The organism is Haloferula chungangensis (genome assembly GCF_042664875.1).
GTDB classification, from domain to species: domain Bacteria; phylum Verrucomicrobiota; class Verrucomicrobiia; order Verrucomicrobiales; family Akkermansiaceae; genus Haloferula; species Haloferula chungangensis.
Window position 1 is genome coordinate 57,672 of record NZ_JBHTBS010000013.1, and the last position, 43,944, is coordinate 101,615.

40 protein-coding genes and 1 pseudogene (1 of these 41 cut by a window edge) are annotated in these 43,944 nt (G+C 57.9%); 22 read left to right on the forward strand and 19 right to left on the reverse strand.

The window, feature by feature from the left end:
- The 6 genes in view from ACFQY0_RS18430 to ACFQY0_RS18455 are tightly spaced (at most 55 nt apart) and all read left to right on the forward strand, a layout consistent with a single transcriptional unit that may run on beyond the window.
- On the forward strand, positions 1 to 999 hold the 3' portion of the coding sequence (locus ACFQY0_RS18430) for an L-rhamnose/proton symporter RhaT (RefSeq protein ID WP_379715495.1). It extends 57 nt beyond the left edge of the window; the window shows 999 of its 1,056 coding nt (coding positions 58-1,056); the start codon falls outside the window, past its left edge; the stop codon is at positions 997 to 999.
- Positions 996 to 2,057, forward strand: coding sequence for an aldose epimerase family protein (locus ACFQY0_RS18435; RefSeq protein ID WP_379715498.1), 1,062 nt, complete (start codon positions 996 to 998; stop codon positions 2,055 to 2,057). The genes ACFQY0_RS18430 and ACFQY0_RS18435 overlap by 4 nt, the downstream gene beginning before the upstream one ends.
- On the forward strand, positions 2,054 to 3,070 hold the full coding sequence (locus tag ACFQY0_RS18440) for a zinc-dependent alcohol dehydrogenase (RefSeq protein WP_379715501.1): 1,017 nt from the start codon (positions 2,054 to 2,056) through the stop codon (positions 3,068 to 3,070). The genes ACFQY0_RS18435 and ACFQY0_RS18440 overlap by 4 nt, the downstream gene beginning before the upstream one ends.
- A gap of 13 nt (positions 3,071 to 3,083) precedes the next feature.
- Positions 3,084 to 4,556 carry an aldehyde dehydrogenase gene (gene aldA, locus ACFQY0_RS18445; RefSeq protein ID WP_379715504.1) on the forward strand — a complete coding sequence of 491 codons (1,473 nt, stop codon included), beginning with the start codon at positions 3,084 to 3,086 and terminating at the stop codon, positions 4,554 to 4,556.
- Complete coding sequence (locus tag ACFQY0_RS18450) at positions 4,553 to 5,644, forward strand: mandelate racemase/muconate lactonizing enzyme family protein (protein ID WP_379715507.1); 1,092 nt, start codon at positions 4,553 to 4,555, stop codon at positions 5,642 to 5,644. The genes aldA and ACFQY0_RS18450 overlap by 4 nt, the downstream gene beginning before the upstream one ends.
- A 55-nt stretch (positions 5,645 to 5,699) precedes the next feature.
- Positions 5,700 to 6,587, forward strand: coding sequence for a 3-keto-disaccharide hydrolase (locus tag ACFQY0_RS18455; RefSeq protein WP_379715510.1), 888 nt, complete (start codon positions 5,700 to 5,702; stop codon positions 6,585 to 6,587).
- On the opposite strand, the gene ACFQY0_RS18460 is transcribed toward ACFQY0_RS18455, so the two are convergent.
- The gene (locus ACFQY0_RS18460; RefSeq protein WP_379715513.1) at positions 6,584 to 7,996 is read right to left on the reverse strand and encodes a sulfatase; all 1,413 of its coding nucleotides are present in this window, start codon (positions 7,994 to 7,996) and stop codon (positions 6,584 to 6,586) included. The genes ACFQY0_RS18455 and ACFQY0_RS18460 overlap by 4 nt on opposite strands.
- Positions 7,997 to 8,103: 107 nt before the next feature.
- Here ACFQY0_RS18460 and ACFQY0_RS18465 point away from each other — a divergent pair, with 107 nt between their 5' ends.
- A complete protein-coding gene (locus ACFQY0_RS18465; protein ID WP_379715516.1) occupies positions 8,104 to 8,973 on the forward strand; it encodes a hypothetical protein in 870 nt (289 codons plus the stop codon).
- A gap of 11 nt (positions 8,974 to 8,984) precedes the next feature.
- On the opposite strand, the gene arsB is transcribed toward ACFQY0_RS18465, so the two are convergent.
- From arsB to glgP, 9 genes are all read right to left on the reverse strand, one after another.
- A complete protein-coding gene (gene arsB / locus ACFQY0_RS18470; protein ID WP_379715519.1) occupies positions 8,985 to 10,076 on the reverse strand; it encodes an ACR3 family arsenite efflux transporter in 1,092 nt (363 codons plus the stop codon).
- A complete protein-coding gene (locus tag ACFQY0_RS18475; RefSeq protein ID WP_379715522.1) occupies positions 10,073 to 10,498 on the reverse strand; it encodes an arsenate reductase ArsC in 426 nt (141 codons plus the stop codon). Before ACFQY0_RS18475 ends, arsB begins: the two co-directional genes overlap by 4 nt.
- Positions 10,499 to 10,547: 49 nt before the next feature.
- Positions 10,548 to 11,015 (reverse strand): DUF6428 family protein, encoded by a 468-nt coding sequence (locus ACFQY0_RS18480; protein WP_379715525.1) that lies wholly within the window; start codon positions 11,013 to 11,015, stop codon positions 10,548 to 10,550.
- Entirely contained in the window at positions 11,012 to 11,311 is a 300-nt protein-coding gene (locus ACFQY0_RS18485) for an ArsR/SmtB family transcription factor (RefSeq protein ID WP_379715528.1), read from the reverse strand. The genes ACFQY0_RS18480 and ACFQY0_RS18485 overlap by 4 nt, the downstream gene beginning before the upstream one ends.
- Before the next feature lie 61 nt (positions 11,312 to 11,372).
- A complete protein-coding gene (locus ACFQY0_RS18490; RefSeq protein WP_379715531.1) occupies positions 11,373 to 13,517 on the reverse strand; it encodes a hypothetical protein in 2,145 nt (714 codons plus the stop codon).
- A gap of 105 nt (positions 13,518 to 13,622) precedes the next feature.
- Positions 13,623 to 14,336 (reverse strand): sulfite exporter TauE/SafE family protein, encoded by a 714-nt coding sequence (locus ACFQY0_RS18495; protein ID WP_379715534.1) that lies wholly within the window; start codon positions 14,334 to 14,336, stop codon positions 13,623 to 13,625.
- Between the two features lie 44 nt (positions 14,337 to 14,380).
- Complete coding sequence (locus tag ACFQY0_RS18500) at positions 14,381 to 14,548, reverse strand: hypothetical protein (protein WP_379715537.1); 168 nt, start codon at positions 14,546 to 14,548, stop codon at positions 14,381 to 14,383.
- A complete protein-coding gene (gene ccoG / locus ACFQY0_RS18505) occupies positions 14,526 to 15,935 on the reverse strand; it encodes a cytochrome c oxidase accessory protein CcoG (RefSeq protein ID WP_379715540.1) in 1,410 nt (469 codons plus the stop codon). The genes ACFQY0_RS18500 and ccoG overlap by 23 nt, the downstream gene beginning before the upstream one ends.
- A gap of 397 nt (positions 15,936 to 16,332) precedes the next feature.
- A complete protein-coding gene (gene glgP, locus ACFQY0_RS18510) occupies positions 16,333 to 17,997 on the reverse strand; it encodes an alpha-glucan family phosphorylase (protein ID WP_379715543.1) in 1,665 nt (554 codons plus the stop codon).
- 309 nt (positions 17,998 to 18,306) lie between these two features.
- On the opposite strand from glgP, the gene ACFQY0_RS18515 reads away from it, so the two are divergent.
- The 3 genes from ACFQY0_RS18515 to ACFQY0_RS18525 all read left to right on the forward strand — a co-directional run bounded on the left by ACFQY0_RS18515 (position 18,307) and on the right by ACFQY0_RS18525 (position 20,468).
- Entirely contained in the window at positions 18,307 to 19,392 is a 1,086-nt protein-coding gene (locus ACFQY0_RS18515; RefSeq protein ID WP_379715546.1) for a PIN/TRAM domain-containing protein, read from the forward strand.
- Positions 19,393 to 19,617: 225 nt separating this feature from the next.
- A complete protein-coding gene (locus ACFQY0_RS18520) occupies positions 19,618 to 19,929 on the forward strand; it encodes a putative signal transducing protein (protein ID WP_379715549.1) in 312 nt (103 codons plus the stop codon).
- 167 nt (positions 19,930 to 20,096) lie between these two features.
- The gene (locus tag ACFQY0_RS18525) at positions 20,097 to 20,468 is read left to right on the forward strand and encodes a hypothetical protein (protein ID WP_379715552.1); all 372 of its coding nucleotides are present in this window, start codon (positions 20,097 to 20,099) and stop codon (positions 20,466 to 20,468) included.
- A 197-nt stretch (positions 20,469 to 20,665) separates the two neighbouring features.
- On the opposite strand, the gene ACFQY0_RS18530 is transcribed toward ACFQY0_RS18525, so the two are convergent.
- The 4 genes from ACFQY0_RS18530 to ACFQY0_RS18545 form a co-directional block, all read right to left on the reverse strand.
- Positions 20,666 to 22,138 carry an NAD(P)H-hydrate dehydratase gene (locus tag ACFQY0_RS18530; RefSeq protein WP_379715555.1) on the reverse strand — a complete coding sequence of 491 codons (1,473 nt, stop codon included), beginning with the start codon at positions 22,136 to 22,138 and terminating at the stop codon, positions 20,666 to 20,668.
- 76 nt (positions 22,139 to 22,214) lie between these two features.
- Positions 22,215 to 22,817, reverse strand: a complete 603-nt coding sequence (locus ACFQY0_RS18535; RefSeq protein WP_379715558.1) for an N-acetylmuramoyl-L-alanine amidase family protein — start codon at positions 22,815 to 22,817, stop codon at positions 22,215 to 22,217.
- A 106-nt stretch (positions 22,818 to 22,923) separates the two neighbouring features.
- Positions 22,924 to 23,922: a hypothetical protein gene (locus ACFQY0_RS18540; protein ID WP_379715561.1), complete on the reverse strand. Its 999-nt coding sequence runs from the start codon at positions 23,920 to 23,922 to the stop codon at positions 22,924 to 22,926.
- A 43-nt stretch (positions 23,923 to 23,965) separates the two neighbouring features.
- On the reverse strand, positions 23,966 to 24,256 hold the full coding sequence (locus ACFQY0_RS18545; RefSeq protein ID WP_379715564.1) for a hypothetical protein: 291 nt from the start codon (positions 24,254 to 24,256) through the stop codon (positions 23,966 to 23,968).
- A 253-nt stretch (positions 24,257 to 24,509) separates the two neighbouring features.
- On the opposite strand from ACFQY0_RS18545, the gene ACFQY0_RS18550 reads away from it, so the two are divergent.
- From ACFQY0_RS18550 to ACFQY0_RS18580, 7 genes are all read left to right on the forward strand, one after another.
- Entirely contained in the window at positions 24,510 to 25,733 is a 1,224-nt protein-coding gene (locus ACFQY0_RS18550; protein WP_379715567.1) for a TolC family protein, read from the forward strand.
- 14 nt (positions 25,734 to 25,747) lie between these two features.
- Positions 25,748 to 26,884: an efflux RND transporter periplasmic adaptor subunit gene (locus ACFQY0_RS18555; RefSeq protein ID WP_379715570.1), complete on the forward strand. Its 1,137-nt coding sequence runs from the start codon at positions 25,748 to 25,750 to the stop codon at positions 26,882 to 26,884.
- 4 nt (positions 26,885 to 26,888) lie between these two features.
- Positions 26,889 to 30,044 (forward strand): efflux RND transporter permease subunit, encoded by a 3,156-nt coding sequence (locus tag ACFQY0_RS18560; protein ID WP_379715573.1) that lies wholly within the window; start codon positions 26,889 to 26,891, stop codon positions 30,042 to 30,044.
- 48 nt (positions 30,045 to 30,092) lie between these two features.
- On the forward strand, positions 30,093 to 30,644 hold the full coding sequence (locus ACFQY0_RS18565; protein WP_379715576.1) for a hypothetical protein: 552 nt from the start codon (positions 30,093 to 30,095) through the stop codon (positions 30,642 to 30,644).
- Between the two features lie 90 nt (positions 30,645 to 30,734).
- Positions 30,735 to 31,310, forward strand: a complete 576-nt coding sequence (locus ACFQY0_RS18570; RefSeq protein ID WP_379715579.1) for a hypothetical protein — start codon at positions 30,735 to 30,737, stop codon at positions 31,308 to 31,310.
- Between the two features lie 25 nt (positions 31,311 to 31,335).
- Positions 31,336 to 32,565, forward strand: coding sequence for an HAD-IC family P-type ATPase (locus tag ACFQY0_RS18575; protein WP_379715582.1), 1,230 nt, complete (start codon positions 31,336 to 31,338; stop codon positions 32,563 to 32,565).
- The gene (locus ACFQY0_RS18580) at positions 32,481 to 33,305 is read left to right on the forward strand and encodes a heavy metal translocating P-type ATPase (RefSeq protein ID WP_379715585.1); all 825 of its coding nucleotides are present in this window, start codon (positions 32,481 to 32,483) and stop codon (positions 33,303 to 33,305) included. The genes ACFQY0_RS18575 and ACFQY0_RS18580 overlap by 85 nt, the downstream gene beginning before the upstream one ends.
- A 216-nt stretch (positions 33,306 to 33,521) precedes the next feature.
- On the opposite strand, the gene ACFQY0_RS18585 is transcribed toward ACFQY0_RS18580, so the two are convergent.
- The 4 genes from ACFQY0_RS18585 to chrA form a co-directional block, all read right to left on the reverse strand.
- A complete protein-coding gene (locus tag ACFQY0_RS18585) occupies positions 33,522 to 34,166 on the reverse strand; it encodes a hypothetical protein (RefSeq protein WP_379715588.1) in 645 nt (214 codons plus the stop codon).
- Positions 34,167 to 34,168: 2 nt separating this feature from the next.
- Positions 34,169 to 35,059, reverse strand: a complete 891-nt coding sequence (locus ACFQY0_RS18590) for a hypothetical protein (RefSeq protein WP_379715591.1) — start codon at positions 35,057 to 35,059, stop codon at positions 34,169 to 34,171.
- Positions 35,053 to 35,385, reverse strand: coding sequence for a hypothetical protein (locus tag ACFQY0_RS18595; protein WP_379715594.1), 333 nt, complete (start codon positions 35,383 to 35,385; stop codon positions 35,053 to 35,055). Before ACFQY0_RS18595 ends, ACFQY0_RS18590 begins: the two co-directional genes overlap by 7 nt.
- Before the next feature lie 182 nt (positions 35,386 to 35,567).
- Positions 35,568 to 36,848 (reverse strand): chromate efflux transporter, encoded by a 1,281-nt coding sequence (gene chrA, locus ACFQY0_RS18600; RefSeq protein ID WP_379715597.1) that lies wholly within the window; start codon positions 36,846 to 36,848, stop codon positions 35,568 to 35,570.
- Between the two features lie 588 nt (positions 36,849 to 37,436).
- On the opposite strand from chrA, the gene rfbB reads away from it, so the two are divergent.
- From rfbB to ACFQY0_RS18615, 3 genes are read left to right on the forward strand one after another with little or no spacing between them, the layout of a single operon-like run.
- Positions 37,437 to 38,495 (forward strand): dTDP-glucose 4,6-dehydratase, encoded by a 1,059-nt coding sequence (gene rfbB, locus ACFQY0_RS18605; protein ID WP_379715600.1) that lies wholly within the window; start codon positions 37,437 to 37,439, stop codon positions 38,493 to 38,495.
- A gap of 47 nt (positions 38,496 to 38,542) precedes the next feature.
- Entirely contained in the window at positions 38,543 to 40,705 is a 2,163-nt protein-coding gene (locus ACFQY0_RS18610) for an excinuclease ABC subunit UvrB (protein WP_379715603.1), read from the forward strand.
- A 36-nt stretch (positions 40,706 to 40,741) separates the two neighbouring features.
- Entirely contained in the window at positions 40,742 to 41,101 is a 360-nt protein-coding gene (locus ACFQY0_RS18615) for a DUF7668 domain-containing protein (RefSeq protein ID WP_379715606.1), read from the forward strand.
- 600 nt (positions 41,102 to 41,701) lie between these two features.
- Here the strand turns inward: ACFQY0_RS18615 and ACFQY0_RS18620 are convergent.
- Positions 41,702 to 42,718 (reverse strand): tyrosine-type recombinase/integrase, encoded by a 1,017-nt coding sequence (locus ACFQY0_RS18620; RefSeq protein ID WP_379715609.1) that lies wholly within the window; start codon positions 42,716 to 42,718, stop codon positions 41,702 to 41,704.
- A gap of 166 nt (positions 42,719 to 42,884) precedes the next feature.
- Here ACFQY0_RS18620 and ACFQY0_RS18625 point away from each other — a divergent pair.
- A pseudogene (locus tag ACFQY0_RS18625) lies at positions 42,885 to 43,073 on the forward strand (RHS repeat-associated core domain-containing protein); the annotation flags it as partial.
- 3 nt (positions 43,074 to 43,076) lie between these two features.
- Complete coding sequence (locus tag ACFQY0_RS18630; RefSeq protein ID WP_379715615.1) at positions 43,077 to 43,559, forward strand: hypothetical protein; 483 nt, start codon at positions 43,077 to 43,079, stop codon at positions 43,557 to 43,559.
- Positions 43,560 to 43,944: the final 385 nt, after the last annotated feature.

The following is a 43,944-nucleotide window of genomic DNA, read 5'->3' on the forward strand; positions in this document are numbered from 1 at the left end:
CTTCCCGGGAAATTCACCAAAGACTTCAAGGAGGAGAACACTTGGGGGCTTTTCTTCATGTTAACGATGTTTGTCGTGCCGATTATCGCGACTCTCGTGATCATGAAAGGTGCCGGAGAAATCTACGCCACTGAGGACGTTCGAGTGGTTCTTCCCAAGATGGTTGCGACGAGTGTTTTGTGGGGAATCGGGGTCATGATGTGGGGCAAGGCGATCCACCACATAGGGATGTCCCTCGGATTTTCGATCTTCATCGGCACGGTCATCCTGGTTGGCTCGTTGCTTCCTTTCTTTGTTGATGGTCTCCCGCCGAGCAATGTGTTCACGGCGATCGTTGCCGGACTCTCACTGGTGCTGATCGGAATTGTTGCAAACGGCAAGGCGGGCATGACCCGTGAGAAGGACAAGGCCGGAGAAGCGGAAGATGGCAAGAAGTCGATGGCTGCCGGGATCATGATTGCTGTGGCAGGCGGGCTGCTGGCCACAGGATTCAGCTTCGCCAATGCGGTTGGTCGTCCACCGCTTCATGCTGCCTCCATTGCTCAAGGTAACCCTGAGTGGGTGACAGCTCTTGCTGTGATGCTTCCGATTTTCCTCAGTGGTGGGGTGATCATGGCTGGCTACTTCGCCTGGCAGCTCACTTCAAAAAAGGCTTGGGGCTCTTTCAAGACACCCAGTTTCGGCAAGAACTTCGTGCTGATTTTCATCATGGCGTTCTTTCATTACGCCGCCTCCGCCGTTTTTGCCTACGCGGCCTTCAAGCTGGGAAGTGTCGGAAACACCGTCGGCTACGCGATCTTCAATACGGCCTGTGTGGTGACAGCGATTGTCAGCGGGCTTGTCGTTGGTGAGTGGAAGGGAGCTTCGGCGAAGGCCAGAAATCTCCTCTACGCTGGGCTCGCCTGCATGGTGGCCGGAATCCTGATCATTTCCTACAGCAACAAGATGGCGGCATCGACTCCCGAGCCAGCCGAAACAACTCAGCTCATTCAGCCATGAAAATCTCGAAAACTCCCTTTGGCCAATTTGAAGGCTCTGGCGTCGACTTGTTCACGCTGGAAAACGACCACGGCATGGTGGTAAAGATCACCAACTACGGTGGCATCGTTACCTCGATCGTCGTGCCTGATAAGGATGGCAAACTCGCCGACGTCGCCTGTGGATTCGAGACGCTCGATGAGTATTTCAGCGATGCCTACAAGGCCAACTCTCCCTACTTTGGTTGCATCGTCGGTCGCTACGCGGCGCGCGTGAAGGACGGCAAGTTCACGGTCGATGGTCAGGAATACAGCGTCGACACCAACGATGGACCAAACCACCTGCACGGCGGCATCAACGCGCTCGACAAGCGCGTTTGGTCGGCGGAAACGTCGGAGGCTGGCGATGGCGTGAGCCTCAAGCTTTCAATCACCAGTCCTGATGGCGACAACGGCTATCCGGGAAATCTCACGGTCGACGTGACCTACACGCTGACCAACGACAACGAGCTTGCGATCGACTACGCGGCCGTGACGGACAAGGCGACACCGCTTTCGCTGACGAACCACACCTACTTCAACCTCAGCGGCTTCCAGGACAAGGTGCTCAACCATCAGGCGAGCATTGCTGCCGACAAGTTTCTCGTGCCTGACGAAACGAACGTGCCGGTCGGCGACGAGAAGCAGGTGGCTGGATCGGTGTGGGACTACAATCAGTCGCGCCCGATCGGTGATGCCTTCGCGGAAGAGCCGAAGGGTTTCGAGACCTACTACGTCTTTAGTAAATCGCTCGGTGCTTTTGAAAAGGTCGCCTCGTTCGCGGATCCCGTGAGTGGCAGAACCCTGGAGATTTCCAGCAGCGAACCCGGCATGCTGTTCTACACCGGCTTCTACACTTCGGATGAGCTCAAGCGCAGCGACGACGTGCGCTTCGGGCAGTTCAGGGGGTTCTGTTGTGAGACCTCGAAGTATCCGAACGGTCCGAACATCGCGGGTGCGCCGAACAGCGTTCTCGAAGCAGGCGCGAAGTACAGTGAGAGAACCGTTTTCCGCTTTGGCACCAAAGCTCAACTTGCATGAAATCCGCAGTTTACGAAGGCAATAAGGCGTTCTCCATCGGTGAGAGCGAAGTGGTGAAGCCCGGTCCCGGTGAGGTCCGGCTGAAGGTCGCATTCTGCGGCGTTTGCGGCACGGATCTGCACGTCTATCACGGCAGCATGGATGCGCGGGTCAAGCCACCGGTGACCATCGGTCATGAAGTTTCCGCGACGGTTACTGAGATTGGCGAAGGCGTTACGAATGTCGCGGTCGGCGATGCGGTGGCGGTTCGTCCGCTGCGTTTCGGCGATGAAGATCCTTCGGATAACGATCACGCCCACGTTGGCAAGAACCTCAAGTTCATCGGTCTCGATTCTCCCGGCGGCATGCAGGAGTCGTGGACGGTTCCGGCTTACACCCTCCACAAACTTCCCGAAGGGATGTCGCTGCTCAACGGCGCACTCGTCGAACCGACGGCAGTGGCGTGCCACGATGTGCGTCTCGGCCAGGTGAAGGCCGGTGAGCATGTAGTGGTGATCGGCAGTGGTCCGATCGGCATGCTGATCGCGTTGGTGGCGAAGGATAAAGGCGCGAAGGTGCTGGTGTCCGAAGTGAATAATAACCGCGTCGCCTTTGCCAAGGAACTCGGGCTCGATGCGGTGAATCCGATCGAGAACGACCTCGCGGAATTCGTCACGGAATGGAGCGGTGGGACGATGGCGGATGTGGTCTTCGAGGTTTCCGGCGCCGCGAAAGGGGTTGAAGCGATGACCCAGATCCCACGCGCTCGCGGCCGCATCGTGATGGTCGCCATTCACCCGCAACCGCGTCCGGTCGACCTCTTCAAGTTCTTCTGGCGCGAACTCCAACTGATCGGAACGCGTCTCTATGAACCTTGTGATTATGATGAAGCCATCGAATTACTGGCCAGTGGCCGCGTGCCGTCTGAGCCGCTGATTACCCAGGTGTCGCCACTTGAAAAAATCCAGGAGGTCTTCGCCACCATCGACGCCAACCCCGAGGGCATGAAGTACGTCCTCCAATGCTCAAACTAAAATATTACAAACCATGTCCATGATGAAGGAAAGCCGTGACGGCCTCGACCACTATCGCATGTTCATTCACGGCGAGTGGGTGGAGTCGTCATCAGGAACAACGATCGAAGTTGAGAATCCGACGAACGAGGAACTGCTCTACACGGTGCCGAACGGCAATCAGGAGGATGCCCGGAAGGCGTTGGAGAGTGCTGCTTCGGTGCAGAAGCCATGGGCTGCCATGCCTGCGGTGCAGCGTGGGGAAATCCTCGCCCGTTTCGCCGATAAAATCCGCGAGAACCGCGTGGCTTTGGCCCGCATCCTCACTTTGGAAATGGGCAAGACGCTCTCACTCGCACTGGGTGAGGTGGATGTGGCCGCCGACTTCATCAATTTCCCGGCTCAGGCCGCACGGCGCATCGAAGGCGACTTGCTTCCGTCTGATAGCCCTTCCGAGCACATCTGGATCCACAAGGTTCCCTATGGGGTGACGGTGGGCATCGCCGCCTGGAATTTCCCCTTCGCGCTTTCCTGCCGCAAGATCGGTCCGGCTCTAACAACTGGCAACGTGATGGTGGTCAAGCCACCTTCGGTCACGCCGGTGGCTGTGCTTGAGCTCGGTCGTCTGGCCAAGGAAGCCGGCATCCCCGATGGCGTGTTGAACATCGTGACCGGTGGCGGTTCGACGATGGGTGAGGAGCTGGTGACGAACAAACTTACCCGACTGGTGACCATGACGGGTAGCACCGCCACGGGTCAGGACATTTTCCGCAAAGCGGCCGACAATTTAACAGCCGTGAGGCTTGAGCTGGGTGGCAAGGCTCCGTTCATTCTCCTTGAGGATGGCGACGTCGATAAGGCGGTGGAAGCGGCAACGGTTTCCCGTCACCTCAATAGCGGTCAGGTCTGCACCTGCCCTGAGCGCTTCTACATTCACGAGAAGGTCTATGATGAATTCCTCGAGAAATATACCGCCGCGGTATCGAAGTTGGTGATCGGTGACCCGATGAAGGAAGGCACCGACATCGGGCCGAAGGTCAACGCCTACGAGACCGAGCAACTTGCAAAGATCGTCGACAAGGCGGTCGCTCAGGGAGCAAAGGTGATCACCGGCGGCAAGCGTCCGCAAGGCGCCGAATTTGAGAAAGGCCACTGGTATGAGCCAACCATTCTCACCGAGTGCCACAACGGGATGGAGGTGATGCGGGATGAGGTGTTTGGAGTGGTCAGTCCGATCATGAAAATTTCGAGCTTTGAGCAGGCGCTCGAACTAGCGAACGACAGCGACTACGGCCTCGCGGCTTTCCTCTTCACCCATGACATGCGCCTGATTCAGCGGGCGGTGCTCGATCTCGAGTTTGGCGAAATCTACGTCAACCGGCCAATGGGTGAGCAGCGCCAGGGTTTCCACAATGGCCACAAGTTGAGTGGGACCGGTGGCGAAGATGGCAAATACGGCATGGATAACTACCTGGAGAAAAAGACCTTCTACGTGAACTTTTCATGAGCGAAATCTGTAAGATCGAAACCAAGCTTTTCGAAGTTCCCCTTCCAGAAGTGATGTCGGACGCCAAGCATGGCGACCACTTCAACTTCGAGTTGGTGACGGTAACGGTGACGCTTGAAGACGGAAGCATGGGGACCGGCTACACCTATACCGGGGGCAAGGGGGGGCGCGCAATCCGTGCGATGATCGATCATGACATGGCACCGGCGCTCATCGGCAGGGATGGGACCGACATTGCAGGCATCGCTGATTTCCTCGAATGGCATATCCACTACGTCGGTCGGGGAGGCATCGCCTCATTCGCCATGTCCGCAGTCGATATCGCACTCTGGGACATTCGCTGCAAGAATGCCGGAGACCCTCTCTGGAAGGTGGCGGGTGGAAGCGGCAGGACCTGCAAGGCGTACCATGGCGGCATCGACTTGATGTATCCTCTCGACAAGCTCCTTGATAACGTCCGTGGCTACCTCGCCACGGGAGTCAAGGCGGTGAAGATCAAAGTCGGCCGCACTCATCTGGAAGAAGACATTGAGCGGGTCCGTGCAGTGCGCGAGGTGATTGGCCCGGATGCGCCCTTCATGGTCGATGCGAACTACTCAATGAATGTGGAGAGAGCGATCACGGCGGCCAAGGCATTCAATGAGTTCAATCTTCTGTGGTTCGAAGAGCCCACGCTTCCTGATGACTATGCAGGCTATGCGAGAATCGCTGACGAGAGCGGCGTGGCGATCGCGATGGGCGAGAACCTTCATACGATCCACGAATTCGGATATGCCTTCGAGCAGTCGAAGCTTTCATACGTCCAGCCCGATGCCTCGAATTGCGGTGGGATAACCGGATGGTTGAAGGTCGCGGAGCTTGCCAAAAAACGGAACATCCCGGTCTGTGCCCACGGCATGCAGGAACTTCATGTCGGCCTGGTTTCGTCCCAAGAGCACGGGGGCTGGTTGGAAATCCATAGCTTCCCGATCGATCGCTATACGAAACGTCCTTTGGTTCTCGAGAATGGTCGTGCCGTCGCCTCGGACCAGCCCGGAATTGGGGTTGAGTTCGATTGGGGAAAGCTGGCGCCGTACTTGGTGACCTGATATTTGACGAGGTGGTCGTTGACTCTTCTGAACGCTTGGAGATAGCGTGCATGTCATGAAAACAACTGATCGTAATCACTCGGCTTTGCTTCGTCTGATGTCGCTGGGTGCCGTCTCGGCGGGATTGGTCGCAGCACCCTTGGCATCGGCTCACGAAGACATGAGCAAGCCGGTGATCACCAAGGAGACGAAAAAGAACAAGAAGGGTGAGGATGTTCCTTACATGTACATCGATGGCATCAAGGTGCATGAGACTGATGTGACGAAGCAGCCGCTCCCACCTGTGGTGACACCGGGCGATCCGGACAAATGCGGCGCGCCGCCGTCCGATGCGATCGTGCTTTTTGATGGTAGCGAGAAGTCATTCACGGAGAATTGGGAGGCGACCGATGGCACTCCGAGTCAGTGGAAGATTGTGGATGGTGCGATGGAGTCGGTGAAGAAGGCTGGCTACGTCCGGACGAAGCAAAAGTTTGGTTCCTGCCAGCTGCACCTCGAATGGGCTGCTCCCGCAAATGTAAAAGGGGAAGGTCAGGGACGTGGCAACAGCGGTGTTTTCCTAATGGGCACTTATGAAGTTCAGGTGTTGGATAGCTACGAGAATCCCACCTATGCCGACGGTCAGGCGAGTGCACTCTACGGACGTAGCAAACCGCTGGTGAATGCGAGCCGCAAGCCGGGTGAGTGGCAGAGTTATGATATCATTTTCCATCGTCCCCAATTTGATAAGGAGGGAAATGTAACCAAGCGTGCGACCTTTACCGTCCTGCACAACGGCGTGCTGGTTCAAGATCACGTCAGGCTGAGTGGTGGCACCGGTTGGGATGGACCTCACTCCGCCGGGGAGTACAAGGCGCACCCCGACAAGCTGCCATTTTCACTCCAGGACCACGGCAATCCCGTGCGCTTCCGCAACGTCTGGATCCGCGAGATCGCTGACTAACGAAGTTTGGCGTCGAGCGCTAGTTTGAGCTGCTCGACGAGTTCCTTTTCTTCTGTCGCGATGTTGCGCGTTTCTCCCTCGGGGGAATCGTGATCGTAGAGTTCGACATAGCCGTTCTTGTGAAGCGTGAGGCGGTATTGCCCGGTGCGCAGCGACCTTGCGCCACCCCATTGGGAAAGCGCGGAGTCTTCTTTGGCGGCATCGCCGTTGAGCGCGGCGACGAGTGATTGTCCGGAAAGGTTTTCGGGAACGGGAATCTCGACGAGTTCGCAAAGCGTCGGATAGAGGTCGACGGTTTCGGCAATCTGATCGGTCGCTTCACCGGGTTTCTTCATGCCAGGGCTGCGGACGATGAGCGGGGAGTGAAGGGATTCCTCAAAGAGCGTGTGCTTTCCCCAAACGGCGTGTTCGCCGAGGTGCCAGCCGTGGTCGCCCCAGAGGACGACGATGGTGTCGTCGGCGATCTTGAGGGTTTCCAACTGCGCGAGGATCTGCCCGACCATGCTGTCGGCGTAGCTCACACAAGCGGCGTAGTGCTTTCTAACAGCGAGGGCATGCTCCGGGTCGGTCCAGGCATCGTGGCCGAAATGATCGTACTGCTTGAACTCACCGCTGGGTCCCCAGGTGGTTTTTCCCGTCGGCTTCTCGGGGTGAGGGATGGGTGGAAGTTTGGCGTCCTTGTAGCCCTCCATGTAGCGGGCGGGTGCGCCGAAGGGGAGGTGAGGGCGGATCAGGCCGATCGCGAGGAAGAAGGGTTTTGGGTCAGAGGCGAGCCGCGTGAGTTCGGCGATGCCTTTTTCGGTGATCAAGCCATCGGGATAGGCGTCGTCCGGGCCATCGTGGCTTTGGAAGACGGCCATGCTGTGCTTCTCTGGCCCGCGGATTTCTCCATTGGCGAGACCGTGCATCGCGCCGCGCGGATGCTTCCATGGTCCGCAGGGCATGAATTGCTCGGTCCACGAACCGGGCATTTCGAGCTGGCTGGTATCATCCCAGTCAGGACCGCCCCAGCCGCCGGGATGGTGGGAGACTTTGCCGATGCTGACCGTGTTGTAACCTTGGTCACGGAGCCATGCCGGAAGGCTTGGGCCGGCCTTTTCCAAGTTCTCCGCACGTTGAAAGAGTTCGCCGTTCGAGGGGGAAGCTGATCCGTAGAGTCCGGTGAGCAGTGAGTAGCGTGAGGGTCCACAGCTCGGGGCTTGGACATAGTGCCGGCTAAAGCGCCGACCTTCCGAGGCGAGCCGATCGATGTTCGGTGACTTGATGTAGTCCTTCCCGTAACAGCCGAGCTCGGGCCGCAGGTCATCGATGCAGATGAGAAGGACGTTCTTTTTCGCGGAATCATCGGCGGCATGGCCACAGAGGGGCAAAAGAAGCGAAAGGATGGCGGTGGTGATGGTTTTGATCACTCCGCTACGTTAAGGGAGCCATCCCTCCTTACAAGTTCGTGTTGATCGGGCGCCGGCCGTCGAAGCTTGCTCCTTGCTTGAGGGAAAGAGCGGGGTTAGGGAATAGCATGAACTTGAAAAAACTCCTGCCGATCCTGCTCGCTTGCGCCGTCCTTCCGGGTCATGCCGAAACGGAGGCACCAGCAAATGCCGGGAAATCCTACGTGCTGGTTTCGGAGAATCCTGAACGGCCCGTCGGGCTGGAAACCACGATCTCGGATGTGATGTCGATGGAGAACGGCAAGATCAGCATGGGAACGCCTCAGGGGGATTTTGAGGGAAACATGGAGATGAAGACGACGAAGGTCACTGAGACGAAAAACGAATCGGAATCGAAGATCATCGCGAAGGTCACCCGGTCGGAGACCTTGCAGAAGATGACGATGAACGGTCAGGAGATGCCACAACCGCCACAGATGCTTCCGCTGGTGGGCATGCCGCTGGTTTTGACGCTGAAAGACGGCGAGTGGAGCGGCGTGCGCGAAGATGGAGGGGAGTTCAATGAAGCCGAGCAGGCGGAGTTGTCGAATGTGGAGCGCAGTGTTTCTGGAATCGAAGACAAGAACATCTACGGCACCGAGCCTCGCAAGCCGGGCGATACCTGGACGGTGGACGCGAAGGACATGGCGATGGTGGATGCCGCGGACGACGTGAATGGAAGCGTTAAAATGAGCTTCGACAAGGTCGGAGAGCACGAAGGCACCGAATGCGCGTTCCTAACAGGAAAGATCGAAATGAGCGGATCAGCCCCCGGCGGAACGGAGGCTGATGGAACGATGAGCCTCAATGGCACCTTCAAAATCATCCGTTCCCTGAAGCATCAGGTCGACCTCGTCCGCAACATGGACGGCACGATGAAGATCGAGATGAAAACACCCGCCGGTGCGATGAAGATGAGCGGCCCGACCGTGATGAAGCGCACGGTCGAGGTGAAGTGATTCAGCTTGGCTCAAGTGCTGGGAAACCATCCGCGGGTGCGCTGGCAGAAGCGCACGAGCATCAGCATCAGCGGCACTTCGATGAGCACGCCGACAACGGTGGCAAGGGCCGCACCGGATGAGAGTCCAAAGAGCATGACGGCGGTGGCGATGGCGACTTCGAAGTGATTGGAGGCTCCGATCATTGCTGACGGAGCGGCATTTTCGAAGGAGAAGCCAAGCCAGCGGGCGGCGGCATAGGTGATGGCGAAGATCAGGATGGTCTGAATCGTCAGCGGAATGGCGATCCAGACGATGGTCAGGGGATTCGCGAGGATGGTCTCACCCTTGAAGCTAAAGAGCAGCACCAAGGTCGCAAGGAGGGCGGTGATGGAAACCGGGGTGAGAAGATGCAGGAATTTCTCCTGAAACCACTCGGGCCCCTTGGCTTTCATGATCCATTTCCGTGAGTAGTAGCCCGCGATCAAAGGCAGGCCGACGTAGATGGAGACGGAAAGGAGCAGCGCTTGCCATGGCACCGGCATGCTGTTGATGCCGAGAAGCCAACCTCCGATGAGACCGTAGAGGAGCAGCATGGTGAGCGAGTTCACGGCGACCATGACCAGCGTGAGTCCCTGGTTGCCTTTGACAAGGTGACTCCAGACCAGAACCATCGCGGTGCAGGGTGCGATGCCTAACAGGATGGCGCCGGAGATATAGGATCGGTAAAGTTCGACTTCGGCTCCGCCTTTGATGATCTCGGTGCCGGGGAGAAGATCCTTGAAGAAGACGCCAAGAAAAAGCGTGGCGATTCCCAGCATGGTGAAGGGCTTGATTGCCCAATTCACGATGAGGGTGAGGATCACCGGCTTTGGATTTCGGCTGGCCTGGACGACTTCACCGAAGTCGATTTTCACCATGATGGGATACATCATGAAGAACAGGCAGATGGCGATGGGGATGGAGACGACGGGCGCGCCGTTCACCATGAGCGACATGCCGTCGAGCGTCTTGGCGAGATCGGGCGCAAGCTTGCCCAAGGCGATGCCGGCGACGATGCACAATCCGACCCAGAGGGTCAGATGGCGTTCGAAAAAACCCATCTGGGACTTATCAAGACTCATGATTTTGATTGGTCTAACAGGCCGGCGGCGTAGGCACCGAAGACGGCCTGAATTTCATCGCGAACGCGGCGGAAGACGGCGAACTGCTCGTCTTCGGTTCCCGTGGCGTGGGCAGGGTCGTCGAATGGCCAGTGATGGCGGTTCACTTGGCCCGGGAAAACGGGACAAGCCTGGTCGGCGTTGCCACAGACGGTGATGACGGTCTGGACGTCCTTGTCGAGGAACTCGTTGAGGTGTTTGGAGTGGTGCGAAGAGGCATCGATGCCGATCTCTTCCAGTGCCTTGAGGGCGAGCGGGTGGACGTAGCCGGCGGGATTCGAGCCCGCGGAGGCGACTTGAAATTTGTCGCCAAGGGCACGCTGGAGAATGGCTTCGGCGAGGTGGGAGCGGCAGGAGTTGCCGGTGCAGAGGATGAGGATCACTTGGTTGTGGGGATTAGGTTGATTGGGAAATCGGGATAATTAAGGGGAATCAGCAGCAACCGCTGGCGGGGCTGCAGGTGCCGGGGATGGCCGGGATGTTGAAGTTGGGGGTGCAGAGCTCCTTGGCGAGGCAGTCGGTGTGCTTGTGGCTGAGATGGAAGACCAGGCTGTCAGCTGCCACTTCATGACGACTGATGGTGAGCTGGGTGAGGACGGGGGCTTCGTGTTCGATTTCGATGGGAAGCTCGTGGTCGCTGATGAGTTCGGTGGCGCGATCGAAAATGGTAACGAGCTTCTTGGCGTGAAGTCGATGGTCGGTGTCGTCGGCAATCCACACCTGGAGAATGCAGGACTCCGTGCGGTGACCTTTTCCTCCGCAGTCGAGGAAGGTCTTGCTCGCGTGACCGACTTCGGTGATGTGGTAGTGCGGGGGGATCGTGCTGCCATCGGACAGGACGAATGTCAGCGTGTGCTCGGGGTGCTCGCGGAGGAGTTGGAGGAATTGGGAGACGTTCATGGTTTGCAGCAGGTGTTAGAGGTGGCGAGGATGTCGACGCAGCGGAGAAATTCATCCAGGCAGTCGCAGGCGAGACGATAGTGGATGTGCAGGCCCTGCTTTTCGCAGGCAAGCCAGCCAGCTTCGCGCATCAGCGTGAGGTGCTTGGAAACGGTCGAGAGATCACCGCCAATGAGAGCGTGGATTTCCGAGACGCACAGCGACTTCGCCGCAAGGGCTTCCGCCATCTTGAGGCGGGTCGGATGCGCCAGCGCCTTAATTACGGCGATGCGACGGTCTTCAGTGGCGGCAGGCATTACTTGGCGAAAATGCCAAATAGTTGAGCGGAGTCAAGCGAGGATTTATTCAGGGGCTTTGTTAGGGCTCGAGGCTGCGGAGAATCTGCTCCCGCACCTTATCGGAAATATCGACCGAGTGGACGGCCTTGCGGGCGGCTGTCGGGTCACTGTCTTTCCATTGATCGACCGCCCGACGGACGGATTGCTCGCGTTGTTGCTGGTCCCCGATGCTTTCCGCCCATTGGAAGGCGGCTTGCGGGTCCTCTTCGGCAACCCGCTGAACGAGGCTTCCAACAGCACGATCCCGCTCGCTCCCTTCGTTCAGGGTCAGGACGAACTCGGCGGCGCCTGCGGCATCGCTGTAGGACCAGGTGCTGACCAACTGGGCAACGGAATTGCTGCGCTGCTCTCCTTCGGGAAGAGCGATCAGCCATTCGCTGGCGCCAGCGGGATCATACTGCGCCCAATTGCTGACGATCTGGTCGGCCGTGTTCGAGAACTCCTCTTTGATTTCCTTTGGAGAGAGATTCGCCGTAGCTTCTTCATAGAAGGATATGGCGGAGTTGATGTTTTGATGAGATAGTTGTTGGATCAGCGAGTTCATCGCCTCGTGTTTCGCTTCGCCATCCAAGCTGTTCTTCACCCAATCGTGGGCGGCTTCAGGATCAGACTGAGCCCATCCTCCGACCAGCGACTGAATGGCATTCTCGCGATCATTCGGGTCAGTGAGCGAGAGCACATAGCCAGAGGTTTCCTGCGGATCCTGATGCGCCAGTTGGGAAACCATGTTGCTCATGGCATTCCTTCTTTCGTTCTCGCGGAGGTCCAGGCCTTCCATCCACGCCATGGCGGCGTTGCGATCGCTGGCGGCCCAGTTGGCGACGATGCTTCCGATCTGATAGGAATTGTTTCGATCGAAGCCGACCTGCTCGATGAATCTGGCGGCCTTTTCCGGATCGCTTTGCGAAAGGGAGCTGATGATGCCATTCACTGCCTGACTGCGAAGCTGGCCATGCGGGAGCCCGTCCACCCAGGCCTTTGCACCCACGGGATCGCTCTGAATCCACTGCGAGCCGACTTGGGAATAGTAGTGGCTGGTGTAATTGCCGGGAGGCAGGGATTCCAGCAGCTTCGCGGCTGCGCCTACATCGTTGCTGATGATCTGGTGCATGCCGTGCTGCAAGGCATTGAGACGATCGGCGTCCGGCAGAGTCGTGATCCAGGCCAGCGCCGCGTCAGGATCGGTTTGCATCCAAGTGCTTCCGATCCCCGCCATGGCGTTGTTTCGCTGCTGCCCGGAAGGAAGGGACTCGGCGAACTTCAGGGCCTGTTGGGGATCGGTGGCGGCGATCGTGCTGACCATGGAGTTGAGCGCGTTGCGGGATTCCATCTTGTTCTCGAGGTTCATCACGAACTCGATGGCTCGCTCGGGGTTTTCGGCTGCCAGAGCGTTGGCGATTGCGGACACCGCTTGCTGGCGATCCGCGGACCCCTTCATGGTGCTGAGTTCGGCAATCGCGCCTGCCGAGTCATTGCTTGCCCAGGTATAGAAGAGCGTGTGCAGGAAGTAGTTGTTGCGCGCATCCAGATGATCTTTGACGAAGTCATAGGCTTGCTTTGGATTCTGGGTGGCGACGACTCCGACGAATGCCTGGATGGACGCCTGCTTGTCCTGCTTGGATTTCAACTCTGCGATGAGGGTCTTCGCCTGCTCGACATCGGACAGGGTGACGACTCCGATAATGGCGGAAAGCGCCTGACCTCGGAGACCGACCTTTTTCATCTCCAGTGCGGAAGTCCATGAGCCGAGCGGGTCGATCGTCGCCCATTGTCCATAGAGTGCATTCCGAACCTTGTAAGCCCGCGGATCGTTGCTTGAAGTGGCTTCCAGATCGCTGAGGATTGCCGTGATCTCGCTGGCATCCAGACTTTCGATCATTTGGGCGAATTCCATGGTCGGCATGGCACCGTGATAGGGACTCGTCAGTTCGAGGAGCTCGGCAAGTTTGCCAGAGGCTCTGGCATCGAAGCCTGCGGATTGGACCCGCTTTTTCGGCTTGGTGCTGGCCGCGCCTGGCCTCTTCGGGATGCTACTTCCCTCCTGCTGATTGGAAGACGCATGGGCTGTCCCTGAAGACGGGCTCGAGTCAAAGGCACGTGTCGCGAGGAATCCGATGGCGAGTCCAATAACCAAAGTGAGAACCGAAATCGGTGGGGTTTTCATGAGATATCACCGTTGAATAGCCGCTTGGGCGGTGATGTCGAGATTTGTCTCGGGGCGAATCCAGTTCGAACTCAGGGGCGTGAAGGCACCCGCCGCTGCTGGATCCTAGTGGCAGCAGCTGGGGAGTTCCCTGGTTTCGGCGGGAACGGTATCCGCCTTGGCGGAGAAATCGGGCAGGGTGTCATGAAGGCGCCAGGCGAGGAGCAGGGCGGTGACGAGGGCCAGACCGCGCTGAATCTGGGCGAGGCGGATGGGGGTGAGCTTCATGCGCAGGCGGTGGAAATGGTGCTGGGCGAGCCACAGCAGCGGGACGGTGCCGAGGCCGAAGGCGAGGGCGGCTTCGGCGCCACGGGCGGCGGAGCCGGAGGCCATGAGGGCGATGAAGACGGCGTAGAGCGGCCCGCAAGGGAGGAAGGGCGTGAGCAGACCCATGGTGGTGGCACCACCAATGGCGGAAAAGCGACCGGCCTTGAGACGGGCACGGGCGGTCAGGCGGTTGAGGATCTTGGGGCGGGGGATCTTCTTATCGAGTCCGCTGGCAAGAAGGAGCAAGGCGGCGACGAGGGCCCAGGGGAGGAGCACGGCGGGAGAGTCGAAGAACCAACTGAGAGGTTCCTTTCCCAGCGCACCACAGATCGCGCCGATGACGGTGTAAGCGAAGAGCCGGCTGGCGTGGTAGAGCGAGGCGGCGGTCAGGCGTTCGGTCTCGCTTTTGGCAAGGGTGCCGACGCCACAGGCAATAGGACCACACATGCCAGCACAGTGAACACTGGTGGCAAGTCCGACGGCGAGGGCGCCGAACGTGGTGATGGTGGTCATGCTAAAGAAGGAAGACTTTGAGACAGAAGACGGAAGACTTCTTTCTATTTGGCGGGGGCGCTGACTTCGATGCGCTCGGGGGTGTGCTTGACGGCGATAGTGATCAGGGCCGTCCAGGCGGCAATGAGCAGCAGGAAGGCGAAGACGATAATGAGCCAGGGGCGTTTGACGAACATGGGTTCGGAGTTGTTAGGGATTGAGAGTGTCTGCATTGGGACCAAGGAAGGTGACGGTTTGATTGATGGTCACCTCCCCGGGATTGGCGATGACCTGTAAGGTGAGTGATGTCCGCCCTTTGTAGGCTTCGGCAGGGGCGATGGCGACAAATTGGCGACTGATTTCTTCACCTGGGGCAGCTTCAATGGTTTGTTCGCTACCGCTGAGGATGAAGCCCTCCGGTGCATCGACGAGGGATACGCGGAAGGAGGCGGGTTGATTTCGCTTATTGTAGAAGCGGAGTTGATAGAAATTCCGGACGCCAGCGGCATCGGCCTGGAAGGGCATGCCGGCCATCGCCACTTTCGCAAACTGGGCGGTATAGGGCTTGGCCTTTTTCGTGGCGGCAATGGCAAAGAATCCGAGACCCAGCAGGCCAAGAATGGTGTAGGCGATGACGCGGGGACGCAGGAAACGACGCTTCTGATGGGCGAGACCCTTCAGCGAGTCGTAGCGGATCAGGCCGGTAGGGCGGTCGATCTTGCGCATGATGTCGTCGCAGGCATCGATGCAGGCGGTACAGCCGATGCATTCCATCTGCAGTCCGTTGCGGATGTCGATCCCGGTGGGGCAGACGTTGACGCAGCGCCGGCAGTCGATGCAGTCGCCTTCAGTGGAGCCTTTCTTTCCGCGTGGCTCGCCGCGCACTTCGTCGTAGCCGATATTGACGGTGTCGTCATCGCTGAGGGCGCTTTGCAAACGGCCGTAGGGGCACATGATGACGCAGAACTGCTCGCGGAAGTAGCCGAAGCAAAACCACAGCGCGGCTGTTAGGAAGAGGACGATGCCGAAAGCGGTCGCGTGAGCGATCGGGCTTTCGTTCATGTAGCGGTAAAGTCTTTCGAGCGAGACGAAGTAGGAGAGGAAGACGTGGGCAATCAGCGCAGAGCAGAGGGCGTAGAGCGAGTGCTTGACGACGCGCTTGGTGACCTTTCCGGCGGTCCATGGGGCGGCAGCAAGTTTCTTTCGTGCGGGGGCATCGCCTTCGATGATCCGCTCGATACGGCGGAAAATGTGATCGAGGAAAACGGTGTAGGGGCAGGCCCATCCGCACCACAGCCGCCCGAGCAGCGCGGTGACGAAGAAGAGCGTGAAGCCCAGGCCGCTGATGCCGAAGAAGAGCACCCACAGATCCTGAGTGACGAGCGTCAATCCGAAGACGTGGAAGCGGCGGTTCTCCACGTCGAAGAAGAGTGCGGGGGCGCCATTGATGGGAATCCAGGGGAGAGCCACGTAGAGGCTGATCAGCGTGAATCCGAAGATTCGGCGCAGCGTGGTCCACTTGCCCTTAACATCGGCCGGGTGAAGAAAATAGCGGGATCCGTCCTCGTTGATCGTGGTGACCGAATCGAGGTTGGGCTGCTTGGAAGCGGGTGAGGACATTGGGTCAGCCCCAATCTGGACTCGGATCCGCAAAACCGCTCCGCATGGGATGCGCAGGATGGTGCGTTTCTTGCCACAAAAAAGGCGGAGGCACGGAGGTGGAAGACAGGTGCTTTCTGGATTTCTGGGGCCAGGGTCCCCGGTTCACGCCTGCCCGGTCTGATGGCGCCGATCCCGGACGATCGGCGCTTTGAAGGCTGAAAGGCGGATTTTTGCGGAACGGGGCTCCGGTCTCCGATGAGCAGGATCTTTTGCCGCAGCTTAAATGCCGGTGCGGGAAACGAAAAACCCAGAAACGCGAGCGAGTCTGGGTTTTCTGATGTCAGGGACACGGGGTGGTGCCACCCGGCTTTGCAATCAGAATCAGGGCACAGGCGCTTCCACGCTCCTCTCCCGATTACTTGTAGATGCTGGTGTAATACTCGTCTGCCATGCGGTCGGAGTCGAAGAAGGGGACGACTTCGTTCATGGAGTTGAGGACGATGTTCCACCAGTCATCGGGGCGGTCATAAAACATGGGAATGACCGTTTCGCGGAGAATGCGATGGATGCCGAGGAGGTCATGACGGTCGCGTTCCTCCGGTGTGAGCGATGGATCGGCTGGCGGGACGATGAACGAGTTGTGGCCGTCCTTGGCGAACTCGCAAACCCAGCCATCGAAGGTGGAGAGATTGACGGCCGCGTTCATGGCTGCGGTCATGCCCGAGGTGCCGGAGGCTTCGCGGGTGACGACCGGGTTGTTGAGCCAGATGTCTGCACCGTATTTCAACTGTCGGGAGATCTCGAGCTCGTAGCCGACGACCACGGAGGCGTTCGGGTAGTCCTTGGTGAGACGGACGAGATGATTGAAGGTGTGGATGGCGCCGTAGTCGAAGGGGAAGGGCTTGCCGGCCCAGATGATCTGGACAGGCCGATCGCTGATGTTGAGGAGTTCGCGGAAGAGCTTTTCATCGCGCGTGATGAGATCAGCACGCTTGTATCCGGCGAAACGCCGCGCCCAGACGATGGTCAGCGCTTTGGGGTCGAGGAGTTTGCCGGTTTGGTCGGCCACCAGGCGGAATAGCTGCTGGCGAAGTTCCTTTTTCCGCTCGGCGAGGAATTCGGTGTCCTTGTTGACTCGGGCCCGCTCAAGACCGCGGTCCTTCCAATACTGGGCATTCTGGGCGTTGGTGACATGACCGATCGAGCAGATATCGTCGTAGCCGCCCCACATTTTGCGGGAGACCTCGCCATGAAGCTTCGAGACTCCATTCGCGGCCCGGCTCATCCGCAGTGCCGCCAGCGAGTGGTTGAAAGTGTCGCCTTCGATACCGGTGGCCTTGCGGACGGTGGCCTCGTCGAGCGAGCCGAAGAAACTGGCTTTCTTGAGCAGTTCAAACTCGTGCTTTTCGTTGCCGGCTTCTTCCGGAGTGTGCGTGGTGAAAACGAAGCGTTTCTTCACTTCCTTGACGTCACCTTTGAATCTCTCGAGGACCCGGAAGGCGGCGGAAAGGGCATGGGCTTCGTTGAGGTGCCAGACTTCAGGGTCGACCTTGAGCTCTTCCAGCAAACGGGCTCCACCGGCACCGAGCACGGTGTACTGGGCAATGCGCCGGTAAGGATCATTGTCGTAGAGGCGCTGGGTGATCTGGCGGTCATCAGCGTCATTTTCGGGGAGGTCGGTTGTTAGGAAGAACATCGGCACGGTGCCGAAGACTTCGCCCGGGAGGAAATGGGCACCTACCCAGACCTGTTTGCCATAGATTGGAATCTGGAAACGGATGCCGGTGTCTTGAAGGAAGGCGTATTCCTTACTGCGGAACTGGACGGCCATTTCGCGGCCTTCGCCGCGGGTCTGGTTGTAGTAGCCGCAGGTCCAGTAGACGCCGATCCCGACGAGGTTCTGCTTCAGTGCGGCGGCAGAGCGCATGTGCGAACCGGCGAGGAAACCGAGACCACCGGAGTAGATTTTGAAGGACTGATCGATGGCGAACTCACAGCAAAAATAAACGGCGCTCTTCGCATACTTCGGATCGATCTCGTAGGGGTGTGCGTAAGGCGCGGGGAGCAATGACTTGGTCATGACGATTTGATTTCTTGGGAAAAGGATTGGCTCCGGGATTTCCGCAACGGTGGCGGTGGCCTGGAGCAGATTTTCGGGATTCTGGAGATTTTCGGGAAAAGCGAAGCTCAGTTCGTTCCAAGCTGCAGGGAAATCGGTGCGGCAATCCGGACGAATTGTCGAGTCTCAGCACCGCCAGCTCGTAAATGCCGCCGCGCCGTCGTGGAGGCGACATCTGGGAATACCCCGCGCGAAAGGGCGCCGTCGGGGTTTCGGCCAAGTGTTTGCTTGCACATTGGAGGGCTGAAAGTGGAGTGTCGTCACCGGAAGATGCACGCACCGGCCTCCGTCAACATCGCTCGACTGATCTACCTCCTCATTTGCGAGGCGGCGGGAGCCGCATTGGCCTTCAGCACCCGGGGGAACGAGGCCTGGGAAATCCCGATCTGGGCCGGCTTGCTCGGTGGCCTGGCCGTGGCGGGCTTCTTCATCCTCGTCGAAAAGCTGATGGAAGGCTTCACGCTCCGCGGATTTTCCACGGCAACTTTCGGACTGCTCGTCGGACTATTCTGCGCGTTCCTGGTGACCCGTGTCGGTCTGACCGAGGTGCTGAGCTCGGCAATGAATCGCGAGTTTGAATTGGATAGCGGAAGGATCCTGTCGGGGCCCGATATCGCGCTGACGGTCTCACTCGCCGTCAATTCGCTGCTCTATGCCAGCTTTGGATTTCTCGGAGCGGTATTGGCGCTGCGGAGCAGTCGCGATGACTTTGCCTTCATTCTTCCCTACGTCCGCTTCCGGCAGGACAGCAGCACCGGCCAGCCCGTGGTTCTCGATGCCGAGGCGATCATGGATGGCCGCGTGTCCGGCGTGGCGCGATCCGGATTTCTTGCCGGCCGGCTGATCGTCCCCCGCTTCGTGCTCGATGACATTCAGGTGCTCGCGAACTCCCCCTCGCAGGCAAACCGCCAGCGGGCTGAGCGGGGATTGGCCTCGCTGGAGCAGATGCAGGAGGACAAGGACCTTCAGATCTCGCTGGAAGAAGCGCGCGGGGTGTCGACGGATGAAACGATCAATGGCCGGTTGCTGCAGATCACCCAACTGCTCGGCGCTCGTCTGATGACCACGGATGAGAATCTCAGCAAGGTCGCCAAGCTTCGAGGTGTCGATGTGCTGAACTTGAACGATCTCTCCGATGCCCTCCGGCCGACCGTGGTGGTGGGTGAAAAGTTCCGTCTTCCGCTGGTGCGCACGGGAAAAGACGATCACCAGGCCGTCGGCTACCTCGCGGATGGCACGATGATTGTCGTGAACCACGCCGTGGAGAAGATCGGCACGACTCAGGAAGTGCTGGTGATCAGCACGCTTCAGACAAGCGGCGGAGTGATGGTGTTCGGCGAATTGGTGGAGGGGTGAAGCACAGGGCGGCCCTTCCAATTTCTGTTCGTGAGATCCCTCTTGAGGCGGAAGCCCGGCAAGCCCCGACGATCTTCCCGGCATCCTTCTATTTGGCGCAATGCGCCTCTAACCAGGTGGGCTTGAAACCGCTTGTCATCGCGGCCCTCAACTGCTCCATTTAGGAGTGGGTCAGTTGATTGTGACCTGAAGTGTTTTGCCCCAAACCCGCCAAATAACCAAACCATGACCGAAGTTTTCCGCAGTCGAGATAGTGCCACCGTCGGTCACTTGCAGAGCCTTCTTGAAGCCGAGGGAATCCGAACACTCTATCGAAATGAATTTGCCGCGATCACGACGGTTGCGATTCCTGAGGTGACTCCAGCCCTTTGCATTCTCGATGAAAAAGATCTGAGTCGCGGTGTTGCCGTGATTCGTGGCTATCTCGAGTCGTCGAATGGGAGCGTCGAGGAAGAGCTGCTATGCTCGAATTGTGGTGAGACAAATCCCGGGACTTTTGGAGTCTGCTGGAAATGTGGTGAGTCCCTGATGCCGTAAGGCGTGGATTCTGCAAAGCGTTCCAACGATTTCACCCAGAAACATAAGCTCTGTTGAATCCCAATCGAAGGAGCCTTATCCCGCAGTCAAAGGCGTGGCTGTGGACATTGAAGTTGGGTTTGTTCCTCTGTAGTGCGGGCTGGGGGATATCGTTTTGGTTCACCTTTGTGTCTTGGGAATCTGCGTCGGAGCAGCTCTATCTGATGGGAGCCGGGCGGATCGAGTATCGGCCGTTGTTGGACTATTGGTTGAAGATGGCGTCGGCGACTTTTGGGTGCATCGGGATTGCGTCGATGTTGGCGGGAATGCGGCCGCATCGATTCGAAGGATGGGTGAGGTTGTTAGGCCCCTTCCATGTGTTTCTAGGAGTGGTGCTGGCAGTGGCGGCGACGAAAAATCAACTCAGGCCGGATGTGCATCCGACCTTTGTGGCGGACATTAGCTTCTGTTTCCTGACAGCGTTGTTGATCATGATTCCGCTGGGGGTGAACTATTTTCGATGCGTGCGGGAGGGCGGAGTGGCGGATTCGCGGGATTGAGGGTGGCGGGTTTCGGTTGGGAGGGTGGCGGGTTTCGGTTGGGCGAACTTCGGATGAGCGGAAGGGTGAAGGGGACTTCCGTGGCTCGTTCGCTGAAAATCTGGAAATGCTTACCCGGGGCGGCGCTCGTGCCTCGGGCTACTATCAGTGACCCTTTCAGGGTTGGGCTTGAGTTGCGCGACAAGGTGTTGCGCCTCCTATCTTCTTCGCTCACGCCAGTCGGTAAAGGCACCGCCAAGGTTGGAAATGGTGTGGGTGGCGGTGGTGGATTCGGGGCTTTCGTCTCCGTAAGTGATGGCTCGTTCGGCGGCTCGGCCGCAGAGCCAGGCGGCGAGGGTGGCGGCGTCCATCGGCGTGTGACCACTGGCGAGCAGGGCACCACAAACGCCCGCAAGGACGTCGCCCTGGCCGCCGCTGGCCATGCCGGCGTGACCGGTGGAGTTGATGCGCATCTCCTCGTCAGGTGATGCAATGAGCGTGCGGGCCCCTTTGAGAAGCAGGGTGCAGGGGTGGCGTTCGACAAAGCGCGCGGCAGCTTCGGCGCGGGGAAGATCGGCAAGGTCGGGGGCAAGGCGGGAAAATTCGCCAGGATGGGGAGTGATAAGGTACTGGGAACCTAGTAGATCAAGCCGCTTGGCTTCAGCAATCCAGTTCAGGGCATCGGCGTCGAGGATGGTGGGGAGATCGTTGTCAGCGAGGTGATCTAACAGGCTTTTCCGGGTGGTGTCATCCGCCTTGCCGAGTCCGGGGCCGATGATTCGGGCGTCGGCACGGGTGGTGAATGCTTCGCGAACTCTATCAGGACTTCGTGTCACCATGATCTCCGGGGGTGTGCTGATCGAGGTGTCGGGCCCGAGATGAAGGGTGACGAGACCAGCTCCGGCGTGAAGGGCGGCAGTGGAGGTCAGGGCGGCCGCTCCGCTCATCCCCTCTGAGCCGGCGAGGATGGCGACGCGACCCGCGTCGCCCTTGTGGAACTGGTGGGGACGTGGAGGAAGTAAACCGTGGATGGTGGCGGGCGTGATGAGCTGCAGACCGGGGCGGTCGGGGATGGGAAGATCGTCGAGGGGGATGAGAAAGAGACGGCCTGTGGCTCCTGCCGCAGAGTCTGTTAGAAGACCGGACTTCGGAATGCCCACGGTGAGGTTCAGATCGGCGATTACGCCGCCCGCATGGAGTTCGCCGCTATCGGAATCGAGCCCGGAGGGCAGGTCCATCGCGGCGATGATGGCTCCGTGGCTTTGGCGGAGTTCGCGCATTTCCTCGGCCAGGACGGAAAGAGGAGGGCGGAGAGGCCCCTTGGCGCCGATGCCCAGAAGGCCATCGAGGAGTAGCAGGGGGCGCGCTGGATGCGGGGGAACTTCCCGAGGTGGCATGCCGAGACGGTCGAGACGTGCGCGGGAAAGCGGGCTCCACTCGCTTTCGGGATGGGCGCTGCGCAGGGCAATCTGCCAACCGGCGCGTTGAAGGATTTCCAGCGCGACGAGCGCGTCGCCGGCGTTGTTGCCTTTTCCGAGGTAGGCGATGGCAGTGCCGGGCAGGGGAAAGTGGTCGAGGAGGCGGGCGGCGATTCCTTCACCGGCGCGGTCCATCAGCTCACCGGGATCGACGCCCCGCAGGAAGGCGGCTTCCTCGATGGCGCGCATTTCCCGGGCACCGACATGACTCATGCCGTGAAGATACGAAAAAGCGGCACCAAGTCGAGTGGTGCCGCTTTGAGAAAAAAGAAAGTGACCGGCCGTTTGCCTAGCTGCGGCGGTAGCGCACAATGCCATCCGCAATGCCTTCAGCGAGGGACTGGCGCCACCATGCCGACTTCATGCGCGCGCGCTCACCGGCATTGCTGACGAACCCACATTCGACGAGAATCGCCGGGCAGGTGGCGTGATTGATGACGTAGAAGCGGGCGAATTTGACGCCGCGGTTGACGGTGCGGACTTTGCTCATCATGCCGGACTGGACGTAGGCTGCGAGCGGCTGACTCTTGCTGCTCGTATAGAAGGTTTCGAGGCCGGTGACGTGTTGCTTCCAAGTGTAGTTGTAATGGATGCTGACGAAAATGGCGTCGCTGTACTGCTTGGTGATGCGGACCCGCTCGGGCAGGGAAATAAAGTAGTCACTGCGACGAGTCATCACCGTGCGGATGCCGCGCTTTTTGAGTTCCTTCTCGAGGCGGGCCGAGGTGTCGAGGGCGAGGTGCTTTTCGTAAACGAGGCCCCACTGGCCTCCTTTATCATGACCGCCGTGACCGGGGTCGATCACCACCGTGCGGAAGCTGCGTGCTTGGGCGGAATTGAGTAAAAATAATCCAGTCAGGGCGATAATCGCCGCGCGAAGCATCGGGTTCATGGGCAAAACAGGGTGAGTCAGTTAAGTTTTAAAAACTATTCAGATTCGTTAATAAAAAACTGCTCTTATGTAAAGAAAAATTCAAGCTGGGCGGTAGGTAACCGCCTTATTCGTAGATGAAGGCAGGACGATCGGAGGCTTTTCTGGATTGCGCTTCGCGTTCCGCTTCGGCTTTCGGATCGTAGGGAATGCCACCATTGACGCGCACGGTGCCGTCCTGAAGTTTGATCAGGGAGGGGTCGCCGTACTCAGAATTTTTAAATAGATCGCGGCCGAGGAATTCACCGTCGGGATTCACTCTGACGTGGCCCCAGATTTCCGGTGTGGCGAGGTAGAGCACGTGCATCGTGAGCGCTCCATCCACCGTGATGGTTGGCTTGCGGAAAAAGAGGGATTCGCCAAGCCCGTGGGTACGCAGCACATGGCCGGTTTTCGCATCAGCCACCTGAACATACAGCATCAACTTGCGTCCACCAGTGAACTGGATCAGGCGATATTCGCGGCTCTGGCCCGCTTTGCCCGGCACGCCGACCACCTGTGACCAGTAGGGTTTGGCAGTGCTGACGGTGAAAAGGTGGCGCTGCGACTGAAATCCGGCACCTTGGCGACCCGGGGGCCGCACGATGGCATAGACGGAATAATTTCCCAGGTCGTTGAGGGAGTAGAGCTTGTTGAGTTCAACCGAGCGGGCGACAGTCTTTCCAGCGGGGATTTTTACAACTCCGAAGGCGGGGCGGGCGACCGGTGTGAGCGGGACTCCGCGACCGGAATTGACCATGAAATCAATCCATGGCTCACGCTCGCTTCCCTGGAAAACGAGATCCTGACCGGACATGTTGGTGATTGAAACGGCGACCAGAACGTTTTCTCCATGGAGGTAGCTGGACTTCGGAAACTTGAGATCGACGGTGACCTGAGAGGAGGCACTGGCGGCGAAGCCGAGGAGGATCGCGAGGGTTATGAGGATGCGGTGGCCAATCATTCGGCCGAAGCCGTAGCGCACAGGTTGCGCGACGTCAATCCAACGGATTTCGCCGGGAAGCGTGAAATTACGGCTATTTTCCGCCATCCACCCTCCTTTGGGGCGTCTGAATGATCGAAGCATCAGGCTTTCGATCGCCATCGGCCGGCAGCTTTCATCTTGACGCTTATGGAAAATGGAGTTTTTTAGCGCCGTGCTTCGAATCGCGACATGGCTTTTGGTGCTCGGCGTTTTTGCCGGGCTCGGAGGCCGTCTGCTGACGGTTCAAGGGGTCCCTTTGGCCCCTTGTGTCGAAGCCGAGCATTGTTGTGATGCGGATCTCGATCATCAGGCGCCACTCGATGAGCATGATGACGACCACGGACCAGACTGTCCGCCGGGACCCCATCACCACCACCACCACCATCAGGGCCACTGCTGTGCGAATGGTGTGTTGACGACGGAAACGGGCGCTCATTGCTCGCTTGCTGTGCTTGAGGAGGGAAGAACGACACTTTCTTCCGGTGACGAGAAGTCGCCGGATGAGCCTGTGTACTCTCTCGATAAGCCCCCTCTGATCTGAGCGCTCCTTGATTGCGCTCCGGGACTCCCTGTGGAGTAGCCCGTCCCACCGTGGCCCCTTCGTGTCCGCGGTTTAGATCCCATCTCATGGACCATGGTTCTCGCTGTTAGAGGACGGTTCTATCGACACATCTCATTATCTATTTTTTATGTATTTTTATCGTATTGCCGTGTTCACGGCATGCCTGGCGTTCACTTTTCCGGCGGCGGCCGAACCGGGGGCGGTGGTCACGCTGGGAAGCATCGGCGACCGCGTCCGATCCCAGAACCCTGACCTGAAGGCGGCCCGCTTCACTATTCAGGAAGCGGCCGGGCGTCTGCGACAATCCGGTCGGCTGGAGAATCCCCAGCTTGAAGTGGGATTGGAGCACAACACGAAGTTTCGGGAAGGGCTTTTCGAAATGGGGGTTAGCCAGAGGTTTCCGGTTACCAATCGGCTCAAGCTCGAGAAGAATCTCGGAGCTACGTCGGTGCAAGCCGCCCAAACCGAAGTCAGGGAGATCACCAACCAATTGATCGGTGATGCCAAGGCGGCTTTGGTGAGGGTGCTTGCCGTGCGCCAGCGCAAGGAGTTGCTCAAGCAGCAGGCCGACCTTGCAAACGAGCTCGCCGACTTCATCGCGGAAGTGGCGAAGAAAGGCGAGGCCTCAAGCCTGGATGCGGGGCAAGCGAAGCTGGAAGCGTCCCGATTCCTGACGCAAAGCCGTCAGCTCGCCGCGGCGGAACAGCAAGCCATCGGCGAACTGAAGCCGCTGTTAGGCATGTTTCCTGGAGAAACCCTGCATGTTTCTGGATCGCTGCCCTCCCTGCGGGTTCCGGAAGGAGCCGATGAGGTGGAGCGCCCGGCGCTTGAAATGGCCCGGCTGGCAGTCATTGCGGCAGAGCAGGAAACCGCCATCGAACGCACCAAACGCTACGGAGATGTCGAGGCCGGGGTCTATGCCGGCGCCGAACGCAGCATCGACGAGCCTGAAGGCTCCGAGGTCGACGGCATCATCGGAGTTCGATTCAAGATCCCTCTTCCGTTTTGGGATAAGAACGAAGGCAATATCGATGCGGCGGAAGCCAAGGCCGAACGGCGGCGCCAGGAAGTCATCGCACTCAATCAAGGCATCCGTCTGGAAGCCGAGGCAGCGCGGGCGGAAATGCTCGAATGGGCCAATCTGGCCAAGGAGATCGAAATGACGCTCTCACCCCAGGCTGCCGAGCAGACCGATCTGGCCGAACAGGCGTGGCGCAACGGGCAGGGTGACCTGCTTGCGGTGCTGCGCTCACAGGAACAACGACTCGAGCTGGCGGCAGCTCGGCTGGAAGCCCTCGAAAACTTCCAGTTGGCGCGGGTGCGCTATCAGACCGCCTTGGGAAACCCATAAATTTACTATCTAACATGAACGCATTTATCAGAATCGTGTCGATCGCCAGTTTGGCAGGCAGCCTCGTCCAGGCTGAGGATCGGCAGAAGAACACCGTCATTCTCGACGAAGTCGGTGTGAAGAACCTACGGCTCGAAACCGTGATGGTCGAGGAACGCGACTTCGATTCTACGGTGTTTGCCGTAGGTCGGGTCGAGGAAGTTCCCGGAAACCAGTTGTCAGTCTCGTCCCGCATTCCAGGCAGAGCCGTCGAGGTGAATGCCTTTGTCGGCGACCGCGTGAAAAAGGGCCAGGTTCTTGCGGTGGTGGAGAGCCGCCAGCCGGGCAACCCGCCGCCCACCATCGAACTCAAGGCTGCGAATGATGGCCTGGTCGTCGAGGCCCATGTGCTGAAGGGTCAGCCGGTTCAGCCTGATACGGAGTTGTTCGATATCTCAGACCGAAGTGAGATGTGGGTGGTCGCCCGGATTCCGGAACAACTCGCCGCCGGTATCGGACCCGGAACAAGGGCCCGGATCATGTTTCCCGCCCTCGGCGGGGAGCCGGTCCTCGCCGAGTTGTTGCGCTTCGGAGTGAAGGCCGATCGTGAGGCCGGTGCGATCGAGGGCGTCTTTCAGGTGCCTAACACTCAAGGGCGACTCCAGCCGGGCATGCGTGCGGAATTCTCGATCATCGTGAAGAGCCGCCCGAACGTGATGGCGGTTCCCGAAGAAGCGCTCCAGGGAGATCCGGCGGCGCGCGTGGTCTATGTGAAGGACTTTGATCTTCCGAATGCCTTCGTTCGCGCCAAGGTGGTCACGGGCGAGAAAAGTGGCGGATGGGTTGAGGTGAAAGAAGGGCTCTTCCCCGGTGATGAGGTGGTGACCCGCGGGTCCTACTCCCTGGGATTCGTCGGCGGAGGAAGCGGGCCTTCCCTGAAGGAGGCGCTCGACGCCGCTCATGGCCACGCCCACGCCGAGGACGGCTCGGAACTCACCGATGCCGACAGAAAGGCAGCCGTGTCCGGAGATGATCACGATCACGCGAGTGAGGAGGCCGGGGCACCCCGGTGGCTGATCGGGTACGCCATCGGATCCAGCGCGCTCATGCTGCTGTTCGCTCAACTTTGGTGGAATGCCAAGCGCGGTGCTGAAACCCCGGAAACCCTCTGATCCCATGCTGAATCAACTAATTCGCTTCTCGCTCGCGCAGCGAGGGCTGACCCTGATGGTGGCTGCCATCCTGATGGTTTTCGGGGTCAAGAAGACCCTGGAAACCCCGGTGGATGTTCTGCCGGATCTCACCAAACCAACCATCACCCTTCTCACGGAAGCGAAAGGATACGCGCCTGAAGAGGTGGAAACCCTCGTCACCATTCCCCTCGAGAATGCCCTGATGGGCGTCACCGGAGTGAATCGGATCCGGGCCACCAATGATATCGGATTGTCCCTCATCTTCGTCGAGTTCGACTGGGGGACTGACATCTATCAGGCCCGCCAATTCGTACAGGAACGATTGAGTGGTGCGGCAGAGTCGCTGCCCGATGGAGTCACTCCCTACATGACTCCGGTGTCATCCCTGATGGGTGACATCATGATGATCGGGCTGCGCGATCCCACGGGGAAAACCTCGGCCCGCGATCTGCGGGTGACCGCGGACTGGGTGGTCGCGCGGCGCCTGCAGTCGATTCCAGGCATCGCGGAAGTGCTGTCGATGGGCGGCGGTGTGAAGCAGGTCCAGGTTCAGCCGAATCCGGAGGCGATGCTTCTTCACCAGGTCAGCTTCGAGGAGTTGAAGGAAGCCGCATCCGAAGCGGTGAAGAATACGACCGGCGGGTTCCTAACCGAGCGTTCCGAGGAAATCATGGTGCGGAATCTGGCAATGACGACGGATCTGGACGTCATCGCCGAGACGGTTGTGGCTTACCGAAACGACCGCACGATTCACATCCGTGACGTCGCGGAGGTCGTGTGGGATGTCGAGCCGATGCGCGGTGACGCCGCCATCGGCATTTCCGATGGAACGCCGGACAAGGATGGCAACCTCTCGACCCGAGGCATCGTCCTTAGTGTCCGGAAATCTCCGGGCTTCGATACCTTGGCACTCGATAAGGAGGTGCGTGGCGCATTGAAGGAACTCGAGAATTCCCTGCCGGAAGGAGCGGAACTGGTGCCTCTCTATCAGCAGGCGGAATTCATCAATCTCTCCATCGACAATCTCGTCGAGGCCCTGCGCGACGGCTCGATCATGGTGGCGATCATCCTGTTCCTCTTCCTGCTCAACATGAGGATCACCCTCATCACTCTAACAGCGATTCCGCTGTCTTTGGGGATTACGGTTCTGACCTTTGACATGCTGGGCCTGACGGTGAACTCCATGACGCTCGGAGGGCTGGCGGTCGCCGTTGGAATGGTGGTCGACGATGCCATCGTCGATGTGGAAAACGTCTATCGAAGGTTGCGTGAAAATGCAGCCCTGGAGAATCCCAGGTCGAAGCTTGAAGTCATCGCGCTGGCTTCCAGCGAGGTGCGCTCGTCGATCCTTTATGCGACGATCCTGATCATCCTGGTGTTTCTTCCACTGATGGCCTTGAGCGGTGTGGAAGGGAAACTTTTCACGCCGATCGCGATCGCGACCATCATCAGCATGGCGGCTTCGTTTCTGGTATCACTGACCGTGATTCCGGTTCTCAGTTCGCTGATGCTCAATCCGAAGGTGGGGAAGGAACATCGCGACTTCGTTCTGGTGCGCTGGCTGAAGTCCGGTTTCCGTGCCGTATGGCTTCGCTTCGCCCTGTCTCAGCCGCTGTTAGTGATCGCGATTACCGTTGCGTTGATCGCTCTGAGCTACATCGCCTATTCGGACATGGGTCGGAATTTCCTGCCGGCCTTTCGGGAGCCGACCGCGCTGGTCGCGACAACATCGAATCCCGGAACTTCGCTGAAAACGATGACCGAACTTTCAGATGTTGCCATGGAGAGGATCCTGGAAATTCCGGGTGTGAAGACCGTCGAGTTTCGCGCCGGACGTGCCGAGCGGAGTGACCACGTGGTGCCCGTCTCAACGACCGAATTCGGCATTGAGTTTGACGAAGATTCCGGCCGTGAACGCGATGAGATCATCGCCGAAATTCGCGATACGATGAAGGAGATTCCCGGAACCTTCAGCGCCATGAGCACGCCCTTGGCCGACCGGGTCGGGCACATGCTCAGCGGCGTTTCCGCGAAGGTGGCGGTGAAGATTTTCGGCCCCGATCTCGGTGAGCTGAAACGTCTCGGCGACGAGATCACGGCAATCGCGAGAGAGATTCCCGGGCTGGAAGAAGCACGGGCCGAGCAGCAAGCCCCGGTTCCGCAGTTGAGGATCGAGCCCGACCCCGAGCGGGCGGCGGCTTATGCCGTCACGCCAGGCGCTCTGACCGAGGAAATGTCGTCACTGATGGGGGGAGAGAAGGTCGCCGAGATCTATGAAGGCGTCCGGGTCTATGACCTGGTCATCCGGCTTCCGATCGAGTGGCGTGAGGATCCCGAGAGGCTGAAGAACCTCTACGTGGATACGAAATCCGATCAGTTGATCCCACTTGGATCCGTCGCCAACATCAGGCAAGCCACCGGCCCGAACAACATTCTGCGGGAAAATTCTCGCCGTCGCTTTGTGGTTTCCATCAACCCGACGGTGCCGGACTTGGTGGCGGCGGTGGACGAGCTGAAGGCGCGCATCGACGAAAAGATCGATCTGCCGGAGGGCTACACCATTTCTTACGAAGGGGAGTATCAGGCGCAGAAGGATGCGGCCAGGACGATCGCCATCATGTCGGCAGCGATTCTGCTCGTCGTCATCTTCCTGCTCTTCTCGTTCTTCAAGAGCTTCAACCTGGTAATACTGGTGCTCACCATCATCCCGGTCTCTCTCATCGGTGCCATCCTTTATACAAAGATGACATTGGATAATGTGAGCATCGCGACACTGGTGGGGTTCATCGCGGTCGGTGGTATCGCCGCCCGCAATAACATCATGCTGATCTCCCACTACCTTCATTTGATGAAGCATGAGGGAGAAGGCTTCACCCGTGAGATGGTGATGCGAGGAACGGAGGAACGCTTGGTGCCGATATTGATGACGGCCCTTTCGGCGGGCTTCGCACTGATCCCGCTCGTGCTGGCAGCTGATGAGCCTGGAAAAGAGATTCTGAACCCGGTGGCAATCGTCATCGTCGGAGGCTTGGTGAGCTCCACCTTGCTCGGCTTGGCGGTGACGCCGTCGCTCTTCTACCGCTTCAGTCGCAAGGCCGCGTTGAGGTCCCTCGAACAGGATTCCGCCGCGACCGCATAAACTCCCAAGGCCCGCAAGGGCGTTAACTGACAACAACTAGATAAACACATGAAAACCAAATTGAACAACCGCCTCAAAGTCTTCGCCGCTTCGACCTTCACGCTTGCCCTGATAGGTGGCGGAAGTCTGACGGCTGAAGAAAAAAACCATGCAGACCATGACCACGCAGAACAGGGTGAGAATGGACATGCGGACCACAAGAAAGCCAAGGCCGGCCCCAATGGCGGCAAAGTCCTTGATGGCGTCGAACCTCATCTCGAATTCTTCGTGACCAAAGACCGCAAGGTGCAGATCACGGCGCTCGACGAGCACGGCAAAGCGACGCCCATCGCGGAGCAGTCGGTGAAAGTCATGGGGGGTGACCGCTCCGCACCCACTCGCATGATTTTTGTGAAGCAGGGCGACATACTCGTTTCGGATGTGGCTTTCCCGGAAGGAAATGACTTTCCGGTCGTGGTGCAGGTCAAGGTGACACCGGACGCGATGTCGGTCATCGAGAAGTTCAATCTAAACCTGAACAATTGCCCGACCTGCGAGCATGCGGAGTATGCCTGCACCTGCGATCATGGTGATGAGGGTCACGAAGGACATGATCACTGAGTGATCTGTCAGGACCCGATGCCGGACCACCTCCTGTCGCGCTGAATCGCGGCAGGGGGCTTTCGGGTGCCATCCAAACCATTACAACTCATGACTAGAGCGACTGAAACATTTGATAGGAATCCGCTGAAATCGTCCCTCGATCAATCGATGCTCCGTTGGACCTTCGGCGCGGTTTTCTCCGGCATGTTGGTCTACTCCCTTGTGGAGTATGCCATCGATCGACCAAGCGATGCGATGGACTTCGTCACCCATCATCTGATTCACGTCCTGGTGATTGGGCTGGTGGTCTGGATGGCCCTGGTTCTGGTGATTCGACGCGCGGTCGTCGATCCGGCGTCGCGGATTTTTCTTCATCTCAATCGGATTGCCCTCGGGCGGCTGGAGTATCTCGAATGCGATGTGGCAAATCGCGAGGTCGCCGACGTCGTGGCCAGTGTGAACTCGCTGGTCAGTGCCTTGAAGAGGGTCCCCGAGCCCGATTCAGCATCGCGGGCGATGGATCGCGTCCGGGAGTTGCGGGAGCTTCTAAAGCATAATTCCGAAAAGCTTGGCGAGGATGTCGTGCCGGCGATGAGGGTCGTCAGTCGTCTGGAGGGCGAACTTCTGGAAGTGCTGCAGGAGACCTCGGTCGAAAGCAGGACGGTCCCGTCCTCATCTCAATGAAGCAAACATCCAACACCTTGAAGCCATGCATCAACAGATAGAGCGTGTGAAGAAAGCCGACTGCGGATGTGAGCACGATCACGGCTCAGGACCACTTCCGCAGAAGACCTTGATTGTGGCATCCGGCATTCTAACCGGCTCGGGTTTGGTGCTGAAGTGGAGCGGTCAGCAGGAATCGTGGCAGATGATTTGCTTCGCCATCGCAACGCTGTCGGGAGGAACGCTGGTATTCCCGGCAGCATGGAAGGCGCTGCTGAAGCTGAAGCTCGACATGAACGTGCTGATGACCGTCGCGGTGATCGGTGCATGGTTTATCGGGGAGCACGCCGAAGCTGCGGCGGTCGTTTTCCTTTTCGCCTTATCCGAGTGGCTGGAGGGCTTGAGCGCCGAACGTGCACGAAACGCCGTTCGCTCGCTGATGTCGCTTGCGCCTGAGACGGCGCTTCGGAAATCGGACACGGGAGGGTTGGATGAGATTCCGGCAGCCGAAGTAGCTCAGGGAGACCGCATTCTGGTGCGCAGTGGACAACGAATTCCTCTCGACGGCGAGGTGATCGAGGGACGCTCGGCAGTCAATCAGGCGCCGATCACCGGCGAGTCGGTTCCAGTCGAAAAGCAAGTGGGTGATGAAGTCTATGCGGGCACGGTGAACGGCGAGGGATCGTTGGAAATCCGGGTGACCCGGATCGCATCGGATTCCACACTCGCACGAATCGGACGGCTGATCGAGGAGGCGGAGCAGAGCCGGGCACCGACCCAGCGCTTCGTCGACAAGTTCGCGTCGATCTACACGCCGCTGGTTTTTGCCGCGGCCATTCTAACGGCCTTGATCGCTCCGCTGTTCCTTGGTGCGCAATGGCAGCCATGGATCTACAAGGCGCTGGCACTTCTGGTGATCGCTTGCCCTTGTGCTCTGGTGATCGCCACGCCGGTCTCGATTGTTTCCGGACTTACGGCGCTGGCTCGCCGGGGAGTATTGGTGAAAGGCGGCATCCACCTTGAGGCGCTGGGCAAGCTCAAGGCGCTGGCCGTGGACAAGACCGGAACGATCACCGAGGGAAAACCACGGGTCGTTGCCATCGAGCCACTAGGTGGCGAGGAGGGAAGTCGCGTCCTTGCTCTGGCGGCGGCGATCGACAGCATTCCGAGCACCCCATTGCCCGAGCCGTGGTGGATCATGCCAAATCGGAGGGCGTCAGGATTCCTGAGTCAGGCGACTACCGCGGGATTACTGGCCAGGGTGCGGAGGCATTGATCGAGGGTCGTTCATATTTCGTAGGCAACCATCGTCTGGCGCATGCCAGTGGGATGTGCGGCGAAGAGTTGGAGAAGAAGCTGACGGAGATCGAGTCGAAGGGGCTGTCGTTGGCGATCGTGGGTCGCCGTCCGGCGGACGGAGACTCCGGCGCGATTCTCGGCATTCTTTCCATTGGCGATGCGCTGCGTGCCGATGCTGGAGAAGCTCTAGCAGCCCTTCACGATGCGGGCCTCGAACGGATCGTGATGCTCAGCGGCGACAATCAACGGACGGTGGATGCCATTGCCAAGGAAGCAGGCTTGGACGAGGCCTTCGGAGACATGATGCCCGAGGACAAGGTCACCCGTCTTCGTGAGATGATCGATCGCCATGGCCGAGTGGGCATGATCGGCGACGGCGTGAACGATGCGCCGGCACTCGCAGTAGCCAGCGTGGGAATCGCGATGGGTGCGATCGGCAGTGATACTGCGATCGAGACCGCAGACGTGGCCTTGATGAAGGACGACATTGGCAAGCTGGCGGAAGCGATCTTGCTCGGCAAGCGAACGCTGGGAATGATCCGTTTTAACATCGCCTTCGCGCTGGTGCTGAAAGCGGTTTTCCTTGTGCTTACTTTCGCAGGGCATGCGACTCTGTGGATGGCGATTGTCGCCGACACGGGGGCGACGCTTCTGGTAATTGTGAATTCGTTGCGTTTGCTCCGACATAGGAACGACGGAAACGGGGATCGGCGGTGAACCCTCGAAACCGACGAAGTTCAAGTTTGAAAAAGTGGGTGAATGCGTTGGTCTCGGACGTCGCGCTGCCAGAAGGAAACATGGTTCCCTTGATTCTTCAGTTGAAGATGAAGCCGGATGCCAAGACGGTGACCGCGGCAGATTGCTAACTGGGGAAGGACGCCGGGTTTCGTTTTCTCGATCGAGAGCCGTTCGGCCTGCCTACTGTGAGAATACTCAGCGTTTGAGGTATGCCGCTGAGAGCTTTCGCATCACCGGTTCAATTTGCTCACTTGGCAGTTTCTTAATGTCTTGGGATTCTGAGGTCTTCAGGATTTTCTTGGCGTTCAATACGGCCCACGCGGTTTCGCCCATCCCTGGCACCAAATACCAGTCTCCATTGATCCATTCCAGTGACGTGAAGTAATCACCCTGTGGGCCTTTGATCGGAACAAGCAAATGGGCTGTTTGTGCCGAAGGGTCCAGAACGATAAATACCTTTGAGACTCCGAGGTCGTGTGATTGATCTCCGAAACGATCGATGACGTAACTCCTTTGTTCTTCGATCATTTGATCAGTTATAGCCACCCTTCCGTACATGCCGCTAGCTTCTCGGTTGTCGAAAAACTTGAGAATGTCGGACTGACTCACCAGAACTAGGGACTTCCATCGGTCGGTCTTTTCTGGATCCTTTTTAACATGAGAGGAGAAGGTCCAGATAGGCTGGATCTCAAAAGCGGCGACGATACATTGGACCCCGTCAACGTTAAGGTTGATATATTGATCTCCAGAAACCTTCGAAGGAAGTCGTTGAGATGCGATGAGCCAGACAAGAACTACAATCAGGGCTAAAAGGGCCGTTCCAAAAACTTTCATTTTCATTACTAGAAACTAATAAGTGTCAGTTTTTCGGTCTCTCCCGCATCACTCTCAAAAATGGTAAAATCAACCGATCCCACTTGCCGCTCTCCCAATGGACCAAATCGAACTTTGAGAGACCCTTCAACTTTCAGCATTCCGGCCTCTCCACTGCCTTGAGCATAGATCGTGCGTTTTTCTCCAGTAATAATTCCGTTCGCTTTTATCGATTTAGATCCGGTAGCACCGAGGACCACTCCAATATCCCCCTTTTCAGTCGCAAGACCCAGTTTGCCCTCTCCAGTGAGGCTTGCTCCACACCCTCCGCTGATTGAACCATTAGAGGCAATCCAAGGCTCTCTTTTTCCCTCGAAATTTCCTGAAATAGAGATGGTAAGCGCGTGGTTTTTCCAACCGACTCTTAATGAAACCGCTGGAGTGGTTGCTGGTACAACTTTTTTGAGGTCTAGAAGGGTGCAGTCAATACTATCCGTTCCGCCAAGCGTGAGACTCCTCCCTAGAGCTTCGCCGTCATCGTACATGTCACAATGGGATAAGCTTCCTTTAAGGCTTCCATTAAACTTGAAAGGGTCTTTGACTTCACTAATCGAATTGATTAGTTTGTTGGCAGCTGCAATATACGTTTTGAACGTCTTTGAGTCTATCTCGACGGCTACGGTTTGATTGGGCGATACAACAATCCCGAAAGTCGCGCTCTTTCCTGGATCATATTCGCATATCGCAGTAGTTCCGGGCAGTGTTCCACTCCATTCAGCAAAAAGATCGCCGTCATTCCCACTTACCCCTCGCCCTCTCCATTTTGGATAGCCGGTTTTGAGGCGGCTAAGGTTCTCAGAACGGTCTGGATCAACCTTAATTCTACCGTTTCTCGTAACTGGATCAGTGATCATCAACATGGTGCTGTCTCCTTTCCAAGTTCCTTCGATTCGATTTCCAGGAGAATCTCCATAACGTCGAGTTCATCGATTCGGGGGTCGATTTCGGCAAAGGCGATTCCATCGTTTTGCTCCAAGTGGACATCCGGGATTTTGCGCTGTGCGGCAGTTCTTACCCTTTCAGGAGTCTGCGATTGGACATCGGGTCTCCTCTCTAGCGCACGTGTGGATTCGACTCGTGAAGTGCCGTTGGGTGCGCGGCCAGTATCGGCGACCGACCATCCCCACCAGAACAGCATCCCGGTGACCGGCAGCAATGAGAGAATCAGGATGTGTCCCCGTTTCATGGTTTCGTGATTTCAAGTTTGTAGGGTCGAACACGGCAGGGCATACGGGTTACGGTGATGGAATCAAGGGGTTATTTCATGATGTCAGAAAGGGTTCCATAGTTCGAATGTTGGGATTTCGCAACTCACAAACCCGATCCAGATCAGTCCCCGTTCCTGAACTCCTGCTTCAACACCACCTCCTATAAAAACGAATACGCCAATCCAAGCGCGGCGCAGACTCCTAACAGCGGAAGGACGCCGAGTTTCATTTTCTCGATTGCCAACCATGCGGCGATGGCGAGGACGATGACGAAGTAGTCGATGCGACCGGCTTCGGGCTGGACGGCGTGCCAGGTGAACCACAGGGCGAGGTTGAGGATCACGCCGACGACGGCGGCGGTGATGGCGTTCAGGGTGGCGGAGAGGGCGGGCTTTTCGCCGAGGCCTTCGACGTGGGGGGCTCCGAGGAAGACGAAGAGAAAGCAGGGGAGGAAGGTGACCCAGGTGGTGATGCCGGCGCCGAGGGCGGCGGAGGCGAGGGGGGTGAACTCGCCGGGGTGCTGCCACGCGCCGACAAATCCGACGAACTGCAGCACCATGATGAGCGGACCGGGCGTGGTCTCGGCGAGGCCAAGTCCGGCGATCATCTGGGTTTGCGAAAGCCAGCCGTGGGTTTCGACGGCTTGCTGGGCGACGTAGGGAAGCACGGCATAGGCTCCGCCGAAGGTGATGAGGGCGGCTTTGCTGAAGAAGATGCCTTCCTGGGCGTGGACGCTTTTCCAGCCCAACAAGAGCCCGGTGGCGACGACTGGGAGCCACCATAGGCTGAGGCAGGTGGTGATGATTTTCAGCGAGCGCGGCAGGCTGGCGCGCGGCGCGGGTGGCAGGGCCATGGCAGGCTCGGTGTCGGCGATCGCACCGTGTCCTTTTCCTGCGGGGAATTGTTTCGGAAAACGCCTGGAGCTAAACCAGCCGATGAGCGCTGCGGCGATGATGATGATGGGGAAAGGGATGCCGAGGAAGCGGATGGTGATGAGCGAAAGGATCGCGATGACCCACAGCGCGGGTGTTTTGAGCGCTTTGCCGCCGATGCGTTTGGCGGCGGAGAAAACGATGGCGATGACGGCCGGGACGAGGCCGTGGAAGATTCCGGCGATCCAACCGAGATGACCGCCGGCCATGTAGAGCCACGAGAGGGCGAAGAGAATCAGCACGGAGGGCAGCACGAATAGAACCCCGGCGGCGATGCCACCTTTCGCGCCGTGGAGTCGCCAGCCGAGGTAGGTGGCAAGCTGCTGCGCTTCGGGGCCGGGAAGCAGCATGGTGAAGTTCAGCGCGTGGAGGAAATGCTCGTCGGACAGCCAGCGTTTCTCTTCGACGAGTTCCTTGTGCATGATCGCGATCTGCCCGGCGGGTCCGCCGAAACTGATCCAGCCGAGTTTCCACCAGAAGCGGAGGGCGGTGCGGAAGTCGGGTGGCATGTCGGGGGAAGGTGAGACGCCGCTACTTCGCCAAGATGACGAAAGGCAAGCAAGACGCAAAAGCCGCGAAACTCAACAGGGCGATCAAGCTAGTGAGAAAATTGGTTCCATCTCAGTATGATGGCTCGGATGGGTCGACTTTTGAGTCGTGGCGCTCAGATTGGGACAAATCGGAAAACGGATCATCAAACTGAACATCGAGCTGATGGGATCAGGGCGATCAAGTTAGGGAGAAAATCGGCTCCAGCTGAATGTTTTCGGACCAAGATGGATAGGATCCTCCGTCGCCAAGGCTATGGCGGAACAGGTGGGTAGGATTTTGAAATCATGGTCTTCAGTTCAGGCTAGAATTGAGGTTCAACCATGACGGTCATCACCAAGATAATTGGATTTCGTTGTCTTCATCCTATTGATCCCATCCATCCTGGTCCAATTTCTTCCCTAGCTTGATCGCCCTGCTGATGAGAGCCTGTTGCCCTGATCCAGAGCATCTTAGTCATCCAGGTCCGTGACCCTCCAGAATCCATCTTCCTGGCGTTTGCTGCCGGGCTTGTTTGTTGAGCCATTGGAGCTAAGACTTCCGTCGGAATGAATGTTCTGGTCAGTGGCGGTGCGGGGTTCATCGGGTCGAACCTGGTTTGGCAGCTTCTCAATTCGGCGGAGGTCGAGGTGGGTAAGGTCGTGACTCTTGACAAGCTGACGTATGCCGGAAGCCTGCTGAATTTGGACCGAGTGGCTGGCGACCCGAGGCATGGGTTTGTTGAGGGAGATGTGGGCGATGAGCAGCTCGTGACGAAGCTGCTGATGGAGCACGACATCGATGCGGTGATGCATCTGGCGGCGGAGACTCATGTCGACCGATCGATCGATGGCCCTGACGAATTTGTTGAAACGAATGTGGTGGGGACTTTCCGAATGCTGGAGGCCTTCCGCTCACATCTGGCCTCGCGATCACGGAAGGACGCGATGTTTCTCCATGTGTCCACGGATGAGGTCTTCGGATCGCTCGGCGCCGATGATCCACCTTTCCATGAAGGCTCCGCCTACGCGCCGAACAGCCCCTACAGCGCTTCGAAAGCAGGTGCCGATCATTTGGTGAGATCCTATCATCAGACCTACGGCATGCCGACCGTGACGACCTATTGCCCGAACAATTTCGGCCCCTATCAGTTTCCTGAAAAGCTGGTGCCGCTCATGATCAGAAAGATGCTCAAGGGCGAACCGCTGCCCGTCTATGGGGATGGGAAAAATGTCAGGGACTGGATCTTTGTGGAGGATCACTGTCGAGCCTTGGTGGCAGTCCTGAAGGATGGGGTGGCGGGAAAAAGCTACTGCATCGGCGGTCGCTGCCCTTTGACGAACCTCGAGGTGCTCGGGGCCATTCGGGAGGTGCTCATGGAGCTGGAAACGACTCAGGATTTTCCAGCTCTCGATGAAATGATCGAGAAAGTTGCGGATCGCCCCGGGCATGATCGGCGCTATGAACTCGATCCCTCTCGGATCGAGAAAGAACTCGGCTGGAGCGCATCGCTGGACTTCATGGAGGGGATGAGGCGCACGGTGAGGTGGTATTTGGAAAGCGAGGCCTGGGTGAGGGCGGTGGAGGAGGGCGGCTATCAGGGCGAGCGTCTGGGAGTCGATCTCTGAAGGAGCGCGACTTGCGGGATGGGGGATTCGCGATTAAGGAGGGGCGGATGGCATTCGAACTGGTCAGTGATTACAAGGCAATGGGCGATCAGGCCCAGGCGATCGAGAAGCTGGTCAAGTCGATCGAGGCGGACAATCCGCATCAGACACTGCTCGGGGTGACGGGATCGGGAAAAACCTTCACCATGGCGAACGTAATCGCCCGGATCAGCAGGCCTACGCTGATCATGGTCCACAACAAGACGCTGGCAGCGCAGCTCTATTCGGAATTCAAGAATTTCTTCCCCCACAATGCGGTCGAATACTTCGTCAGCTACTTCGATTACTATCAGCCGGAAGCCTACATCCCTCGGACCGATACCTACATCGAGAAGGACTCGAGCATCAATGACGAGATCGAGCGGCTGCGCCTGTCGTCGATGGGTTCGCTTCTGACACGGGAGGATACGATCGTGATCGCCTCGGTGAGCTGCATCTACGGTCTGGGATCACCGGATGATTACGAGGGCATGATGGTGCCCGTGTGGGTGGGTGAACAGATCAGTCGTGACCAGCTGTTAGAAAGTCTGGTGGCCATGCTGTTCGAGCGGAATGACATTGCTTTCGGGCGCGGCAAGTTCCGGGTGCGCGGAGATGTGGTGGAGGTGCATCCGGCCTATCTCGATGAAACGGCGGTGCGCGTTGAGTTCTTTGGTGATGAGATCGATCGAATTTCGACCATCGATACCTTGACCGGCACGGTAATCGACAAGATCGATAAGTACACGTTTTTCCCCGCAAAGCAGTTCGTGACCTCGGCGGACAAACTCAAGCGGGCGATCGTGGAGATCCGCAAGGAAGCGGATGCACGGGTCGCGGAGTTCGAGAGCCAAGGGAAGCTGATTGAGGCGCAGCGCCTGCGGATGCGCACCGATTACGACATCGAGATGATGCGGGAAATGGGCTTCTGTCAGGGAATTGAGAACTACTCGCGTCACCTCACAGGCAGACCCCCGGGGGCGCAGCCCTATACCTTGCTGGATTTCTTCCCTGATGATTTCCTGACGATCATCGATGAGAGTCATGCCACGATTCCGCAGGTCGGCGGCATGTATGAGGGTGACAAGAGCCGCAAGACGGTGCTGGTCGAACATGGATTCCGTCTGCCGAGTGCGCTCGACAACCGACCGCTGAAGTTCGAGGAATTCATGAAGATGACGGGGCAGCGGCTCTACGTATCCGCCACGCCGGGGCCCTTCGAGATCGTGAATTCCAGACCGGACAACCGAAGCTACATTCCGGTGAGAAAACGCAAGGATGGACGGGGCTATGATGGCCTCGACCTCAGAAAGCTGAAGGTGATTCCGAGTGGCAATGCAGAGCCGATCGAAGACTTCGATCCGAGCAAGGCAGGCCGCCCATTGGTGGTGGAGCAGATCATTCGCCCGACAGGTTTGCTGGACCCGATCCTCACCATGCGTCCGCTGAAGGGACAGATTGATGAGACGATCGAGCTGTGTCGTCAGCGGGTGGAGAAAGGGGAGCGGGTGCTGGTGACGACTCTAACAAAGAAGACCGCGGAGGATCTTTCGGAGTATTTGCAAGGAGTGGGATTGAAGGTGCGCTACATCCATGCGGATGTGGACACGGTCGAGCGGGTGGAAATTCTGAGGCAACTGCGGGCGGCGGCTTTTGATATTCTGGTGGGGATCAACCTGTTGCGGGAAGGTCTCGACTTGCCGGAAGTGTCTTTGGTTTGCATCCTGGATGCGGACAAAGAGGGTTTCCTGAGGAATGAGACGAGCCTCATCCAGACGGCCGGTCGTGCGGCGCGGCACATCAATGGCGAGTGCGTGTTGTTCTGTGATGTGGTCACGGATTCGATCCAGAAGTTGCTCGATGTGACGGAGTACCGCCGCACGCGGCAGTCGGAGCACAACGAGCTTCATGGGATCACGCCAATCGGAGTGAAGCGGGCGGTGCAGGAGAGTTTGCAGCTCTACTCGAACCAGCGGGAGAGCGCGGAAAAGATGAGTCGCTCGCTGGTCGCGGAGGACGAAGAGACCTACGACAAGATCCGGGTGATCGCGGAGTTGGAGAAGGAGATGCGTGATGCGGCGGCGAAGCTTGAGTTCGAGCGCGCGGCGCATTTGCGCGATCAGTTGGCGCAGCTGAAGGGGGACGGGGAAGCGAAGCCGAAGAAGAAGGTGAGTTATCGGAAGTTGAAGTAAGAGACTTGCGGTGTTAGCCATTGCCTTCCAACCAGAATGGAAAACGAACAAATTCCTATTCCTGTTGAATGGCGGCAAACCATTCGCGAAATTGTGAAGTCCTTCGTCCGTCGCGACTATCGACTAACCGACCGAATTGCTGGGGTCGGACCTGTTAACGGTGATACGGCTCAGCAGATCCAAGGTTACATAGAAGATTACGGAGAAACTTTAATCGAGTTGCCCGATGAAAGTTGGGCTACGTCGGTTGCGTCTCTTCAGGCACCTGGACGCTGGGAATTCTTGGTTGATCTGTGGACCGAGGAGTCGGGTCGCAGCGATATGGTGCTCCACGGGGACTTGGAAGGAGAAGGATCAGATCAAATCGTGAGAATACATCTGGTGTATGTTCCCTAGGCTCTGTCGTAGTGGCATCCCTCCGGGATGCGGGATTTGAGGGGATGGGTTACCCGGGGTGGTCGCTTCGCTTGACCCCCCGGGCTACGGTCTTTCATCCCTTCGGGATGGGCCAGCGACTGAAGTCGCTGCTCCTTGAGGTGGCGTGGGAGGTGCGACGCCCTCGTCGCGCTAGAGTCGGGAGGTGTCTGCCCTTGATGCGGCGATTGTTGGACTGAAGTTGTCCTTTCCTTGCGGCAGGGACGTGCCAACTCCTGGGCTATGGGAGGATAGCGAAGCTGCTATCATCGATACAGGTGCCTTTGGGAGGGGCGATGTCGAGGGATCCCTTCTTTGCGGGCGGCTTGCTCGCTGAAGTCGAAGAAGATCGAGGGCTGTGAAGGCGGGCCGCGGGATGCGATATGTGGATGGAGCTTGTCTCCACCGAGCCAGCATTAGGTGGTTTGAGGTAGCTTGGATTTTGAAAATGATTCGACCCAGGCTTACAAGCTGAGCTCTATCGCATGAGGTGAAGTCATTCACACGACAGAATCTCCGGACGGTCTGTGCACCGCATCACGTGGCCCACCCTCCTCTTCATCCCGGCGATCACTCGGCTTCCTACCCGCGTGGATGGATCTTCTGATGGATCAGGCACATCCGATCGGTCGTCACGTGCGTATAGATCTCCGTCGTATCGATCCTTGAGTGACCAAGAAGGGTCTGGATCGTTCTTAGATCCGCACCGTGTTCAAGCATGTGCGTCGCACAAGCATGCCGGAGCAGGTGGCACGCCCCCTTGCGCACGAATCCGATCTTCTTCAGATACTTGCGGACAAGGTGCCCGGTGGCTCCCAGGGAAAAGCGGTCTCCATAGGAAGTCAGGAACAGATCATCACAGGGAGCTTCGGCAACAATCATCAGCGGTCTGACCTCCGTCAAATATCGCCTCAACCAATAAAGCGCTGGAGCCCCAATGGGAGCAAGGCGCTCCCTCTCTCCCTTCCCGTGCTTCACCACCATCACCCGCTTCTCGAGACGTAAGTCGCTGATTTGTAGGGAGACGAGCTCCTTGCGACGAATGCCGGTCGAATAGAGGAGTTCAAGCATGGCTCGATCCCTGATGCCGAGAGGATCCCTTGTGTCCGTAGCCTCCAGCAGACTCACGACTTCGGACTCACTCATCACATCGGGCAGTGTGCGCCCTCGGCACCGCCGGAAATGGTGGCCTTCGAGAGGATTGAAATCGATGACTCGGCGTTCCACCAGATACCTGAGAAACTCATTGGTCGCGCGCAGTAGGCCCTCTTGAGAAGCGGCAGCAAGCGGATTGCCACTTTTCGTCCGATAATTCTCGATCCAGAGCAACCATTCGTCGAGTAATCCGCGAGACAGCCACCCGGGGCTTTCAATCTTTTTGGTCTCGCACCATTCGAGAAAGCGCCGGAGAAGCAGTCGCCGCGTTTCGATGGTTGCGTTGCTTAGTCCCCGGTGTTTCTGGGCGCACAGCCACTCGGTCATCAGTACCCCGAGCGCACTTTTCAGGTAGTCCTCGCGACCGGGCTTCAGGCCTCCCTTCTTGTCCCTCCATCTCCTCATTTCCTTCCCTTTCTTCCAGCCTTTCGAATGACGTTTCATCAAACACCTCCTGTTATCAAACACCTCCTGTTGTTTTTCTTAAGCTCAACCTGATTTTCTGATTTGCAACCAAGATTGCTTAAGTGCATCAGATTCCGAGGCTGTTTTTTCGTGACTCTCTAATCGGAATTAGGGTATACGAGTCGCCGTCGATCATTCAGCTCCCATGGGATACCATTGCCTCTCATCCTCAGTCAAAAGCACCCAGCCGCTGGAGGAAAAGGTGGTCTCATATTACGGCTACCGATACTACGACCGGGTGACGGGGAGATGGCCATCTAGGGATCCGATTGGGGAAAGAGGCGGGGTCAACTTGTATGGTTTCGTAGGGAATGACGGGGCTAACCATCTAGACTATTTGGGCCTAATTGAAGATGATGATACTCAGGCTCCTACTGATTACTTTGAAGCTGATGGACCCAGTCTTTTGTCGCCAACTATTGACGTTACAGGTGTGAGGAAGGCTGACGTAGAAAGACTCAAAAAAGCTGTTGATAAAGCTGAAAAGCTAACGGATTCACTGGGACGCAAATGCTATGAAATTTACCTCAGATTAAACCCAGTTAATAGCGCTGGAGCTCGTGCAATTGGATCAAAGAGGGATAGAGGTATATTGCTAGCGCATTCCGACGGAATAAACGTAGTGACAGATGGTGAAGATGTTCCAATAGGAGATCTTCAACCTAATTGTAAGGCAATCGGGTGCAACTTGAATGGGAATAAGCGAACACCAATAATTGCTGCCTTTGATCAAGTTGTGGACGAAATTGAGAAACTAAAGGCGAAAAAATGTTGTGATCCGATTGAGACGATAGAAGTCGGAGCTGGAACCCTTAAGTGAACTTATGAAGCTGCTTTACCTAGTTATACTTTTGGGTCTCTTTTCCTGTGGTTTAAGTGCGCGTGAATCTGATGTCGTGATGTCGTCAGACGACTCTTTTGGGGAGTTTGGAAAACAGCTCAGAATAGTCGCCAGAAAGAGCGCCAACAGTACAATCGCAATTGAAATCCGCAGTTCAAATAATGACTCTAAATACCGATTTAACTATCACATTCTTGCGACCGACGCTCATTTTTCGAACCCGTGGCATAAAGTTTTGGCTCTCCTGAGATTTTAGTGGGTAAGCGGGCATTGATTTTTGAGCGTGAGATTACCCGCGATCCAGTAGGCGATGGCACGAAAATTCTCGAAACGACGGTATCCTCTAGCTCGTCTTTTGGCTAAC

What these genes read in the sequence shown, in the direction of transcription:
- ACFQY0_RS18435 (WP_379715498.1), top strand. Translation starts at nt 996, where the DNA reads ATGAAAATCTCGAAAACTCCCTTTGGCCAATTTGAAGGCTCTGGCGTC.
- ACFQY0_RS18440 (WP_379715501.1), top strand. Translation starts at nt 2,054, where the DNA reads ATGAAATCCGCAGTTTACGAAGGCAATAAGGCGTTCTCCATCGGTGAG.
- aldA (WP_379715504.1), top strand. Translation starts at nt 3,084, where the DNA reads ATGTCCATGATGAAGGAAAGCCGTGACGGCCTCGACCACTATCGCATG.
- ACFQY0_RS18450 (WP_379715507.1), top strand. Translation starts at nt 4,553, where the DNA reads ATGAGCGAAATCTGTAAGATCGAAACCAAGCTTTTCGAAGTTCCCCTT.
- ACFQY0_RS18455 (WP_379715510.1), top strand. Translation starts at nt 5,700, where the DNA reads ATGAAAACAACTGATCGTAATCACTCGGCTTTGCTTCGTCTGATGTCG.
- ACFQY0_RS18465 (WP_379715516.1), top strand. Translation starts at nt 8,104, where the DNA reads ATGAACTTGAAAAAACTCCTGCCGATCCTGCTCGCTTGCGCCGTCCTT.
- arsB (WP_379715519.1), bottom strand. Translation starts at nt 10,076, where the DNA reads ATGAGTCTTGATAAGTCCCAGATGGGTTTTTTCGAACGCCATCTGACC.
- ACFQY0_RS18480 (WP_379715525.1), bottom strand. Translation starts at nt 11,015, where the DNA reads ATGAACGTCTCCCAATTCCTCCAACTCCTCCGCGAGCACCCCGAGCAC.
- ACFQY0_RS18485 (WP_379715528.1), bottom strand. Translation starts at nt 11,311, where the DNA reads ATGCCTGCCGCCACTGAAGACCGTCGCATCGCCGTAATTAAGGCGCTG.
- ACFQY0_RS18490 (WP_379715531.1), bottom strand. Translation starts at nt 13,517, where the DNA reads ATGAAAACCCCACCGATTTCGGTTCTCACTTTGGTTATTGGACTCGCC.
- ACFQY0_RS18495 (WP_379715534.1), bottom strand. Translation starts at nt 14,336, where the DNA reads ATGACCACCATCACCACGTTCGGCGCCCTCGCCGTCGGACTTGCCACC.
- ACFQY0_RS18500 (WP_379715537.1), bottom strand. Translation starts at nt 14,548, where the DNA reads ATGCAGACACTCTCAATCCCTAACAACTCCGAACCCATGTTCGTCAAA.
- ccoG (WP_379715540.1), bottom strand. Translation starts at nt 15,935, where the DNA reads ATGTCCTCACCCGCTTCCAAGCAGCCCAACCTCGATTCGGTCACCACG.
- glgP (WP_379715543.1), bottom strand. Translation starts at nt 17,997, where the DNA reads ATGACCAAGTCATTGCTCCCCGCGCCTTACGCACACCCCTACGAGATC.
- ACFQY0_RS18515 (WP_379715546.1), top strand. Translation starts at nt 18,307, where the DNA reads ATGCACGCACCGGCCTCCGTCAACATCGCTCGACTGATCTACCTCCTC.
- ACFQY0_RS18520 (WP_379715549.1), top strand. Translation starts at nt 19,618, where the DNA reads ATGACCGAAGTTTTCCGCAGTCGAGATAGTGCCACCGTCGGTCACTTG.
- ACFQY0_RS18530 (WP_379715555.1), bottom strand. Translation starts at nt 22,138, where the DNA reads ATGAGTCATGTCGGTGCCCGGGAAATGCGCGCCATCGAGGAAGCCGCC.
- ACFQY0_RS18535 (WP_379715558.1), bottom strand. Translation starts at nt 22,817, where the DNA reads ATGAACCCGATGCTTCGCGCGGCGATTATCGCCCTGACTGGATTATTT.
- ACFQY0_RS18540 (WP_379715561.1), bottom strand. Translation starts at nt 23,922, where the DNA reads ATGCTTCGATCATTCAGACGCCCCAAAGGAGGGTGGATGGCGGAAAAT.
- ACFQY0_RS18545 (WP_379715564.1), bottom strand. Translation starts at nt 24,256, where the DNA reads ATGAGCGCCCGTTTCCGTCGTCAACACACCATTCGCACAGCAGTGGCC.
- ACFQY0_RS18550 (WP_379715567.1), top strand. Translation starts at nt 24,510, where the DNA reads ATGTATTTTTATCGTATTGCCGTGTTCACGGCATGCCTGGCGTTCACT.
- ACFQY0_RS18555 (WP_379715570.1), top strand. Translation starts at nt 25,748, where the DNA reads ATGAACGCATTTATCAGAATCGTGTCGATCGCCAGTTTGGCAGGCAGC.
- ACFQY0_RS18560 (WP_379715573.1), top strand. Translation starts at nt 26,889, where the DNA reads ATGCTGAATCAACTAATTCGCTTCTCGCTCGCGCAGCGAGGGCTGACC.
- ACFQY0_RS18565 (WP_379715576.1), top strand. Translation starts at nt 30,093, where the DNA reads ATGAAAACCAAATTGAACAACCGCCTCAAAGTCTTCGCCGCTTCGACC.
- ACFQY0_RS18570 (WP_379715579.1), top strand. Translation starts at nt 30,735, where the DNA reads ATGACTAGAGCGACTGAAACATTTGATAGGAATCCGCTGAAATCGTCC.
- ACFQY0_RS18575 (WP_379715582.1), top strand. Translation starts at nt 31,336, where the DNA reads ATGCATCAACAGATAGAGCGTGTGAAGAAAGCCGACTGCGGATGTGAG.
- ACFQY0_RS18585 (WP_379715588.1), bottom strand. Translation starts at nt 34,166, where the DNA reads ATGAAAATGAAAGTTTTTGGAACGGCCCTTTTAGCCCTGATTGTAGTT.
- ACFQY0_RS18590 (WP_379715591.1), bottom strand. Translation starts at nt 35,059, where the DNA reads ATGTTGATGATCACTGATCCAGTTACGAGAAACGGTAGAATTAAGGTT.
- ACFQY0_RS18595 (WP_379715594.1), bottom strand. Translation starts at nt 35,385, where the DNA reads ATGAAACGGGGACACATCCTGATTCTCTCATTGCTGCCGGTCACCGGG.
- chrA (WP_379715597.1), bottom strand. Translation starts at nt 36,848, where the DNA reads ATGCCACCCGACTTCCGCACCGCCCTCCGCTTCTGGTGGAAACTCGGC.
- rfbB (WP_379715600.1), top strand. Translation starts at nt 37,437, where the DNA reads ATGAATGTTCTGGTCAGTGGCGGTGCGGGGTTCATCGGGTCGAACCTG.
- ACFQY0_RS18610 (WP_379715603.1), top strand. Translation starts at nt 38,543, where the DNA reads ATGGCATTCGAACTGGTCAGTGATTACAAGGCAATGGGCGATCAGGCC.
- ACFQY0_RS18615 (WP_379715606.1), top strand. Translation starts at nt 40,742, where the DNA reads ATGGAAAACGAACAAATTCCTATTCCTGTTGAATGGCGGCAAACCATT.
- ACFQY0_RS18620 (WP_379715609.1), bottom strand. Translation starts at nt 42,718, where the DNA reads ATGAAACGTCATTCGAAAGGCTGGAAGAAAGGGAAGGAAATGAGGAGA.